General features: G+C 47.6%; 52 protein-coding genes, 3 tRNA genes and 1 pseudogene (1 of these 56 running past the window's edge). 31 read left to right on the top strand and 25 right to left on the bottom strand.

Annotation, left to right across the window (positions count from 1 at the left end; translation table 11 throughout):
* From pth to ACTHSA_RS03805, 3 genes are all read left to right on the top strand, one after another.
* Positions 1-153, top strand: partial view of an aminoacyl-tRNA hydrolase gene (gene pth, locus ACTHSA_RS03815; protein WP_003683307.1) — the 3' portion only. Its footprint begins 426 nt before the window's first position; only the last 153 of its 579 coding nucleotides appear in the window; its start codon lies off the left edge, out of view; its stop codon occupies positions 151-153.
* A 107-nt stretch (positions 154-260) separates the two neighbouring features.
* Positions 261-470 (top strand): hypothetical protein, encoded by a 210-nt coding sequence (locus ACTHSA_RS03810; RefSeq protein ID WP_039862142.1) that lies wholly within the window; start codon positions 261-263, stop codon positions 468-470.
* Positions 467-835, top strand: coding sequence for a VanZ family protein (locus ACTHSA_RS03805; RefSeq protein ID WP_004519776.1), 369 nt, complete (start codon positions 467-469; stop codon positions 833-835). The genes ACTHSA_RS03810 and ACTHSA_RS03805 overlap by 4 nt, the downstream gene beginning before the upstream one ends.
* Before the next feature lie 111 nt (positions 836-946).
* Here the strand turns inward: ACTHSA_RS03805 and ACTHSA_RS03800 are convergent, their stop codons facing one another.
* The 7 genes from ACTHSA_RS03800 to dapA form a co-directional block, all read right to left on the bottom strand.
* Positions 947-1,537: an opacity family porin gene (locus ACTHSA_RS03800; RefSeq protein ID WP_049336597.1), complete on the bottom strand. Its 591-nt coding sequence runs from the start codon at positions 1,535-1,537 to the stop codon at positions 947-949.
* A gap of 135 nt (positions 1,538-1,672) precedes the next feature.
* Positions 1,673-2,848, bottom strand: a complete 1,176-nt coding sequence (gene hemW / locus ACTHSA_RS03795) for a radical SAM family heme chaperone HemW (protein WP_004519774.1) — start codon at positions 2,846-2,848, stop codon at positions 1,673-1,675.
* A 96-nt stretch (positions 2,849-2,944) separates the two neighbouring features.
* Positions 2,945-3,307, bottom strand: coding sequence for a hypothetical protein (locus ACTHSA_RS03790; protein ID WP_004519773.1), 363 nt, complete (start codon positions 3,305-3,307; stop codon positions 2,945-2,947).
* Between the two features lie 53 nt (positions 3,308-3,360).
* On the bottom strand, positions 3,361-3,954 hold the full coding sequence (gene rdgB, locus ACTHSA_RS03785) for an RdgB/HAM1 family non-canonical purine NTP pyrophosphatase (RefSeq protein ID WP_004519772.1): 594 nt from the start codon (positions 3,952-3,954) through the stop codon (positions 3,361-3,363).
* A gap of 9 nt (positions 3,955-3,963) precedes the next feature.
* Positions 3,964-4,194 carry an NGO_0222 family membrane protein gene (locus tag ACTHSA_RS03780; RefSeq protein ID WP_039862168.1) on the bottom strand — a complete coding sequence of 77 codons (231 nt, stop codon included), beginning with the start codon at positions 4,192-4,194 and terminating at the stop codon, positions 3,964-3,966.
* 122 nt (positions 4,195-4,316) lie between these two features.
* Entirely contained in the window at positions 4,317-5,402 is a 1,086-nt protein-coding gene (gene bamC / locus ACTHSA_RS03775) for an outer membrane protein assembly factor BamC (protein ID WP_371444233.1), read from the bottom strand.
* Between the two features lie 127 nt (positions 5,403-5,529).
* Complete coding sequence (gene dapA, locus ACTHSA_RS03770; protein ID WP_440378807.1) at positions 5,530-6,405, bottom strand: 4-hydroxy-tetrahydrodipicolinate synthase; 876 nt, start codon at positions 6,403-6,405, stop codon at positions 5,530-5,532.
* A 336-nt stretch (positions 6,406-6,741) separates the two neighbouring features.
* Here dapA and ACTHSA_RS03765 point away from each other — a divergent pair, with 336 nt between their 5' ends.
* The 5 genes from ACTHSA_RS03765 (at position 6,742) to ACTHSA_RS03745 (ending at position 12,663) form a co-directional block, all read left to right on the top strand.
* Positions 6,742-8,133, top strand: a complete 1,392-nt coding sequence (locus tag ACTHSA_RS03765) for a nucleobase:cation symporter-2 family protein (protein ID WP_003679024.1) — start codon at positions 6,742-6,744, stop codon at positions 8,131-8,133.
* 116 nt (positions 8,134-8,249) lie between these two features.
* The gene (locus tag ACTHSA_RS03760; RefSeq protein WP_440367808.1) at positions 8,250-9,392 is read left to right on the top strand and encodes a THUMP domain-containing class I SAM-dependent RNA methyltransferase; all 1,143 of its coding nucleotides are present in this window, start codon (positions 8,250-8,252) and stop codon (positions 9,390-9,392) included.
* Positions 9,393-9,679: 287 nt separating this feature from the next.
* Entirely contained in the window at positions 9,680-10,189 is a 510-nt protein-coding gene (nrdG, locus tag ACTHSA_RS03755; protein ID WP_003746981.1) for an anaerobic ribonucleoside-triphosphate reductase activating protein, read from the top strand.
* 54 nt (positions 10,190-10,243) lie between these two features.
* Positions 10,244-12,088: an anaerobic ribonucleoside-triphosphate reductase gene (gene nrdD / locus ACTHSA_RS03750; protein ID WP_440378823.1), complete on the top strand. Its 1,845-nt coding sequence runs from the start codon at positions 10,244-10,246 to the stop codon at positions 12,086-12,088.
* 188 nt (positions 12,089-12,276) lie between these two features.
* Positions 12,277-12,663 carry a DUF5339 family protein gene (locus tag ACTHSA_RS03745; RefSeq protein ID WP_440367753.1) on the top strand — a complete coding sequence of 129 codons (387 nt, stop codon included), beginning with the start codon at positions 12,277-12,279 and terminating at the stop codon, positions 12,661-12,663.
* A 382-nt stretch (positions 12,664-13,045) separates the two neighbouring features.
* Here the strand turns inward: ACTHSA_RS03745 and ACTHSA_RS03740 are convergent, their stop codons facing one another.
* From ACTHSA_RS03740 to rfbD, 6 genes are all read right to left on the bottom strand, one after another.
* Entirely contained in the window at positions 13,046-13,576 is a 531-nt protein-coding gene (locus ACTHSA_RS03740) for an REP-associated tyrosine transposase (protein WP_440367755.1), read from the bottom strand.
* Between the two features lie 475 nt (positions 13,577-14,051).
* Entirely contained in the window at positions 14,052-14,516 is a 465-nt protein-coding gene (locus tag ACTHSA_RS03735; protein ID WP_440367757.1) for a hypothetical protein, read from the bottom strand.
* 19 nt (positions 14,517-14,535) lie between these two features.
* Positions 14,536-14,898 (bottom strand): hypothetical protein, encoded by a 363-nt coding sequence (locus tag ACTHSA_RS03730; RefSeq protein WP_440378806.1) that lies wholly within the window; start codon positions 14,896-14,898, stop codon positions 14,536-14,538.
* On the bottom strand, positions 14,874-15,497 hold the full coding sequence (locus tag ACTHSA_RS03725) for a nucleotidyltransferase domain-containing protein (protein WP_440378805.1): 624 nt from the start codon (positions 15,495-15,497) through the stop codon (positions 14,874-14,876). The genes ACTHSA_RS03730 and ACTHSA_RS03725 overlap by 25 nt, the downstream gene beginning before the upstream one ends.
* Before the next feature lie 18 nt (positions 15,498-15,515).
* Positions 15,516-18,365 (bottom strand): excinuclease ABC subunit UvrA, encoded by a 2,850-nt coding sequence (gene uvrA, locus ACTHSA_RS03720; protein ID WP_440367761.1) that lies wholly within the window; start codon positions 18,363-18,365, stop codon positions 15,516-15,518.
* Between the two features lie 150 nt (positions 18,366-18,515).
* Positions 18,516-19,379: a dTDP-4-dehydrorhamnose reductase gene (rfbD, locus tag ACTHSA_RS03715; protein ID WP_440368021.1), complete on the bottom strand. Its 864-nt coding sequence runs from the start codon at positions 19,377-19,379 to the stop codon at positions 18,516-18,518.
* Between the two features lie 441 nt (positions 19,380-19,820).
* Here rfbD and ACTHSA_RS03710 point away from each other — a divergent pair, with 441 nt between their 5' ends.
* The 4 genes from ACTHSA_RS03710 to dld all read left to right on the top strand — a co-directional run bounded on the left by ACTHSA_RS03710 (position 19,821) and on the right by dld (position 26,528).
* Positions 19,821-21,287: a calcium-binding protein gene (locus ACTHSA_RS03710; RefSeq protein ID WP_440378804.1), complete on the top strand. Its 1,467-nt coding sequence runs from the start codon at positions 19,821-19,823 to the stop codon at positions 21,285-21,287.
* A gap of 163 nt (positions 21,288-21,450) precedes the next feature.
* The gene (locus ACTHSA_RS03705) at positions 21,451-22,314 is read left to right on the top strand and encodes a phosphoribosylaminoimidazolesuccinocarboxamide synthase (RefSeq protein WP_070587720.1); all 864 of its coding nucleotides are present in this window, start codon (positions 21,451-21,453) and stop codon (positions 22,312-22,314) included.
* A gap of 233 nt (positions 22,315-22,547) precedes the next feature.
* Positions 22,548-24,671, top strand: a complete 2,124-nt coding sequence (pnp, locus tag ACTHSA_RS03700; RefSeq protein ID WP_107697060.1) for a polyribonucleotide nucleotidyltransferase — start codon at positions 22,548-22,550, stop codon at positions 24,669-24,671.
* Between the two features lie 165 nt (positions 24,672-24,836).
* On the top strand, positions 24,837-26,528 hold the full coding sequence (gene dld / locus ACTHSA_RS03695; RefSeq protein ID WP_070712711.1) for a D-lactate dehydrogenase: 1,692 nt from the start codon (positions 24,837-24,839) through the stop codon (positions 26,526-26,528).
* 60 nt (positions 26,529-26,588) lie between these two features.
* On the opposite strand, the gene ACTHSA_RS03690 is transcribed toward dld, so the two are convergent.
* From ACTHSA_RS03690 to ACTHSA_RS03680, 3 genes are all read right to left on the bottom strand, one after another.
* Positions 26,589-27,953: a sodium-dependent transporter gene (locus tag ACTHSA_RS03690; protein ID WP_070712712.1), complete on the bottom strand. Its 1,365-nt coding sequence runs from the start codon at positions 27,951-27,953 to the stop codon at positions 26,589-26,591.
* 783 nt (positions 27,954-28,736) lie between these two features.
* Positions 28,737-29,420, bottom strand: a complete 684-nt coding sequence (locus tag ACTHSA_RS03685) for a 16S rRNA pseudouridine(516) synthase (protein ID WP_440378803.1) — start codon at positions 29,418-29,420, stop codon at positions 28,737-28,739.
* Positions 29,421-29,562: 142 nt separating this feature from the next.
* The gene (locus tag ACTHSA_RS03680) at positions 29,563-30,039 is read right to left on the bottom strand and encodes a hypothetical protein (RefSeq protein WP_049348077.1); all 477 of its coding nucleotides are present in this window, start codon (positions 30,037-30,039) and stop codon (positions 29,563-29,565) included.
* A gap of 341 nt (positions 30,040-30,380) precedes the next feature.
* On the opposite strand from ACTHSA_RS03680, the gene dnaQ reads away from it, so the two are divergent.
* The 5 genes from dnaQ (at position 30,381) to ACTHSA_RS03655 (ending at position 33,839) form a co-directional block, all read left to right on the top strand.
* Positions 30,381-31,118 carry a DNA polymerase III subunit epsilon gene (gene dnaQ / locus ACTHSA_RS03675; RefSeq protein ID WP_070712717.1) on the top strand — a complete coding sequence of 246 codons (738 nt, stop codon included), beginning with the start codon at positions 30,381-30,383 and terminating at the stop codon, positions 31,116-31,118.
* Positions 31,115-31,801 carry a 2-C-methyl-D-erythritol 4-phosphate cytidylyltransferase gene (ispD, locus tag ACTHSA_RS03670; protein WP_070712720.1) on the top strand — a complete coding sequence of 229 codons (687 nt, stop codon included), beginning with the start codon at positions 31,115-31,117 and terminating at the stop codon, positions 31,799-31,801. The genes dnaQ and ispD overlap by 4 nt, the downstream gene beginning before the upstream one ends.
* Positions 31,802-31,833: 32 nt before the next feature.
* On the top strand, positions 31,834-32,313 hold the full coding sequence (gene ispF / locus ACTHSA_RS03665; protein ID WP_070712723.1) for a 2-C-methyl-D-erythritol 2,4-cyclodiphosphate synthase: 480 nt from the start codon (positions 31,834-31,836) through the stop codon (positions 32,311-32,313).
* Positions 32,314-32,356: 43 nt separating this feature from the next.
* Entirely contained in the window at positions 32,357-33,028 is a 672-nt protein-coding gene (gene rpiA, locus ACTHSA_RS03660; RefSeq protein WP_003679072.1) for a ribose-5-phosphate isomerase RpiA, read from the top strand.
* Between the two features lie 73 nt (positions 33,029-33,101).
* Complete coding sequence (locus ACTHSA_RS03655; RefSeq protein WP_070585431.1) at positions 33,102-33,839, top strand: thermonuclease family protein; 738 nt, start codon at positions 33,102-33,104, stop codon at positions 33,837-33,839.
* A gap of 179 nt (positions 33,840-34,018) precedes the next feature.
* On the opposite strand, the gene ACTHSA_RS03650 is transcribed toward ACTHSA_RS03655, so the two are convergent.
* The 3 genes from ACTHSA_RS03650 to ACTHSA_RS03640 all read right to left on the bottom strand — a co-directional run bounded on the left by ACTHSA_RS03650 (position 34,019) and on the right by ACTHSA_RS03640 (position 34,384).
* Positions 34,019-34,109: transfer RNA gene (locus ACTHSA_RS03650), tRNA-Ser, on the bottom strand.
* Between the two features lie 63 nt (positions 34,110-34,172).
* Positions 34,173-34,259 (bottom strand) — tRNA-Leu (locus tag ACTHSA_RS03645).
* A gap of 38 nt (positions 34,260-34,297) precedes the next feature.
* A tRNA-Leu gene (locus tag ACTHSA_RS03640) sits at positions 34,298-34,384 on the bottom strand.
* Positions 34,385-34,463: 79 nt separating this feature from the next.
* Here ACTHSA_RS03640 and rnr point away from each other — a divergent pair.
* The 4 genes from rnr (at position 34,464) to recR (ending at position 40,076) form a co-directional block, all read left to right on the top strand.
* Entirely contained in the window at positions 34,464-36,959 is a 2,496-nt protein-coding gene (rnr, locus tag ACTHSA_RS03635; protein ID WP_440378802.1) for a ribonuclease R, read from the top strand.
* Positions 36,960-37,041: 82 nt separating this feature from the next.
* The gene (locus ACTHSA_RS03630; protein WP_004519737.1) at positions 37,042-37,389 is read left to right on the top strand and encodes an ArsC family reductase; all 348 of its coding nucleotides are present in this window, start codon (positions 37,042-37,044) and stop codon (positions 37,387-37,389) included.
* A gap of 145 nt (positions 37,390-37,534) precedes the next feature.
* The gene (locus ACTHSA_RS03625) at positions 37,535-39,388 is read left to right on the top strand and encodes a SurA N-terminal domain-containing protein (protein ID WP_440366949.1); all 1,854 of its coding nucleotides are present in this window, start codon (positions 37,535-37,537) and stop codon (positions 39,386-39,388) included.
* Positions 39,389-39,470: 82 nt separating this feature from the next.
* A complete protein-coding gene (recR, locus tag ACTHSA_RS03620; protein WP_003679078.1) occupies positions 39,471-40,076 on the top strand; it encodes a recombination mediator RecR in 606 nt (201 codons plus the stop codon).
* 62 nt (positions 40,077-40,138) lie between these two features.
* On the opposite strand, the gene ACTHSA_RS03615 is transcribed toward recR, so the two are convergent.
* Positions 40,139-40,426, bottom strand: a complete 288-nt coding sequence (locus ACTHSA_RS03615; RefSeq protein ID WP_003683377.1) for a hypothetical protein — start codon at positions 40,424-40,426, stop codon at positions 40,139-40,141.
* A gap of 214 nt (positions 40,427-40,640) precedes the next feature.
* On the opposite strand from ACTHSA_RS03615, the gene ACTHSA_RS03610 reads away from it, so the two are divergent.
* The 4 genes from ACTHSA_RS03610 to ACTHSA_RS03595 all read left to right on the top strand — a co-directional run bounded on the left by ACTHSA_RS03610 (position 40,641) and on the right by ACTHSA_RS03595 (position 45,759).
* On the top strand, positions 40,641-41,891 hold the full coding sequence (locus ACTHSA_RS03610) for a lipoprotein-releasing ABC transporter permease subunit (protein ID WP_004519734.1): 1,251 nt from the start codon (positions 40,641-40,643) through the stop codon (positions 41,889-41,891).
* Positions 41,884-42,567, top strand: a complete 684-nt coding sequence (gene lolD / locus ACTHSA_RS03605; protein WP_070460784.1) for a lipoprotein-releasing ABC transporter ATP-binding protein LolD — start codon at positions 41,884-41,886, stop codon at positions 42,565-42,567. The genes ACTHSA_RS03610 and lolD overlap by 8 nt, the downstream gene beginning before the upstream one ends.
* 132 nt (positions 42,568-42,699) lie before the next feature.
* Entirely contained in the window at positions 42,700-44,463 is a 1,764-nt protein-coding gene (gene recD, locus ACTHSA_RS03600) for an exodeoxyribonuclease V subunit alpha (RefSeq protein ID WP_440378801.1), read from the top strand.
* Positions 44,464-44,559: 96 nt separating this feature from the next.
* Positions 44,560-45,759, top strand: a complete 1,200-nt coding sequence (locus tag ACTHSA_RS03595) for a hypothetical protein (RefSeq protein ID WP_004519731.1) — start codon at positions 44,560-44,562, stop codon at positions 45,757-45,759.
* Positions 45,760-45,852: 93 nt separating this feature from the next.
* Here the strand turns inward: ACTHSA_RS03595 and ACTHSA_RS03590 are convergent, their stop codons facing one another.
* Positions 45,853-46,254 (bottom strand): RNA-binding S4 domain-containing protein, encoded by a 402-nt coding sequence (locus ACTHSA_RS03590; protein WP_003679090.1) that lies wholly within the window; start codon positions 46,252-46,254, stop codon positions 45,853-45,855.
* Positions 46,255-46,458: 204 nt separating this feature from the next.
* Here ACTHSA_RS03590 and ACTHSA_RS03585 point away from each other — a divergent pair, with 204 nt between their 5' ends.
* From ACTHSA_RS03585 to ACTHSA_RS03560, 6 genes are all read left to right on the top strand, one after another.
* On the top strand, positions 46,459-47,418 hold the full coding sequence (locus ACTHSA_RS03585) for an acetyl-CoA carboxylase carboxyltransferase subunit alpha (protein ID WP_440367629.1): 960 nt from the start codon (positions 46,459-46,461) through the stop codon (positions 47,416-47,418).
* Positions 47,419-47,506: 88 nt separating this feature from the next.
* Complete coding sequence (gene tilS / locus ACTHSA_RS03580) at positions 47,507-48,841, top strand: tRNA lysidine(34) synthetase TilS (protein WP_440367627.1); 1,335 nt, start codon at positions 47,507-47,509, stop codon at positions 48,839-48,841.
* A 210-nt stretch (positions 48,842-49,051) separates the two neighbouring features.
* Positions 49,052-49,651, top strand: a complete 600-nt coding sequence (gene rpoE / locus ACTHSA_RS03575; protein WP_063068110.1) for an RNA polymerase sigma factor RpoE — start codon at positions 49,052-49,054, stop codon at positions 49,649-49,651.
* A 5-nt stretch (positions 49,652-49,656) separates the two neighbouring features.
* Complete coding sequence (locus ACTHSA_RS03570) at positions 49,657-50,205, top strand: sigma-E factor negative regulatory protein (RefSeq protein WP_440367625.1); 549 nt, start codon at positions 49,657-49,659, stop codon at positions 50,203-50,205.
* 118 nt (positions 50,206-50,323) lie between these two features.
* Positions 50,324-51,115, top strand: coding sequence for a TrmH family RNA methyltransferase (locus ACTHSA_RS03565; protein WP_070826287.1), 792 nt, complete (start codon positions 50,324-50,326; stop codon positions 51,113-51,115).
* Positions 51,116-51,149: 34 nt separating this feature from the next.
* A complete protein-coding gene (locus ACTHSA_RS03560) occupies positions 51,150-51,809 on the top strand; it encodes a YecA family protein (protein ID WP_070826230.1) in 660 nt (219 codons plus the stop codon).
* 61 nt (positions 51,810-51,870) lie between these two features.
* Here ACTHSA_RS03560 and ACTHSA_RS03555 read toward each other — a convergent pair whose 3' ends face one another.
* The 4 genes and pseudogenes from ACTHSA_RS03555 to ACTHSA_RS03540 all read right to left on the bottom strand — a co-directional run.
* Positions 51,871-52,359, bottom strand: coding sequence for a DUF456 domain-containing protein (locus ACTHSA_RS03555; RefSeq protein ID WP_063075298.1), 489 nt, complete (start codon positions 52,357-52,359; stop codon positions 51,871-51,873).
* 143 nt (positions 52,360-52,502) lie between these two features.
* Positions 52,503-53,726 carry an MFS transporter gene (locus tag ACTHSA_RS03550; RefSeq protein ID WP_440367622.1) on the bottom strand — a complete coding sequence of 408 codons (1,224 nt, stop codon included), beginning with the start codon at positions 53,724-53,726 and terminating at the stop codon, positions 52,503-52,505.
* A gap of 79 nt (positions 53,727-53,805) precedes the next feature.
* Complete coding sequence (locus ACTHSA_RS03545; RefSeq protein ID WP_107737467.1) at positions 53,806-54,225, bottom strand: extensin; 420 nt, start codon at positions 54,223-54,225, stop codon at positions 53,806-53,808.
* Positions 54,226-54,321: 96 nt separating this feature from the next.
* A pseudogene (locus ACTHSA_RS03540) lies at positions 54,322-55,524 on the bottom strand (TonB-dependent receptor); the annotation flags it as partial.
* Positions 55,525-55,601: the final 77 nt, after the last annotated feature.

Raw genomic sequence — 55,601 nt, 5'->3', positions numbered from 1 at the left:
GACCGTAATCTGGTTGTCGGTTATGTGTTGAATAAACCGTCGGCGGAACACAGACAGCAAATTGATGATTCCATCGCCAAATCCCTGCAAGGATTGCCGGCCGTGTTGAATGGCGAATGGGAAGAAGCAACACGTTTTTTACACAGTAAGTAGCGTACCCAAACCAAACCAAACGGGTAGCCTTGCACATCATGTTCAGACGGCCTGAAAACAGGCAGTGTGATCTGACTAGTGATAAACGAATCAAAGAAACAGTAAATATGAACGAACTGACCAGTCTTATGCAGACCGAAGCCCCAGGCATTGTTGGCGAAACATTAGACTTCTGCCTTTACGAATGCAGTATTGAAGATGCCCCGGATGCAGAAGAAGTGGCACAATGGCGTGATATTTTGAAGGCGCGGGGTGGGAAATTTGTCCGCTTGGCAGATATCTGCCAAACATGGTTGGATGAAGAGGCCGATAAATGAAAGCCTTGCCGTTAAACAAATTTACTGTCGCTGCCTTGATTTGGTTTGCCGCCGCCATTTATGCCTTACTTTTCAAAGAGGGCGGCAATAGCGCTCCACCATTCCCTCATTTTGATAAAGTCGGCCATTTCGGGCTGTTCTTCGGTCAGGCATGGTTGTGTGCAAAAATATTTATTCAAGACAATAGGACTATTCCCTATAAAGGCATTCTGTTTGCCGCTTTATTGTTTGCCATAGGAAGCGAGCTGGCTCAGGCATTTCTGACTGCTACGCGCCAAGGTTCGATCGCGGACGGCATTGCCGATATGGCAGGTACGGCTGCGGCACTGTGGTTTGCAGAAAAAATAAAAGCAGCAAAAAGTTAGACATATTTAAAAAACTTAAAGGCCGTCTGAAATCCTGAGAAATAGGTTTCAAACGGCCTTTTGTTACTTGATGTATGAAGCGATCGTTGCTTTATACCAAATATTTAAAAATTAGAATTTTACGCGTACACCGGCAGATACTTCGTGGGATTGAATTTTGGTCTCTTCAAAATTGCCCCAATAGTTGTAGCGATAGCCAGCATCTAAAGCAACATTAGGCGTTACTTCGTAGCTTACACCAGCCAATGCACCAATACCCATTTTGGTTTTTCGTGAATGTTCTGTATAGTGAAAACCAGGGTCGGCTTCATCAGAATTTAATGAAACGCGATTAATACCTAAACGAGCACCAACGTAGGGCTTAACAGGTGTATTAGTATTGAAGTCATAGATTGCTGAAACGCCAATACTTTGAAATTTCAGTTTGTAATATAAGTGACTGTCATCCTCGTATTCACCTCTTTCAATAGATTTATGATGTGTATAGTCTGCTGCAACACGGAAGTCACCAAAATCATAACCAGCAGATAGACGAGGGCTAAAGCCTTTTGCTTTATCAGAGAATTCCTCTTCACCAGAGTTGTCTTTAATCTTAACAGTAGAATAACCAGCATCAGCTTGAACATAAAAACCTTTGGTTGCATCAGCCAATGCAAATGTAGGCAGGGAAAGAGCAATCAGTGTTACCAGAACTTTTTTCATTGTTTTGTCCTTAATGTAGGATTAGGAGTAGTGGATAATCGCCGGGGTTGGTCGTTCCCAACAATTATTCAGATTGTATTTTCTTGTCGTAAATTAAGCAAATCTAAAAATGTTTTAACTGTTGTAAAAAAGCACTTATAAAAAACACTGTAACAAGTCGTTTAAGAACAAACGGCCTTGCTCGGTCGGGCGGAACACGGTCGGATCTGATTCAAGCAGGCCTTTTTGTCTGGCGGTTTCGATTTGAGCCATGATTTTTGCAGTGGGGACGCCGGTACGTTCCTGCAACATTGCAGCAGGTACGCCATCGGTCAGGCGCAGGGCGTTCATCATGAACTCGAATGGAAGGTCTTCGGAAGCAACGGTTTTGTGCTCAACTGCTTCATGCGGATTGCCCTGCATAGCGGCAAGATAGTCGTTGGGATGGCGACGGCGGACAGTTCGCTCGATACGGTCGGGATAGGAAATTTTGCCGTGTGCGCCTGCACCTATGCCTAAGTAATCGCCAAACTGCCAGTAGTTCAAATTATGGCGGCACTGCATACCAGGTTTTGCAAAAGCCGATGTTTCGTAGTGGATAAAGCCTGCGCTTTCTAATGCACCGTGTACAGCATCTTCAATATCCAACGCCGCTTCATCTTGCGGTAATCCTTTTGGCGGCGTATGACCGAAAGGCGTGTTCGGTTCCATTGTCAGATGATATGCGCTGATATGCGATACGCCTGTTGCAATAGCGGTTTGCACATCGTTTAGGGCCGTCTGAACCGTTTGGTTTGGCAGGGCATACATCAAATCAATATTGACTTTATCAAATAATTTCAATGCAGTATCAATGGCTGTCAGTGCTTCTTTGCCGTTGTGAACGCGTCCCAATCGAGCAAGCATATCGTCGTTAAAACTTTGTACGCCGATAGACAGGCGCGTAATACCTGCGTCTTTAAATCCTTGAAACTTCTCAATTTCAAATGTGCCGGGGTTCGCTTCTAAAGTAATTTCCGCTTCGGGTTGCAAGCGCAACAGCGAACGCACGCCACTTAACAAACGGTCAATTGATTCCGCTTGAAACAGGCTGGGTGTGCCGCCGCCGAAGAATATCGTTTCTATCGGTCTGCCCCAAATATTGGGTAACTCAAGCTGCAAGTCGGTTAATAGGGCATCGATATAGGCTTCTTCCGGCAGGCCGTTTTTCAGGCTGTGGGAATTGAAGTCGCAATATGGACATTTTTTGATGCACCAAGGAATATGGATATAGAGTGATAAAGGAGGCAGGGCGGTTAGCTGGCCGGGGCGTTGGAAAGTGATTTGGGTCATGGTATGTGTTGAGGCTCAAGGCCGTCTGAAATTTTTAGGCCGTTATTTTAACTGAAATGTCGGCCGGGAAAGTAATCAGTAGGAAATTTGCGCAGTCTAAGCGCTCAAAAAAGCTTCAATTTCTTCTTCTGATAATTTGGAATTGCAGACAAATTTTATTTTGCCTTGTGAGATGTTGAGTAATGCGGGAACAGTTTTGATGCCGTGTTGTTCACGAAAAGTCTTTAAAGCTGCTTTGTTGCTGCTGTCTGTAAAGCGGATAGTAAGCTGCTTGTTTAAGGAAACGGTAAATAGTTTTGCAACAAAACGGCGACAGTATGAACAGCTTGGTTTGCCTAAAAAGACGATAGCAGTTTCTTGACTATCAATGAGTTGCAGAAGTTCGTCAGGTGTGGTTGGGATGAAGGCAGCGACGTGTTTTGCAAAGGCTGCCAATTCTTCAGGCGAGGGTTTGGGCATGGGAATGAATGTGAGGTAGGCCGTCTGAAGGTTTCAGACGGCCTGTTATTGATTTATAAGGATTCGATTTTTCTTAACAATTCACGCAAAGCTTGGGCGCGGTGGCTTTCGGCATTTTTGATTTCAGGATCAAGCTCGGCAGCGGTGCAACCGTGTTCGGCCAGATAGAAATGCGGGTCGTAGCCGAAGCCGTTTGTGCCGGCTGCTTCTGCCTGCCATTGTCCGCGCCAGATGCCTTCGGCGATAATGGGTTGCGGGTCGTTTTCGTGGCGGACGAGGACGAGTACGCAGACGTAGTAGCAGCTTTTATCGTCTTTATCGGCAAGATCGGCAGAGAGTTTGGCGTTGTTTGCGGCATCGGATTTAGGGTTTTCGCCTGCATAACGTGCGGAGAAAATGCCGGGTGCGCCGTTTAAGGCGTTGGTGCAGATGCCGGAGTCGTCGGCAAGTGCCGGTAAGCCGCTGTATTTGGCGGCATGACGTGCTTTAGCCAGGGCATTTTCAACAAAGGTATGGTACGGTTCGGGACATTCGGGCGTATTGAACTGCGATTGCGGCAGGACTTCGATGTTTAAGTCGGCAAAGAGGCGGGAAAATTCTTTGAGTTTGCCTGCGTTGCCACTGGCAAGGACGATTTTTTCAAACATGGTTTTTCCTTAATGGTTTTCGGTTTGCTGCATACGAGCAATTTGTGCGCGTGCTTTGTGGCGGATGTAAAGGGCAAGGCTGCCGATTTGGGCAAAAACGGCGGCAAAGGCAAACAGAAAGGTGGCAACGGCAAATTGTTTGCTGTGAATGCTTAGAAGATAAGCGCCCAACAGAATCAGTACGATAAACATCAGGGTAAACAGGGCGGTCAGGAGCAGATAGGCTTTTTGTCGGGTCATGGCAGCTTGGGTAAGGGGGAAAAATGTTCTGATTATAACGTCAGATTGGGAATTTGAAACCATGCCGGATTCGTTAAAAAGGCCGTCTGAATATTTCAGACGGCCTTAATTTGAATAACTGATTAACGCAATTCTGTGTGCAGGCGGCTCAACAATGTGGAGGCATCGCTGCCTTTGTATGGGCTGCCGTCTTTGTTCAACAGATGGAGGCGTGCGCCATTGTTGATAGGCTCAACATACACGATGATTTCAGGGTACGTTTTTGGCGCTTCTGCTTTGCCTTTGCCAAATACGCGTTTGAACAGGCCCGGTTTTTTATTGGCAACTGCTTCGCCTTCGGTTGGCGCTTGTTGAACCAAGAAGGCGCGGCGTTCGGCATTTTGACCGATAACAGTCAGGCCGATGCGGTCAAGCGCAAGGGCGGTACGGCGCCAGTTGCGGCCGTAATCGCCTGCCAGCAACAGAGTGCCATTGTCCACACGCGCCAATTCAGAAGCATTGCTGCGGGCGGCAACGCTTTGGGTCAGAGCTTGTTCGGCTTGCTGACCGTCAACGCCCAAATATTGCATAAAGCGGGCGAGGAATGCGGCTTCGAGGTTAGGGTCGCTCTCGCTTGGCTGCCACATCGTAGTGTCTTTTTTACGGTCGGCATAAACTTCTTTCATGCCTTTGTGGGCGAAGAAGATGTCGGTCGAACCGTTTTTACCTTGTTCGATGCGGATGATGAACTTGTCGCGTTCGCTGGTAGAGTAGATGCCGCCCAAGCCGACTTTATCCAGCAGACGGCGCAGGCTGTCTTGAGGGATTTTGGCTCGGTTTTCAGCCCACTCGGTTTCCATTTGGCCGATGGCCGGTTCTTCAGATTTGATGTCGAAACCGTTTTCTTGCCAGAACACTTTCAGCAAAGGCCAAATTTCGCGAGGCGATTTGCCTTCGACAACCAACCAGCGTTGGTTGCCGTCACGCTCAAGGCGTACGCCTTTAACGGATTTCAAGACTTCTGCATTTGCAGGCTGCTGTACGGCTTGGGTGCGGCGTTTGTTGAAATCGCTGGCGCGGACGGCGCCGCTGCCTGCCGGTAATTGATAGAGGTTGCCTTGGTCTGGGTTGTTCAAATCAGGTGGTACTTCCAGTTTGACTAGGCGGTGAGATTGACTTTGATAGTCGAGTTTGGGTTGTTCTTTTTTGCTGCCGGAACAGGCAGTCATGCTAATCAGGGCGAGGGCTACTACGATGGGTTTAATATAGGTCATCTTGTTTTCCTGTGGATGGAGTTCTTAACAGGGAGGCCGTCTGAAAAAGGGTGTTTGGGATTCAGACGGCCTTATTTCCGGATCAGATTTGTCCTGATTTTTCCAGAGCGGCTCGGACTTTGGCTTGACCGGCTTCGGTCAGTGCTACCAAAGGCAGGCGAACATGGGGTTCGCATTTGCCCAATAAGCTCAGGCCCCATTTGGGCGCGGCCGGGCTGGGCTCGCAGAACATGGTGTTATAAATTGGGATAAGTTGCTCGTTTAGACGACGGGCGGTCGCAATATCGCCCTCAAGGGCGGCTCGGCACATATCGGCAAAGAGTTTCGGTGCAACGTTGGCTGCAACGGTTACCACGCCATGACCGCCACACAGCATGAAAGGCAGGCCGGTAGGGTCATCGCCGGAGAATACTGCAAAACCTTCAGGAACGCTGTTGATCAATTCGATGTTGTTACCGATATTGCCGCTGGCTTCTTTCACGCCGACGATATTCGGAATCTCGGCCAAACGCAAAATAGTGTCGTTGCTCATGCTGACGACGGTACGGCCGGGAACATTATAGATAACCATCGGAATCGAAGTGGCTTCGGCGATGGCTTTGAAATGTTGGTAAATGCCTTCTTGCGAAGGTTTGTTGTAGTAGGGAACAACAGATAAGGTGTAGTCCGCACCGGCTTGCTTGGCGGCTTTGGAAAGGGCGATGGCTTCGACAGTATTGTTGGCGCCTGTACCGGCGATAACGGGAACGCGCTTGTTGACGTGTTTGACAGTGGCTTCAATAACGGCCAAATGTTCTTCGACAGGCAGGGTGGCTGACTCGCCGGTGGTGCCGACTGCGACGATACCGTCGGTGCCGTTTTCAATGTGCCAGTCGATTAAGTCGTGAAGTTGTTCGTAGTTGATGCTGCCGTCTTGATTCATCGGAGTAATCAGGGCAACCAGACTGCCTTTTAACATACGGAAACCTTTAATTTTATGGTGTGGGTGAATTATGCAGTGGATTGTAGCTTACTTTGTTGTTTGTGTGAAACATATCCGCTATGAGGCTTTGCTGTTTAATGGTGACTTGTCATTATCTTAATGAATAATACATTTTTAAATCATTGGTTTGTTTGTTTTTAGGTAGAAAAATGATGTCAAGAATTAAAATGTGTTAAGGCGGTTTGAGGCCGTCTGAAAACGGCTGGGCGGAACTTTCAGACGGCCTGATGGTTTTGAATTTGCTGATACATTTCAAATTGGTTAAAATACGCATCTTAATATTTTTTAACGATTCTTGAGAGAAGGTTCAACATGGCCGGAATGACTGAAAAACAGGCGGAATCGCTTGATTTGGTTTACGGTTTGGAAGACAAGCCGCCGTTTGGGAATGCGTTGTTGAGTGCGGTTACGCACCTTTTGGCTATTTTTGTCCCGATGATTACGCCGGCGCTGATTGTCGGCGGGGCGTTGGAGCTGCCGGTTGAAATGACGGCTTATTTGGTGTCGATGGCGATGGTGGCTTCCGGTGTCGGTACTTATTTGCAGGTCAACCGTTTCGGGCCGGTCGGTTCGGGCATGTTGTCGATTCAGTCGGTCAATTTCTCTTTTGTAACCGTGATGATTGCGCTCGGTACCGGCATGAAAGAGGGCGGTTTGACTGAAGATGCGATGATTTCAACGCTTTTGGGCGTATCCTTTGTCGGCGCGTTTTTGGTGTGCTTCTCCGCCTGGCTTTTGCCTTATCTGAAAAAAGTGATTACGCCGACTGTAAGCGGCGTGGTCGTGATGTTGATCGGCTTGAGCTTGGTGCATGTCGGCATCACTGACTTTGGCGGCGGCTTCGGTGCGAAAGCAGACGGTACGTTCGGCTCGATGGAAAACTTAGGTCTGGCATCGCTGGTGTTGCTGATTGTATTGGTTTTCAACTGCTTGAAAAATCCATTGCTGCGCATGAGCGGCATCGCGGTGGGTTTGATTGTCGGTTATATTGTTGCGCTGTTTTTGGGCAAAGTGGATTTTTCCGCCCTGCAAAACCTGCCGCTGATTACCCTGCCGGTTCCGTTTAAATATGGTTTCGCATTTGATTGGCACGCGTTTATTGTCGCCGGTGCGATTTTCCTGTTGAGCGTATTTGAAGCAGTGGGCGACTTGACGGCGACTGCGATGGTCTCCGAGCAGCCGATTGAGGGTGAGGAATATACCAAACGCTTGCGTGGCGGTGTGTTGGCAGATGGTTTGGTGTCTGTGATTGCGACGGCGTTAGGCTCTTTGCCTTTGACCACTTTTGCGCAAAACAACGGCGTGATTCAAATGACTGGTGTGGCTTCGCGTCATGTGGGCAAATATATTGCGGCGATTTTGGTGTTGTTGGGCTTGTTCCCTGTTATCGGCCGCGCGTTTACCACAATTCCGAGTCCGGTTTTGGGTGGCGCGATGGTATTGATGTTTGGCCTGATTGCGATTGCCGGCGTGCGAATTTTGGTCAGCCACGGTATTCGCCGCCGTGAAGCGGTTATCGCGGCGACTTCTGTCGGTTTGGGTTTGGGCGTGGCGTTTGAACCGGAAGTGTTCAAAAACCTGCCGGTATTGTTCCAAAACTCAATTTCCGCAGGCGGTATTATGGCGGTATTGTTGAACTTGGTTTTGCCGGAAGATAAAACCGATAAAGCGGTTAAGGTGGAAACCGATAGTTTGGATCACTAAGCAAGCCTTATTCAAAGGCCGTCTGAAGTTTCAGACGGCCTTTTGGTTTTCGGCTATAATATTGTTTTTATTTGTTATCCGAGTGGTTCGGATAGCCCTACCCGGAAAGGTTTTATATGACGGTTTATTCACTTTTTATCACTTGTCCTCGCGGTTTGGAAGCGCCTTTGACGCAGGAACTCGACAGCATGGCATGTCAGGATATCCGCGCTGTTGACGGCGGTGTGGCATGTAAAGGCACGATGGAGCAGGTGTACCGCATCAACCTGCATTCGCGCGTTGCCAGCCGTGTTTTGCTGCGCTTGACTAAAGGCGGTTATCGCAACGAACACGATATCTACAAACTGGCACGAAATCTGCATTGGACAGGTTGGTTTAAGCTGGAGCAGACCTTTAAAGTCAAAGTCGAAGGCAAGCGCGCCAATGTGAAAAGCTTGGATTTTGTCGGTTTGAAAATCAAAGATGCCGTCTGCGATGCCTTCCGCGATATTTATGATGCGCGTCCGAGCGTGGGCAAAATCAACCCCGATATCCGCATTCATGCCTTTATCGATGAACGCAATGTGGAAATCTTTATCGATACTTCCGGCGAAGCACTCTTCAAACGCGGCTATCGTCAGGATACCGGCGAAGCGCCATTGAGAGAGAACTTGGCGGCAGGTTTGCTGCTTTTGGCAGGCTACGACGGTACGCAGCCTTTCCAAGACCCGTTTTGCGGCAGCGGCACGATTGCCATTGAGGCTGCATGGATTGCGACACACCGTGCGCCGGGCTTGATGCGCCGTTTCGGTTTTGAAAAACTGCAAAACTTCGACAAAGAAAAATGGCAAGCGTTGCGCCGTGAGGCTGAAAAACAAATCAAACCGGTCGCCGCGCCCATTTCTGGCAGCGACAACGACCGTTATATGATCCGCGCCGCATTGGCCAATGCCCAAGCCGCCGAAGTGGATAATTTCATCCGTTTTGACGTGCAAGATGCGCAGGCCGCGCGGCCAAACGGCGAACACGGCATTATGATTTCCAATCCGCCTTATGGCGTGCGCCTTGCAGAGGTTCAGGCTTTGCAGGCTTTATATCCGCAACTCGGTACATGGTTGAAACAATATTACGCCGGCTGGCTGGTAGGAATGTTTACCGGCGATCGCGATATGCCGAAATTTATGCGCCTTTCTCCGAAGCGGAAAATCCCTTTGTTTAACGGTAATTTGGATTGCCGATTGTTTTTGATGGATATGGTGAAAGGTTCGAATCGGGGGTAAAACCTGAAATTAAGGCCGTCTGAAAGATGATTTCAGACGGCCTTTTTTGATTTGTTAAAACCGTCTTTGTTATAACGGAGTTTGCTTTTCTTTTTTTATATTAATGCACTGAAATTGTTTTCAGACGGCCTTTATCGAGGGAGCCGTGTAGATATAATTATTGAAATTTACAATCTATTAAATTATAAAAACCTATTACAAAGTAAAGACGGATTGTTAAATAAAATACCATATCTAGTAGTATTGTGTTTTAATGTATACCATATCTTGTGTTTTATGGCATTGCAATGAGCGGTTTGAAATTCACAATCGAGCAAATTGTATGGCAGGAAGTGCCGGGCGAAGTGTCGCTGGCGTTTCTGTTTTCCGGTTGTCCGCTGCGTTGCAAAGGTTGCCATAGTGCCGATACATGGAAAGAGGGTATTGGCACAGAATTGACCGAGGATTATTTAAAAGGCCGTCTGAAACGCTATCGCGGATTGATTACGTGCGTGTTGTTTATGGGCGGGGAATGGCAGCCGGAAGCCTTGCAGAAAATGCTGGCTATCGTGACGCAGGCGGGTTTGAAAGCCTGTTTGTACACCGGCCTGGAGCGTGAAGAGCTGGAGGCGGTTTCAGACGGCATCCTACCTTATCTGACGTATCTGAAAACCGGCCGCTGGCAGATGGAGTTGGGCGGTTTGGAAAGTCCGGCCACCAATCAGAAGTTTATCAATTTGCACACGGGCGAAGTGTTGAACCGCTTGTTTATCAAAGACAAACCTGCGCCTAAAGTTTTTCCAGTGGCTTCAATTTAGCCCGGTGCTGTATTGCACTGATTTAAATTGAATTTATTGTATTCGCTGACAGCGATGTTTCAGACGGCCCAACCGTCATTGTTTAATAAATCAACCAAACCATACAGGAGAATTAACATGATTCGGCTGCATCCCGAACAGTTAAACGGAAAACTACAATTCATGCGTGACTACATCAGCGCGCAAAACGCGGCGGACGGCTCGAAAATGGACGCCAACGCCAACGTAACGCAAAAAAACATCGCCACGATGGAAGCGGAAATCATGAAAGACTTTTTTGTGCAGATTAACCGCGCCCAAGTGTCGCGCAAAATCGCCGAAATTTTCGACCAATCCGTTGCCGACGAATACATCCGCCAGATTGAGGCGCACGAGATTTATGTGCATGACGAAACCAGCCTCAAGCCTTATTGTGTGTCGGTTACGCTGTATCCCTTCCTGCTCGACGGCTTAAGCAAACTCGGCGGCGAATCTAAAGCGCCGCAACATTTGGCTTCGTTTTGCGGCTCGTTTATCAACCTTGTGTTTGCCATCAGCGCGCAGTTTGCCGGCGCGGTGGCGACAGTGGAATTTCTGACTTATTTCGACTACTTCGCCCGCAAAGACTACGGCGACGATTATTTGGAAACCCACGGCAAAGAAATCGCCAACCATATGCAGCAGGTGGTGTACAGCATCAACCAGCCTGCCGCCGCACGCGGTTATCAAAGCGTATTCTGGAATATTTCCGTTTACGATCAATACTATTTTGACGCGATGTTCGGCGATTTCGTCTTCCCCGATTTCAGCAAACCGGTTTGGCCGAGCGTGGCGAAGCTGCAAAACTTCTTCCTTAAATGGTTTAATCAAGAGCGCACCAAAGCCGTTTTGACCTTCCCCGTCGTGACCGCTGCGATGCTGACCGACGGCGGCAAATGCAAAGACACCGTGTTCGCCGACGAAATGGCGAAAGAATTGGCGGAAGGCAATTCCTTCTTCGTCTATCTTTCCGACAACCCCGACTCCTTGGCTTCCTGCTGCCGCCTGCGTAACGCCATCGAAGACCGAACCTTCAGCTACACCCTCGGCGCGGGCGGCGTGGCGACCGGTTCCATCAACGTCATCACCATCAATATGAACCGGTTGGAGCAAGACGGGCGCGACCTTGCCGCCGAAGTGGCCAAAATCCACAAATACCAATACGCCTACCGCAAACTGATGGAAGAATACCAAGCCGCCGGCATGCTGCCCGTTTACGATGCAGGCTTTATCACGCTGGACAAACAGTTCCTCACCATCGGCATCAACGGCATGGCGGAAGCCGCCGAATCGCAAGGCATCAAAGTCGGCCACAACGACGACTACATCAACTTCGTCCAAGGTCGTCTGAAAACCATATTCGAAGCCAACCAAGCCGCCAGCAAGCACTACGGCGTGAAGTTCAACACCGAGTTTGTCCCCGCCGAAAACCTCGGCGTAAAAAACGCCAAATGGGATAAAGCCGATGGCTACAAAGTCAGCCGCGACTGCTACAACTCCTATTTCTACGTCGTTGAAGACGAAGAAATCAACGCGCTCGACAAATTCCTTTTGCATGGTAAAGAACTGGTGGATTGGCTCGACGGTGGCTCCGCGTTGCACCTGAACCTCGACGAAGCCTTGCCCGAATCTGGCTACCGCTCGCTCTTGGACATCGCCGCGCAAACCGGCTGCAACTACTTCTGCGTGAACGTGCGCATCACCATCTGCAACGAATGCGGCCATATCGACAAACGCACCCTGCACGCCTGTTCTGCTTGCGGCAGCCACGACATCGACTACGGCACCCGCGTCATCGGCTACCTGAAACGCGTATCTGCATTCAGTAGCGGTCGTCGCAAAGAACATGCGCTCAGACATTATCACCGTAAAGCGGCGTAATCGTTGAAAAAAAGATTGCTTGCAAGCCTAAGGCCGTCTGAAATTTCAGACGGCCTTGATCATGTTGAGATAGGCCGGCTCTTTCAATGATATAGTTTTGATTAAATTAAACAAAAACTCTTGACACCTTCATATAATGAATTAACATATAATATCCTTTAACCTAAATTTAAAAAAGTGAGAGACACATGAAAACATCAGCTTTATTGGCGGCTTTGTTGGTAGCCCTGTCCCTGTCAGCATGCGGCGGTTCAGGCTCATCTTCTTCTGCCGTTTGTGACGAGTACGAAAAAGCATTTGCCGAAGCAACTAAAGACGTAGATGCCGCAACCAAAGACATGATGCAAAAATCTTTCGAACAAACCAAAGAAGCGTTGAAAAACTTGCCTGCAGACCAACGCGATGCAACTTGTAAAACTTCTTTGGACGCTTTGAAAGGCGTTCCTGCTGCAGAAACTCCTGAAGAAAAAGCCGAAGAAGCCAAAGATGCTGCTGAAGAGGCTAAAGAAGACGCAAAAGACGCAGCGGAAGATGCCAAAGAAGCTGCTGAAGACGCTAAAGAAGAAGCTAAATAATTCGGATAGCTTTAGAGAAAAACGGATTCCAATGATTTGGAATCCGTTTTTTGTTTTGTGAATCAGAGTGTCTGGGATAAGGCATTTTTCAATTTTCAGACAGTCATTTCTTATGCCATCTGAAAGCGTTAGTTTCAACTAAGTTTAATTTACAACAGAAAGCCATCAATCAAACAACCGCGTGCGTGCGTACCGTACACACCCTACACGTTGGTTTTGAAGTTCCGCGTAATTCATAGGTAGGGTGTGTGGCGTAGCCACGCACGCGGTCGAATGGATATACAGGCTACGGCTTATCCTATGTATTGTTTAAAGTTTCGCATGATTCACAGGTAGGATGTGTGTGATACGCACGTGGTCGGTAAGTTTTTTATTATGGTATTCATTCCCCAAAACTCATTACCGCCGTTTCTTTTGTGCCGCCCCAATCTAACGGCAGCCATCCATCCCGTACATAACGGTGAAACGACGAAAACGGCCAATCGCGGACATTGCCGCACAATCCATGTTTGATGGGATTGAAATGGATGTAGTCCGTGCAACGTTGCAAATCTGTTTCGTCGCGCACGGTGTGTTCGTAAAAACGCCGTTGCCAAATACCGCGTTCGTGCCGCCGCTGTTTGCTGGCAGACAGGTTTTCGGCATGAGGGAAATGTGCAGAGAATTTGGTTTTAATCAGCCGCCAGCGCAGGGAATAATCCGCATCGTCGGGCGGCAACGTCCAAATGGCGTGAATGTGGTTCGGCAGCACGCATACGGCGACGGTTTCAAAGGGATATTGTTTTTGCACATCAATATAAGCCGCACGCAATAAGTCGATATGTTCGACAAGCAGGCGCGATTTTGGGTCGGCGAGTTTGACAGTGAAAAAGAATGTGCCGCCGGCAATGAAGTTTCTGCGATAACGCGCCATAGGATTTTTGTTTGTGGTTTGGATGTTGGAGAAGGAACGGTTTGTTGTTTAAGGTTTTAACTTTGTTGGAGCTAGCGCTTTCAGACGACATTGGAGGCCGTCTGAAATGTTGAAACGGCAAAACCGTCAATCAAGCAACCGCGTGCGTGCGTACCGCACACACCCTACACGTTGGTTTTTAAGTTCTGAGTGATTCATAGGTAGGGTGTGTGGCGTAGCCACGCACGCGGTCGGTTGGATATGCAGGCTACGGCTTGCTGATGTTTTCAGACGACATTAGAGGCCGTCTGAAAGCGCTAGCTTCAACGCAGTTAAAAGTTGAAACGGCAAACCGTCAATCAAGCAACCGCGTGCGTGCGTACTGCACACACCCTACGCGTTGGCTTTGAAGTTCCGTGTAATTCACAGGTAGGGTGTGTGGCGTAGCCACGCACGCGGTCGGTGGGTATGCAGGCTACGGCTTGCTATTTACAAGTCAAATCGCTAACTCATACTGCCCAATAATACTTTTTTTAATCTCAATATCTTTTGAGTTAAAAATTAAATGTTTGTATCTTTTTTCTGATTCAATTTTATTTTTAATTTTTTTCGCAATATTTTTATTTCCTTTATACAGGGTTATATGTGGGTTAAATCCAAATTCTCTTATTGGAAAATCTGGTTTATCCCAAATATCTTTTAATGCTGGAGAATTAACTTTAAATACACAAAAATATAAATTTTTATATTCCATAATATCTAAACCTACGACCTCTATTGATATAGTTTGGATAACTTTTTCTACTTTTTCAATCGTAGAGTCATTAAATTTATACCGCGGACCTCGAATTGTAATATGAGGGAAGCTAGGTATGGAATTATGATAATTAGAGCGTAATTCATTGAATAAATTATCTATTTCTTTATTTCTTATATTCAAAAGAAGAATTTTATTTTTCATAATGCTCACTCCAAATCAATTATGAAATTAAAAATAACCGTAAATCTTCGTCTATCGATTGATGTAAAAGTATATCGGAAATAAGTTTTCTAAAAGTCTTGCTATTTCCCAATTCTTCGAGCCTGCTATTATCAATTTCAGTATTATACTGTTCTTTGAGATTTAAAAAATCTATATATTCTTTTTCAAATAAAGTAAAATCATTATTAATTTTACTATTATTTAATTTATTTATGGACTCTCTCAGTCTTTCCCAGGGGGTCTTTTTAATCATTTCTATAAGGTCATCCTCTGAGTTAATTTTAAAAACGAATATATAAATAATAGTAGCAAATACTGTTAGTCTTCTGCTAAACTTTAGACTAATATTTTTTTCCCCCATTTTTTTGATTGATTAGTGCGGCTTACTTCATAATTTAAACAGAGTGTCCTCCAAAATCTTAATATATCATTTAATAAAAAATACAATTTAAAATTACTATGTTCTTTATCTCTTAGATAAAATTTAATTATTTTTTCAATAAATTCATTATACTTCTCATCGTTATAGATACATTTACTTTCTAAAATAAGGAGCATTCTAGCTGTAAACCAGTTATTATGATCATCAATTGGAGAGCCAATTATTTTTTCAACTTCATTATATTTAAAAATTTTAAGGAATTCTCCGTCATTGCTAAATTCAGGAAATTCTAGTTTTTTATTAATTCTTATTAATTCAGAAAATATTTTTATTTCATCAATTTTCCCATAATGGTGTTGTTTATCATTTTCTCCAATTATAAAAATATCTAAATCAGATTTATCTGTTGCTTCTGAACGAGCAAAAGAACCAGTTGTATAGACACATAAGTTTTTAAATGCTTCAGATGAAAATGTACTACTCGAAGAAATCTCTTCCTTAATTTTTCCAAGTTTTTCTTTTGAGAATTTTTGTTTTGTTTCTAGTTGTTCTGCTTCTTGTGAGTTTAAAAAAGGCATAGTATTTCCCTTTATAAATTATTTAAAAAAATTTTTTAAGTATCTTCCAGTATAGCTCTTCTCAATTTTTGCTACAAGCTCTGGACTACCTTCCGCAATAATCCTGCCACCGCCATCTCCCCCTTCCGGCCCTAAGTCCACAATCCAATCCGCGGTTTTAATTACGTCAAGATTATGCTCGATAATCACAATCGAGTTGCCTTTGCCTTTCAGACGACCTATCACTTCCAGCAGCAGGGCGATGTCGGCGAAGTGCAGGCCGGTGGTGGGTTCGTCGAGGATGTAGAGCGTTCTGCCGGTGTCGCGTTTGGAGAGTTCCAAGGCGAGTTTGACGCGCTGGGCTTCGCCGCCGGATAGGGTGGTGGCGGACTGGCCGAGGCGGATGTAGCCTAGGCCTACATCCATCAGGGTTTGCAGTTTGCGCGATACGGTGGGGACGGCATCGAAAAATTCACGGGCTTCTTCGACGGTCATGTCGAGGACTTGGCTGATGTTTTTGCCTTTGTAGTGGATTTCGAGCGTTTCGCGGTTGTAGCGTTTGCCGTGGCAGACTTCGCAGGGGACGTACACATCGGGCAGGAAGTGCATTTCGACTTTAATCACGCCGTCGCCTTGGCAGGCTTCGCAGCGGCCGCCTTTGACGTTGAAGGAGAATCTGCCGACGTTGTAGCCGCGTTCGCGCGAGAGGGGGACACCGGCGAAGAGTTCGCGGATGGGGGTGAACAGGCCGGTGTAGGTGGCGGGGTTGGAGCGCGGGGTGCGGCCGATGGGGGATTGGTCGACGTTGATGACTTTGTCGAGGTGTTCGAGGCCGTGGATGTCGTCGTATGGGGCGGGTTCTTCTTGGGCGCGGTTGAGTTCGCGGGCGGTAATTTTGGCGAGGGTGTCGTTAATCAGGGTAGACTTGCCGCTGCCGGATACGCCGGTGATGCAGGTAATCAAACCGAGCGGAAGCTCAAGAGTAACGTTTTTGAGGTTGTTGCCGCGCGCGCCTTTGAGGACGAGCATTCGGTCGGGATTGACGGGCGTGCGTTCAGACGGTACGGCAATGGTTTTTTTGCCGCTGAGGTATTGTCCGGTAACGGATTTTTCGCATTTGGCGACGTTTTCGGGCGTGTCGGCAATCAGTACGTTGCCGCCGTGTTCGCCCGCACCGGGACCCATATCGACGACGAAATCGGCTTCGCGGATGGCGTCTTCATCGTGTTCAACTACAATCACGCTGTTGCCCAAATCGCGCAGGCGTTTGAGGGTGGCGAGCAGGCGGTCGTTGTCGCGCTGGTGCAGGCCGATGGAGGGTTCGTCCAAAACGTACATCACGCCGGTCAGACCGCTGCCGATTTGGCTGGCGAGGCGGATGCGCTGGGCTTCACCGCCGGAAAGGGTTTCGGCGGAGCGGCTTAAATTCAGGTAATCCAGCCCGACATTAATCAGGAAACCGAGCCGTTCGGTGATTTCTTTGAGGATTTTTTCGGCGATTTGTTTTTTGTTGCCGTCCAAATCCAGCGTTTCGAAAAATTGGTGGGTTTTGGTCAGCGGCCAAGCGGAGACTTCGTGCAGCGGTTCGCCACTGACGTAAACGTAGCGGGCTTCTTTGCGCAAACGTGCGCCGCCGCAGCTCGGGCAGGCGCGGTGATTTTGGTATTCGCGCAGTTTTTCGCGCACGGTCTCGCTGTCGGTTTCGCGGTAGCGGCGTTCGAGATTAGGGATGATGCCTTCGAAGGCGTGGCTGCGGTTGAAGGTGGTGCCGCGTTCGGACAGGTAAGTGAAATCAATGACTTCTTTGCCCGAGCCGTGCAACACGACTTTTTTCACTTTTTCAGGTAGCGTTTCCCAAGCAGCCTGCACATCGAAACCGTAATGCCGCGCCAGCGACTGAATCATTTGGAAATAGAATTGGTTGCGCTTGTCCCAGCCGTCAATCGCGCCTGCGGCTAAGGATAATTCAGGATGGGCGACCACTTTTTCGGGATCGAAGAAGTTAGTATTACCCAAGCCGTCGCAAGTCGGGCAGGAGCCCATCGGGTTGTTGAAGGAAAACAGACGCGGCTCTAATTCGGGCAGACTGTATGAGCATACGGGACAGGCGAAACGCGCGGAGAACCAATGTTCTTCGCCGCTGTCCATTTCCATCGCCAGCGCGCGCTCGTTGCCGTGGCGCAGCGCGGTTTCAAAACTTTCCGCCAGCCGTTGCTGGATGTCCGCCTTCACTTTCACGCGGTCGATGACTACGTCAATGTTGTGTTTGATGTTTTTTTCCAGCTTCGGCACTTCGTCAAGCTGATAGACTTCACCGTCCACGCGCACCCGCGCAAAACCCTGCGCCTGCAAGTCGGCAAAGAAATCGACAAACTCACCCTTACGCTCGCGCACCGCCGGCGCCAGAATCATCACGCGCGTGTCTTCCGGCAGTTTCAATACGGCATCGACCATCTGAGACACGGTTTGGCTGGATAACGGCAGCTTGTGTTCGGGGCAATACGGGGTACCGACACGTGCGTACAAAAGACGCAGGTAATCGTGGATTTCCGTAACCGTGCCGACGGTGGAGCGCGGGTTGTGGCTGGTGGATTTTTGCTCGATGGAAATTGCAGGCGACAGGCCTTCTATCAAATCGACATCGGGCTTGTCCATCATCTGCAAAAACTGACGGGCATAGGCAGAAAGGCTTTCAACATAACGGCGTTGGCCTTCGGCATACAAAGTATCAAATGCCAGCGACGATTTGCCGCTGCCTGACAATCCTGTTACCACCACGAGCTTGTGGCGCGGAATGTCTAAATCGACATTTTTCAAATTATGTGTACGCGCGCCGCGGATGCGGATGGTGTCATTATCGTGTGAATGTTTGGGATGATGGTTGCACATGGTGTCAGGCCGTCTGAAAAATAAAATAAACGGCTATTGTAGCACTTTTCAAATGACAGACTGGATAGATAAAGCATTTGATATAAAAGACACAAAGAGGCCGTCTGAAAATATGTTTTCAGACGGCCTTGATATAGATGGATCAGCTTATCAGTCGATTTTGCGGAGAATTTCGCGCAGGGCTTTTTGCCAGTCGGACGGTTTGATACCAAACTCGGTTTCGAGGCGTGAGCAATCCATAATGCTGTATGCCGGACGCGGAGCGGGCAGGGGGTATTGATCAGTGGTGATTGCGTTCAGTTCCGGAATGCGGAAGCTGTCGTCTAATTGGTGGGCCGTCTGAAAGATGGCTTTGGTAAATTCGTACCATGTTGCCGATTTATTGCCGCAGTAATGGAAGATACCGCGTGGGGAAGTCGGCTGTTGCAATAAACTGATGATGGCGTGAGCCAAGTCGCCTGCATAAGTCGGGCAGCCGGTTTGGTCGTGGACAATGGAGAGGGAATCACGTTCTTTGGCAAGGCGTAACATGGTTTTGACGAAATTGCTGCCGTATTCGCTAAACAGCCATGAAGTACGGATGATTGTACTTTCCGGATGTGCGGCTAAAGCCAAAAGCTCGCCTGCGACTTTGGATTGACCGTAAGTGCTGCGCGGATTGGTGTAGTCGGTTTCGCGGTAAGGGCGTTTGCCTTCGCCGTCGAATACATAATCAGTGGAAATATGGATAAAGCGGGCGTGTGCGGCGCGGGCGGCTGCGGCTAAGTTGTGAACAGCGGTTGCGTTGACGGCAAAAGTAGCCTCTGCGTTTTCTTCTGCTTTATCGACGGCAGTGTAAGCTGCGGCATTAACGATGGCATCTGGTTGGAAGTTTTTGATCATGTGATGCACGGCTTCGGTATCGGTAATGTCCAGCGAAGTAGAGTCGGTAGCAATCAGTTCCCAATCTTCGGGCAGGCGGTCGCGCAGACAACGGGCAAGCTGGCCTTTGGCTCCGGTCAATAAAGTACGCATGGTTGAGTATCTCCTCTGATAGCTGTTAAATAGGTGTTCGTATCATTATAGTGTAAATACGACAAATTCACATTATTGGCGTAGAACAAAATGCAGAGGCGGCTGTATTTGGGCAAATTGTCGATATTATCTATTCATAATAATAACCACTTATTAGTATTATGTTTGTTTACTATAACTATAGTTAAAATTCAGCTTTTAACAAGATAGATAAAGGATCTATGCTGTTTGAGAGAGTGTGAATCAATGTTAATGTTTTTATTGTTGCTAGGAGAATGGAATTTAAAAATAGGCCAAACTCCGTCCTTTTATCGGCAAATTCTACCGTTTGATATTTTTGAGTAAATATTTTGCAAAATATTACTAAAATAATAATTGGGCAAGGGCGGATTTGCTCGTTCCGTCAACCCAATATTTTATTAACTTTTGGGAGTAATTATTATGGCATACTGTTACGGGGGGTATTATACTAGACCCCTGGTTAGTTCTTACTGCGCACCCGCGCCTAAGGCTTCCTACTCTTCTTACTACTGCGCTCCTGCAGCAAAATCTTCTGTTTCTATCGGCAGCATCGCTAGCATTGCCAGCGTCGGCGTGTCAGTAGTTAACGCGGTAACCGGTCTGGTTTCTGCTATTGCGGCTTTCTGCCCACCGGCAAAAACTCCTAACTACAAATGTGTTCCGGTTTGCCCACCTTACAACTGCGATCCAATCAAACCGATCCCATGTCCAAAACCACAACCTAAACCTCAGCCTAAGCCTCAACCAAAACCTGAGCCTAAGCCTGAGCCACAGCCAGAACCAAAACCACAACCAAAACCTGAGCCTAAGCCAGAACCAAAACCTGAGCCTAAACCAGAACCTAAGCCAGAGCCAAAACCTGAGCCTAAGCCAGAACCAAAACCTGAGCCTAAGCCAGAACCAAAACCTGAGCCTAAGCCAGAGCCAGACTGCAAAGACTGTGTTGACGACCATAACCAAAACAACTCATACGGTCACGAAGACAAAAACCCAGGTAATGTCATCAGAGCTGAAGACTGCAAAGACGGCAACGTTATCCGCGGTACTGATGCTAAAGATACCATTTATGGTACTGCTTGCGAAGACATCATCTACGGTGGCAACGGCACAGACGTAATCTACGCCGGTGCTGGTAACGACACCATTTACGGCGATGCCGACGGTGACTCTCTGTACGGTGAAGAAGGTAAAGACTACCTGCAAGGTGGTGCCGGTAACGACTACCTGAACGGTGGTTCCGGCGCGGACATCATGCGCGGTGGCGACGGTAACGACGTTTACTTCGTTGACAATGCCAATGACCAAGTTATCGAGTACGGTAATGCACACGCCGGTATCGATACTGTCCGTACCGTTATCGACTACACGCTGACCGATCACGTTGAAAACCTGATTTTGCAAGGTATGCAAAACCTGAACGGTACTGGTAACTCTTTGAACAACAACATCGAAGGTAACGGCGGCAACAACCATCTGTACGGTTTGGCCGGCGACGACTGCCTGGTTGGTAAAGACGGTAACGACTACCTAGACGGCGGTGTCGGCAACGACATCCTGATCGGTGGTACCGGTAACGACACTTACTTCTTCGACAAAGGTTACGGTCACGACACTATCCGTGAGGAAAGCGGTAATGACACCTTGTTGTTCGGTAAAGGCGTTGCAGCTTCTGACGTATTGCTGAGCAAATCTGGTGCTAACCTGACTGTTTCTGTTGGTACTAACGACAGCATCACCATCGATGACTGGTTCACCGGTAACGATCACAAAGTTGAAAACTTCAAGTTTGCTGACGGTAGCACTTACCAAGTAACCGGCCACGGCGACTACTACTCTCTGTCTGCTGTGAACCAAATCCAAGATCAGACTCAGGCTCCTGCCATCTGATAGGATGATGGTTTTTAGGGTTTGTCCCTAAAATCAAAGTCTAAGGCCGTCTGAAACCGAGCTATAAGGTTTCAGATGGCCTTTATTTTGTAAACAATCTGACGAAAGATGCCAAATTGGGCTAAAATATCAAATTCTTCTGTTTACCAAAGAGATACCCGAAATGTCTGAAATCAGCTTGAAAAAAATCTACTCCGGCAAAGTCCGCGATTTGTACGAAATTGACGATAAATGTATGTTGATGGTTGCTTCCGACCGTCTGTCTGCATTCGATGTGATTTTGGATGATCCGATTCCGGGTAAAGGGGAGATTCTGACGCAGATTTCCAATTTTTGGTTTAAAAAACTGGCTCATATCATGCCTAACCATTTTACCGGCCAGACGGTTTACGATGTTTTGCCTGAAAACGAAGCCAAAGTTCTAGAAAAACGCGCCGTTGTGGCTAAAAAACTCACTCCGGTGAAAGTGGAGGCCATTGTGCGCGGTTATCTGGCAGGCAGCGGTTGGAAAGATTATCAAAAAACCGGTTCTGTCTGCGGCATTCAACTGCCTGAAGGTATGCAGGAAGCGCAGCAGTTGCCTGAAGTGATTTTTACGCCGTCGACCAAAGCCGCAGTCGGCGATCATGATGAAAACATCAGCTTTGAAGAATGCGAACGCATCATCGGCAAAGAGCTGGCGGCGGAAGTACGCGCCAAGGCGATTCAGCTTTACACGGAAGCGGCCGAATATGCCAAATTCCGCGGTATTATTATTTGCGATACCAAGTTTGAATTTGGTTTGGATGAAGAAGGTACGCTGACTTTGATGGATGAAGTATTGACGCCAGACTCCAGCCGTTTTTGGCCTGCAGACCAATACAAAGTCGGCACCAATCCGCCATCTTTTGACAAACAATTTGTCCGCGACTGGCTGGAGCAAAGCGGTTGGAACAAAAAAGCGCCTGCGCCTAAAGTGCCTGCCGATGTAATTCAGAAAACAGTCGAAAAATATCAGGAAGCATTGACTTTGCTGACTCAGGATTAATTTTTAAGTTTGAAGGCCGTCTGAAAGAGATATGTTTCAGACGGCCTTTTTATTGTATAAATACTGGATTTTAAGGATAGTTGCCTTTATAATCGAGAGTTGTTTTCAGCGACTGAAAGGCCGTCTGAAAGCTTGTTTATAACCTGCCGCACGGTCTGAAACCCTAACTATGCACATTCGGATTTTAGTGTGCATTATTAGTGTTTTAGCAGTGCGGTATTTTGAAAGGAACAATGATGTTCAATAAACACGTTAAGACCTTCCAATACGGTAATCAAACCGTTACTTTGGAAACCGGCGAAATCGCTCGCCAAGCCGCTGCTGCCGTTAAAGTATCTATGGGCGACACTGTTGTTTTGGTTGCCGTTACTACCAACAAAGAAGTGAAAGAAGGCCAAGACTTCTTCCCTCTGACTGTCGATTACCTCGAGCGTACTTACGCAGCAGGTAAAATCCCCGGCGGTTTCTTCAAACGCGAAGGCAAACAAAGCGAAAAAGAAATCCTGACCAGCCGTCTGATCGACCGTCCGATTCGTCCTCTGTTCCCTGAAGGTTTCTACCACGACATCCAAATCGTAGCGATGGTGGTGTCTGTTGACCCTGAAATCGATTCTGACATTCCTGCAATGCTGGGTGCATCTGCCGCGCTGGTGTTGAGCGGTGTACCGTTTGCCGGTCCGATTGGTGCGGCACGCGTGGGTTATGTAAACGGCGTGTACGTTCTGAACCCGACTAAAGCCGAATTGGCTAAATCACAATTGGACTTGGTTGTTGCCGGTACTTCTAAAGCCGTGTTGATGGTGGAATCCGAAGCCGACATCTTGTCTGAAGAAGTGATGCTGGGTGCGGTTGTTTACGGTCACGATCAAATGCAAGTGGCCATTAACGCCATCAATGAGTTTGCCGACGAAGTTAACCCGGAAGTTTGGGATTGGAAAGCACCTGAAACCAATGAAGAATTGGTTGCAAAAGTACGCGAAATTGCCGGCGAAACCATTAAAGAAGCGTTCAAAATCCGTCAAAAACAAGCGCGTTCTGCCAAATTGGACGAAGCTTGGAATGCCGTGAAAGAAGCGTTGATTACCGAAGAAACCGACACTTTGGCAGCCAACGAAATCAAAGGTATTTTCAAACATTTGGAAGCCGATGTTGTCCGCAGCCAAATTTTGGACGGACAACCGCGCATCGACGGTCGCGACACCCGCACTGTTCGTCCGCTGAACATTCAAACCGGCGTATTGCCGCGCACTCACGGTTCTGCACTGTTTACCCGTGGCGAAACCCAAGCTTTGGCGGTTGCAACTTTGGGTACTTCACGCGACGAGCAAATCATTGATGCGCTGTCCGGCGAATATACCGACCGCTTCATGCTGCACTACAACTTCCCTCCATACTCTACCGGCGAAGTGGGTCGCGTAGGTGCGCCAAAACGTCGTGAAATCGGTCACGGCCGTTTGGCTAAACGTGCATTGTTGGCCGTATTGCCAGAACCTGAAGATTTCAGCTACACCATGCGCGTGGTTTCTGAAATTACCGAATCCAACGGCTCTTCCTCTATGGCTTCCGTCTGCGGCGGCTGCTTGAGCCTGTTGTCTGCCGGTGTGCCTTTGAAAGCACACGTTGCCGGTATCGCCATGGGTCTGATTTTGGACAACAACAAATTTGCCGTTCTGACCGACATCTTGGGCGATGAAGACCATTTGGGCGATATGGACTTTAAAGTAGCCGGTACAACAGAAGGTGTAACCGCGCTGCAAATGGACATCAAAATCCAAGGTATTACCAAAGAAATCATGCAAATCGCTTTGGCTCAAGCCAAAGAAGCGCGTTTGCACATCTTGGATCAGATGAAAGCCGCCGTTGCAGGCCCACAAGAGTTGTCTGCACACGCGCCACGCTTGTTCACCATGAAAATCAACCAAGATAAAATTCGTGATGTAATTGGTAAAGGCGGCGAAACCATTCGTTCGATTACTGCTGAAACCGGTACTGAAATCAATATCGCTGAAGACGGTACCATCACTATCGCTGCGACTACTCAAGAAGCAGGCGATGCAGCGAAAAAACGTATCGAAGAAATCACTGCCGAAGTGGAAGTGGGCAAAGTGTACGAAGGTACTGTGGTTAAAATCCTCGACAACAACGTTGGTGCGATTGTCAGCGTGATGCCGGGCAAAGACGGTTTGGTACACATCAGTCAAATCGCCCACGAGCGCGTACGCAATGTCAGCGACTACCTGCAAGTAGGTCAGGTTGTGAACGTGAAAGCATTGGAAGTAGACGATCGAGGCCGCGTACGCCTGTCTATCAAAGCTTTGCTTGAAGCTCCTGCTCGCGAAGAGAAAGCAGCTGAATAATTTGATTGTTCAAGCTTGAAACAAAAGGCCGTCTGAAAATTTCAGACGGCCTTTTGTTTATTTAAAAGATGAGTTTAAAAAACGGGTTTTGCCTTTACTTTGATTGAACGGATTACTACAATGCTTGCAATCTAATAAATATATTAATCTCTCAAGGAGTATGCAATGAATGCTACACAATTAATCAGTCGGCTGACGCAAACCGTCGGCGAAAAATACATCATCACAGACCCGGCAAAAACTGAACAATACCGTCAAGGCTACCGTTTTGGCGAAGGTAAGGCGCTGGCAGTTGTCCGTCCGGGTACGGTGTTGGAAATGTGGCAAATTTTGCAGGCGTGTGTTGAGGCTGATGTTATCGTGATTACGCAGGCTGCCAATACCGGTCTGACCGGCGGCTCGACTCCTGACGGCAATGATTACGACCGCGATATCGTGATTGTGAATACCATGCGTCTGAACATCATTCAGCCGATTAACAATAACGAACAAGTTGTCTGCCTGCCCGGTTCTACCCTGAATCAATTGGAGCTGCTGCTGAAACCTTTAGGCCGTGAGCCGCACTCTGTAATCGGTTCGTCCTGTATCGGCGCATCTGTATTGGGTGGCGTATGTAATAACTCAGGCGGTGCATTGGTACAGCGTGGCCCGGCTTATACGGAAATGGCTCTGTTTGCACAAATCAACGAAGAGGGCAAACTGGAGCTGGTCAACCATTTGGGCATTGATTTGGGCGAAACCCCTGAAGAGATTTTGACCAACTTGCAAGGTTTTCATTATCAGCGAAAAGACATTACGCAAGATGCCGGCAAGGGCCATGACCATGCTTATTGCGACCATGTACGCAAAGTGGATGAGCCGACGGCCGCACGCTTTAATGCCGACCCAGCACGCCATTACGAGGCTTCAGGCTGCGCGGGCAAGCTGATGGTATTTGCCGTGCGTCTGGATACTTTCCCGCAAGAAAAACAAACTGCCGTGTTCTATATCGGCACCAATGACATCAATGAATTGACCGATATCCGTCGCGCCGCTTTGGGTGAATTTAAAAGCCTGCCTGTTTCCGGCGAGTATATCCACCGTGAGGCTTTCGATATTGCCGATGTATATGGCAAAGACACATTCTATGTGATTAAGAAATTCGGTACGCATCAATTGCCGAAATTGTTTGATTTTAAAGCGCGCGTCGATAGATTCGGTAAAAAAGTCAGCTTCCTGCCTAAGCATTTTTCCGATAAATTCATGCAGCTGGTCAGCAAAATTCTGCCGGATCATTTGCCTAAATCTATGCGAAATTATCGCGACAAATACGAACACCATTTGATCTTGAAAATGGGTGGCGAAGGCGTAGCAGAAGCGCGCACGTTCTTGAAAGAATATTTTGCAACTCATGGTGGCGCATTCTTTGAATGTAATGCCGAAGAAACGCAGGCGGCCATGTTGCATCGTTTCGCCGTGGCTTCTGCCGCGATCCGCTATCGTGCCGTGCATGATGATGAGGTAGAAGATTTAGTTGCGCTCGATATTGCCTTGCGCCGTGATGACCGTGATTGGTTTGAAACACTGCCGCCGGAAATCGACAATAAAATCATCCATAAATTGTATTACGGACATTTTATGTGTCATGTGTTCCATCAGGACTACATCATTAAAAAAGGCAACGACTGCATGGCCTTGGAACATGAAATGCTCCATCTGCTTGACCAACGTGGTGCGCAATATCCTGCCGAGCACAACGTCGGTCATCTGTATGAAGCCAAGCCTGCGCTGAAACAGTTCTATAAAAAACTTGATCCGACCAACAGCTTCAACCCTGGTATCGGTAAAACCAGTAAGAAGAAAAACTGGGCTGAATAAAGCATAGTCAAAACAAAGGCCGTCTGAACATTTCAGACGGCCTTTTTATATGTTTGTTTATCAGAACAGGTTGCTGATGAAAATCAGCAGAATCACCAACGGCACGAGGTATTTCACATAGGCAAACCAGATATTGACGGTGGTATGGTTGCCTTTGTAGAGCAATTCGTCCTTCGCTTCATCTTTCATCACGAAGCCAACAAATAAGGCAGAGCCAAGTGCGGTCAGCATAAACAGGATGTTGCCGCTGATATAGTCAAAGGCGTCAAAAATGTTTTTACCAAACACGGAAATATCTTTCCATGGGCCGTAGCTCAAGATGGACGGGATATTGCCGAAGATAAAAATCCCTGCCAGTACGATGGTAATCGCGGCTGCGCGGCGGATTTTGGTTTTCTCCTGAATAGTTGTAATCAACACTTCATAAATGGTCAGAGAAGTGGTCAGCGCGGCAATCAGAAGCAGTGAGAAGAAAATTACTGCAAACACGGGGCCTGCCCACATATTGGAGAACACGATCGGCAGGCTTTGGAACACCAACGTCGGGCCGGAGTTAGGGGCAACGCCAAAGCTGAAGAGGGAAGGGAAAATCATAAAGCCGGCCAACACGGCAATCAAAGTGTTGGTAATCGCGGTAATTACGGCCGTCTGAACCAGATCTTCATTTTTATCCAGATAGCTGGATAATGTAATCATCACGCCGAAACCCAAGCTCAAGGCGAAGAACACTTGTCCTAAAACGAAGACGAACAGTTCGGCAGTAATTTTGCTGAAGTCAGGTTTCAGATAGAAGGTAATGCCTTCCATTGCGCCCGGTAGGGTAACGTTGCGCACAACCATGGCAATCAGGAATAAAAACAGCAAAGGCATCAGGTATTTTGCCGCTTTTTCAATACCGCCGATCACGCCTTTGACCAAGATCCATTGGTTCACAACCACAAATAGGAAGGTGTAGAAAGCAATTTCCCAAGGGCTGTTTTCGATGTGTTCGGTAAAGAAGCTTTTGGTGACTTCGCCGGAAACAGGGCTGGAAATGTCCAAATTACCGCCGATGATATTGACGATGTAGCTGATAACCCAGCCGCCGAGCACCATGTAATAGGCCATGATGCCGAATGCGCCGAGCAGGCCCATCCAACCGACCAATTTCCAAACTTTGGCAACGGGTTTGCCATTCATTGTGCCGCCAAACGCATCCAGCGCGTTCACGCCTTTGCGGCGACCGATGACATTTTCCACCAAAATCATTGGAATACCGATGACCAGCATGGCGATACAGAACAAAAACACATACGCGCCGCCGCCGTTTTCACCAACCAAATACGGGAAACGCCATGTTGCGCCAAAGCCGACAGTCGCGCCGGCAACGGTAAGGATGTAAGTCAAACGGTTGGACCAGGTTTGACGGGGTTGATTGGAAGACATAAATACTCAGATGCATAAAAACAAAGACAACATTTTACCGCAAAGATTTAACGAATCTTGACTAAAGTCTGAAAAGAAAATTGGTTAAAAAAACCATGTAATGAAGAATTTTTAGTGGATTTATCTGGTTTGATTGGTATTGAAACCTGAAAACAGAGAATTTGGCTGAAGCGATATGAATGATTGAAAGAGCCGTAACGATAAAGGCCGTCTGAAAAGTGGGATATGGGAAAGGGTTGTTGTGAGGATATTGGATAGCACCAAAGTGTGCTTTCAAGAGTATGTCGGCAACAAAGATGGTATTTATCTAAGGCTGTCTAATAACATCCTGTAACCTTAGCTTGGATAGTCGCCGATAGGTTTTCTTTCTATAAAACGATTTGCCTGAAATGGGAATGGCACAGATTGATGCGGAAGAGACGAGAAAGAGAAAAGGAGTAATGGCAAGTTAATGAGTGGGAGATGAGGTCTAGCAATGATGGCTTCTTTAGATGAGAAAGGCCGTCTGAAAGTACATTCGTTTGGTTGCCAAATTTTAGATAAAAAAAACCATCTATACTAAGGGGAAAGTATAGATGGCCAAACACATTACGGGGAAAACGTCTTACTCACTTACTCACTTCTTTCGAAGCAAGTGTTACTCAGACAGGCGAATTATACAATAGTTCAGTCTTCACAGTGTTAAATTCTGTTAAATAAAAATAATAAGGTTTAGATGTTTGATTTTAAATAAATAAAAAATCCATATTGTTTAAAAATTTATCGAAAAAATTTGGAATTTTTTTAGATTTGGATAAATTTCCATTCTCCGGCGGCTAAATCATCGACATTCCAGTTGCCGAATTTCTCACGGTGGAGCTGCTCGACACGGTTGCCTGCGGCTGCAACCATGCGTTTGACCTGATGGTATTTACCCTCGGTAATGGTCATCATCAATGTGGTTGGGTCGGTCAATACTGCTTCGGCTGCGGCGACAGTTTTATTATCGTCATGCAGGAGGACGCCGTTTTTCAGCGCAGTGCAAAGGGTATCGTCGGCAGGATGTTTCAAAGTGACGCGGTAGAGCTTCGGAACTTTGTGTTTGGGCGAGGTAACGCGGTGGTTAAATTGGCCGTCGTTGGTAATCAGAATAATTCCGGTTGTGTCTGCATCCAAGCGGCCGACTGCCTGCATATCGATATTGCGCATGTGGTCGGGAAAAAGGCTGAAGATGCTTGGATATTGCTGAGGTTTGTGCGAAGTCTCGTAATCTGCAGGCTTATGAAGCAGGATATAAAAATAGGGCATGGGGACGGCGGCAATTTCTTCGCCGTCAACAGACAGGGTGTGCACTTGAGACGGATCAATATCGTCTTTGGCACGATTATGGATTTCGCCGTTGATGGCAATGCAGTCATTGTCTATCAGCCATTGGCATTGCTTGCGGCTGCCGAGGCCTTGCGATTGGATGTATTTGAGCAGTTGCATGGTTGAAAAGTAGGAAATGTTCAGACGGCCTTTATTGTACTGGAAAACCGGTGTTTAGGCCGTCTGAAAAGTAGGGGTAAAAAAATCGCCCCTTTAAAATTTTAAGGGGCGCAAAAGGAACACAAACCACTACCAAAAACTGTTACAGGGCAAATTCTCCTATTTGATGTGTTGCCGGATAAAGTGCTTTCATCAAGTCATGTGGTGAAAGCGAGAAATCTTTGCTGTTTGTCGTCAGACGGCCTTGCTGAGGCGTCAGCTCAAGCAATCGGGCGTTTGCCGACTGGATAAATTTGTTTTTCGTGCGCTGCATTTTTCTTTGCAGGGCGGAAACAACGCGGTTGTACAGACTGTCTTTTTGCTTGACTTCGCGTGTATCGGCAACCCAGCTCAAGCGTGTATTGCCGTCTTCATCTTCAATCAGCAGGATACCGGTTTCTGATTGGGGCGATTTGCCCATACAAGGGAGCCAAACATAATATCGGCCATCTAAAGTAATGAATACTGCGTCATGTACTTCGCATTCATCGCAACACTTGGTGGCGATCAAAGAGCGGATGGCTTGTTGGTGCAGTCTCAGAATATCAAGGGAGACTTGCTTAAAAATACTTTCGGGCATTTTCTTCTCCTTTCATTCTGTTGTGCGGTTGTTTTGTTTCGATGGGTTGTATTATACGGCGATTTTTTAAATTTGCAAATGATAATTGTTCCTATTATTTAATTTATACGTAAGATATTAATTATTAAAGAAATTAAATTTAAAAAATTTTTTAGAAATTGGGTTTTCTACTCAAAAATGTCGTAATAGATGGTCATTAGATGAAAAAAGAATAAAGGCCGTCTGAAAAAATCCAGCAATAAAAGGGTATTGCAAAAGCAGCTAAAGTTTTGCTGACTATACATTTCAGACGGCCTTCAGTATGATTCAGGACGTTTTGATAATTGCAGAAACCACTAACCATGAGCCAACGTCAGATTATCCTCGATACGGAGACCACGGGTCTTTATCCTGAAAACGGCGACCGTCTGGTCGAATTTGCCGGCTTGGAAATGATCAACCGCCAAATGACCGACTCCAACCTTCATTTATATGTCCACCCTGAGCGCGATATGCCGGAGGAAGCGGCGAAGGTGCATGGTTTGACGATTGAAGTATTGGAAGCGAAGAATGCGCCGCCGTTTGCTCAAGTGGGTAAACAGATTGCCGACTTTATACGTGGCGCAGAGCTGATTATCCATAATGCCAAGTTTGACGTCGGCTTTCTGAATATGGAATTCCGCCGCATGGGTTTGCCTTCTATTGAAGAACTTGGTTGCAAAGTGACCGATACGCTGGCCATGGCGCGTGAAATGTTTCCGGGGCAAAAGGCAAGCTTGGATGCGTTGTGTAACCGCTTTTCCGTTGACCGCAGCAAACGGGTCTTGCACGGCGCGTTAATCGACTGCGAGCTTTTGGGTGAAGTCTATCTTGCCATGACGCGTCAGCAGTTCGACCTGATGGGCGGCGAGGCGGAAGAAGAGGGCGAGGTCAAACAAACCGTTATTGCGGAAACCAAACGTACATCGCAGTTGAAAGTTATCAAAGCCAATGCGGACGAGCTGGGCGCGCATGAGAAATATTTGGACGATTTAGGCGAAGCGTGTGTATGGCGAAAGGACGAAACGCCTGATGAGGCCAATGCCGGAGCGTCAGCATGATGCGCCGCAATATCGCTTTGATTCCTGCTGCCGGTGTGGGAGCGCGATTTGGCGCAGGAAAACCTAAACAATATCTTGAAATCAATGGTAAAACTGTATTGCAACATACCATAGAAATCTTTGAGAAACACCCCCGCATAGATTTAATTGCCGTTATTCTTTCTCCGGAAGATTCGGTTTTTCAGACGGCCCTGTCTGAGAAAGTACGCGTCTTTCGAGTAGGCGGCGCAAGTCGTGCTGAAACGGTACGCAATGGTGTGTCCACTTTATTAAAGCAAGGTTTGGCCGAGGCGAAAGATAATATTTTGGTTCATGATGCCGCGCGCTGTTGCCTGCCGGCTGAAGCGTTAACGCGTTTGCTTGATGAGGCGGGTGAGAATGATGAAGGCGGTATTTTGGCCATACCGGTAGCCGATACGCTCAAGCGGGCAGATGGCAATCATCATATTGATGAAACCGTTGCGCGCGCAGGATTATGGCAGGCGCAAACGCCGCAGCTTTTTCAGACGGCCTTATTAAATCGCGCCTTATCGGTTGATGATTTGAGTGAGATTACGGATGAAGCGTCAGCAGTTGAAAAACTGGGTATCCGGCCGCGCTTGGTGCAGGGCGATACGCGTAATTTAAAATTGACGCTGCCGCAAGACGAATACATTGTCAGATTGTTGCTCAAGGCCGTCTGAACAATCAAAACCCATTATTTAAGGAAGCAAACATGAATATCCGTATCGGACAGGGCTACGATGTCCATCAGTTGGTCGAAGGGCGAGATTTGATACTCGGCGGCGTCAACATTCCGTTTGAAAAAGGCTTGTTGGGTCATTCAGATGCCGATGCGCTCTTGCATGCGATTACCGATGCCCTATTGGGTGCGGCCGGTTTGGGCGATATCGGCAGTCATTTTCCTGATACTGCCGCCGAATTCAAAGATGCTGATAGCCGTGTGCTGTTGCGTGAGGCTTATCAAAGCGTGCAGGCATTGGGTTGGAAGGTGGTTAATGTCGATACGACCGTGATTGTGCAAAAGCCAAAACTTGCGCCACATATTCCGGCAATGCGCGCCAATATTGCCGCAGATTTGGGTTTGCCTGCAAACTGCGTGAACATCAAGGGTAAAACCAACGAAAAACTTGGCTATCTGGGGCGTATGGAAGCCATTGAAGCGCAAGCGGCAGTATTGCTGATTAAAGCCTAAGAGCTTAAAATTACTTTATTATTCAAACTGAAAGACTGACAACATGGCAACTCAAGACGAACTTAAACGTATTGCCGCCGAAAAAGCGGTGGAATTTGTTCCTGAAAACGAATACATCGGTATCGGTACCGGCTCTACCATCAACTTTTTTATCGAAGCTTTGGGTAAAAGCGGTAAGAAAATCAAGGGTGCCGTGTCTACTTCTAAAAAATCCAGCGAGCTTTTGGCAAAATACGAGATTCCTGAAGTTTCACTGAATGAAGTGATGGGTTTGGCGGTTTATGTTGACGGCGCAGACGAAGTCAACCACGCGCTGCAAATGATTAAAGGCGGCGGCGGTGCGCATTTGAACGAAAAAATCGTGGCCAGCGCATCCGATAAATTTGTCTGTATCGCCGATGAAAGCAAATACGTTTCCCGTTTGGGTAAATTCCCATTGCCGGTAGAAGTGGTTGAAAATGCCCGTTCGCTGGTGTCGCGCAAACTGCTTGCGATGGGCGGACAGCCTGAGTTGCGTGTCGGTTATACTACTTTCTATGGCAATCAAATTGTTGATGTTCACGGCCTCAATATCGACCAAGCCCTGAAAATGGAAGACGAAATCAATAAAATCACCGGCGTACTCGAAAACGGTATTTTTGCCCGCGATGCCGCCGATGTGTTGGTTTTGGGTACGGCAGAAGGTGCAAAAGTCATCCTGCCTTGTCAGGATTAATGGAGATTAATCAATCTTAAAGGCCGTCTGAAAGTGCATCAGGTCTTTCAGACGGCCTTCAATTTGGCAAAATATGCAAATCAGTAAAATTATAAAATGGTTGCCCGTTGTTTTATCCGTGTTGGGCGCGCTTGGTTACAGCTCACGCGATACCGAGTTGATTCGTACAGGGGTAAGCGTTGCCGCAACATTGGCACAAGGTGATAATATCGGTTTGGAAAAGGTCAATGAATGGCTGGGGGAAAATGTCGTCAAAGCGACATCTGACACCAAAGCCGAAGATAAACCCAAACCGGAACAAAAACAGAAGTCATCGCGACAATCCTACACATACAACGGAAAAATCATCAAAATCCATGATGGCGATACCATGCACATTATCGATAGCGACGGCAGGAAACACAAAATCCGTATGGCCTATATCGATGCGCCGGAAATCAATCAGGCTTATGGTACGCAATCACGAGACAATCTGATTGATGCTGCATTGAATAAAAAAGCCAAAGTTCGCGTGTTTGAAGCCGACCGTTACCAGCGCGAAGTTGCACAAGTATCAGTCGGCACGATTGACTTGAATTTGATGCAAATACGGGATGGCGCCGCATGGTATTATGAAAGTTATGCCAAAAAACAACAAAGTAAAACCGCTTACACCGACTATTCGGCCGCACAAAAACAAGCCAAGGAAAAACGTAAAGGTTTATGGAAAAAAGACAATCCGCAAGTACCTTGGCAATTTCGCCATCAAAACCACGAGCAGCAGAACGGCAATAAAAAGCAATCTGATAAACAATGGTTTGGGATTTGGTAAGTTTTAAGAAAGAGGCCGTCTGAAAATTTTCAGACGGCCTTTAATCATTACAATTTAGTATAAGATAAGAATGAGTGGCAGGTTTATGATTAGAGGGTAATAGAAATAAAAGTATGGTGTAATATTTTTAAGAAGGGCGGATATGAAAAAAGACACCGTTAGTTGGTGTCTTTAGTATCTGGCAGAGAGGAAGGGATTCGAACCCTCGATACGCTATTCACGTATACACGCTTTCCAGGCGTGCGACTTAAACCACTCATCCACCTCTCTGTGGACTATTATCCTGACTTCTTATTCAGAATAATGTGAAAACTTAACTGATTGATTTATCAGTGGTGCCCAGGAGAAGACTCGAACTTCCACACCCGTGAGGATACTAGCACCTGAAGCTAGCGCGTCTACCAATTCCGCCACCTGGGCAATTTAAATTTTCTTAAGCAAAGAAGCACCAAATTATTTGGTGCCCAGGAGAAGACTCGAACTTCCACGCCCGTGAGGACACTAGCACCTGAAGCTAGCGCGTCTACCAATTCCGCCACCTGGGCTTTGCTTTATTCTTCAATTTAAGGTACAGTTGACTACCTGAACTGCGAAGAAGCAGCTATTATATATTTTAAAAAAAGAATGTCAACTATCAAAATGAACAAAAATACTAAATCTTTAAATTTACGAGAAAAAGACCCATATTTGGAGCGGGAGAAACAACGTTACGCTCATCCGTTGCCCAGCCGTGAATGGGTTATTGAATTATTGGAACAAAAAGGTGTGCCGACAAAGATCGAAGCTTTGGCACATGAATTGTCGATTACAGAAGATGAATATGAATTCTTCGAACGCCGTCTGAAAGCGATGGCGCGCGATGGTCAGGTGTTGATCAACCGACGTGGCGCGGTATGTGCGGCAGAAAAATTGGCATTGGTTAAATGCCGTGTCGAAGCGCATAAAGACGGTTTTGGTTTTGCCGTGCCGCTAACGCCGACAGGCGAGGGCGATTTCGTTTTGTATGAGCGTCAGATGCGCGGTGTAATGCACGGGGATATTGTTACCGTTCGTCCTGCCGGTATCGACCGCAGAGGCCGTCGTGAAGGTACGGTTTTGGATGTAGTGGAGCGTGCGCAGTCTAAAGTGGTCGGCCGTTTTTATATGGATCGCGGCGTGGCCATTTTGGAGGCCGAAGACAAGCGTTTGAGCCAAAGTATCGTACTGGAACCTGAAAGCGTGGCGCACTTTAAACCGCAATCCGGCCAGGTGATTGTGGCTGAAATTGAGACGTATCCTGAAGCGCATCGTCCTGCTGTGGCTAAGCTGATTGAAGTGTTGGGCGATTATGCCGACAGCGGTATGGAAATCGAAATTGCTGTACGCAAGCACCATTTGCCTCATCAATTCAGCGAAGCATGTGTCAAAGCCGCGAAGAAAATTCCCGATCATGTGCGTAAAACCGACTTGAAAGGACGCGTGGACTTACGCGATTTGCCTCTGGTAACCATTGATGGAGAAACTGCGCGGGACTTTGACGATGCGGTTTTTGCTGAAAAAGTCGGCCGCAATTACCGTTTGGTGGTGGGAATTGCCGATGTCAGCCATTATGTCCGTCCTGATGACGGAATTGATGTAGATGCTCAGGAACGCAGTACCAGCGTGTATTTCCCACGCCGTGTGATTCCGATGCTGCCGGAGAAGTTGTCCAACGGCATCTGCTCGCTCAATCCTGATGTCGAACGCCTGTGTATGGTGTGCGATATGGTGATTACTTATGCCGGCAATATCAAGGAATACCGCTTCTATCCGGCAGTAATGCGTTCGCATGCGCGACTGACTTACAATCAGGTCTGGGATTGGATTTCAGACGGCCAGGATCATCCGTTTAAGCAGCAAATCGATACTCTGTATCAGTTATTTAAAATCTTGCAGAAAAAACGTTTCGAGCGTGGCGCGGTTGAGTTTGAGAGCGTTGAGACTCAGATGATTTTTGACGACAACGGTAAAATCGACAAGATCGTTCCAGTCGTCCGCAACGATGCGCACAAATTGATTGAAGAATGTATGTTGGCGGCGAATGTTTGCGCGGCAGAATTTTTGCTGAAAAACAAACATACGGCTTTATTCCGCAATCACTTGGGTCCGACTCCCGAAAAACTGGCCACTTTACGCGAGCAGCTTGGTTTACTGGGGCTGAGTTTGGGGGGCGGCGATAATCCGACGCCGAAAGACTATGCTGCGCTTGCCGAGCAATTTAAAAACCGTCCGGACGCGGAATTGTTACAAGTGATGATGCTGCGTTCTATGCAGCAGGCGGTTTATGAGCCTCATTGCGACGGTCACTTTGGTCTGGCTTATGGCGCATATGCACACTTTACTTCGCCTATCCGCCGTTATCCCGATTTGACGGTACATCGCGCCATTAAAGCTGTATTGAACGGACAAACTTACCAACCCAATAAAACCTGGGAGGCTTTGGGCGTGCATACCTCTTTCTGCGAACGCCGAGCCGATGATGCCAGCCGCGATGTGGAAAACTGGCTGAAAACTTATTATATGCGCGACAAAGTCGGCGAAGTTTTCAGTGGCAAGATTTCGGGCATGACCAGCTTCGGTATTTTTGTAACCTTGGACGATATTCATATCGACGGCTTGGTACATATCAGCGATTTGGGAGAGGATTATTTCAACTTCCGTCCTGAAATTATGGCAATTGAGGGCGAGCGTAGTGGTGTCCGTTTCAACATGGGCGATACGGTTACTGTAAAAGTCGCGCGAGCCGATTTGGATACCAGCAAGATTGATTTGACCTTAATCAGCGGCGGTTCAGTCGGTAAGAAACGCGGAGGTAGAAAAGCAAAACCTGTAAGCAAGCCAATAGCTGCTGACAAGTCTGTCGAAAAGCGTAAGCGTAAACTGTCGGCTAAAGAAATTGATGAAGCGTTGGCTGCTCCCATGAAGGCAAAGAAGAGCAAGGTGAAAAGTAAACCTGCCTCCAAGCCTGCCAAGCCAAGCAAACCTAAAGCCGCAGGTAAGAAAAAAACGCAGGCGAAAACAACTTCCGTCAAAGCCGGGCATAAAAATAACGCGCAAGGCAAAAGCGTGAAGATTAAAGTAAAGAAAGCTGCTAAGAAATAAGCTGCATTCAATTCAGGCCGTCTGAAAAGTTTCAGACGGCCTGAATTTGTGATTTTATGAATAAAACCAAGGATAAATTAAGATGATAAAACTATACGGTATTCCCAATTGCGATACGGTTAAAAAAGCGCGCAGTTGGTTGGCGGAAAACGGCATCGAGTTTGAGTTTGTAGATTTTAAGAAAAACGCCCCGACTGCCGAATTGATTGATGGCTGGCTGGGTCAGGCGGCTTTGGAAATTTTGCTCAATAAAAGAGGTACGACTTGGCGCAAGTTGGATAAAGATGCGCAAGAATCTGCCGCCACAAAAGAAGGTGCGATTGCTTTGATGGTGGAGAATCCCAGCATCATCAAGCGGCCTGTATTGGTCAAAGAAGGACAGGTTCATGTCGGATTTTCAGTAGAAGCGTATCAGGAAATTTTCGGATAAGGTATTTTTAGGTTTTTAGGCCGTCTGAAAAAGCAAGCCTCGAAAAAATACGTTACAATACGCGCTTTGAGCCTGTTTTCAGGATTTTAAGATTTTTGCGGCAGCATTTTCTGGCTGCCGCGCCAAACTTTTCTTTCGGATAAATATGTTCCATATTGTTGAAAAATATAAAACACCCGCCCAGATTGTTTTAGGTATCATCGGTCTGACCTTTATCGGATTCGGTGCCAATAACTTGTCTTCGCCGGGTTCTGATTACATTGTCAAAGTCGGGGATGAGAAGGTCAGCGAGCATGCTTTACAGATTGCGATACAAAACGAGCAGGCTGCCGGCAATAATGCACCTTCGCGTGATGCGGTATTCCAATCGTTATTGCAACGTGCTTATCTGAAGCAAGGTGCCAAGCTGATGGGCATCGCTGTGTCTCAGGAGCAAATCAAGCAAGTTATTGTGGATGATCCGAATTTCCATGATGCTTCCGGTAAATTCAGCCAGGATTTGCTCAAGAAATATTTGGATCAACGCAGGATGACCGAGGATCAGTTCGTTGAAGATATCCGCGAACAGTTCCAATTGCAAAATCTGTTGAATTTAGTGCAAAACGGCGCTTTGGTCAGCGATGCGCAAGCACGTCAGTTGATTAACCTGACTCAAGCAACACGTACCATCCGTTCATTTACGTTCAGCCCTGAAGCATTTGCGGCACAAGTAAAAGTAGATGATGCGGCTTTGCAAAAGTATTATGAAGCGCATAAAAAAGATTACTTGATTCCTCAAGCCGTTAAGCTGGAATATGTGGCTTTGAACATCAAAGATTTGGCTGACAAGCAAACCGTCAGTGCGGAAGAAGTACAAAAAGCTTACGACAGCAAAAGTGTAGATTTGTCGCCAAGAGCCGAAATTGCGCATATTTTCATTCCGGTCATGCCTAACGGAGATGAAGCAAGTAATGCGGAAATTAAAGCAGAAGTGGACAAAATGGCTGCGGAGCTTAAAGAGCATCCGGATTCGTTTGCCGAACTGGCGGCCAAGTATTCCAAAGACTTGTCCAGCAGCAATAAAGGCGGCAACTTGGGTTATCTGAGCAAAGGTGGCGGCAGCGGCTTTGGACCTGAATTCGATAAAGCGGCATTTGCATTGGGCAAAGGCGAAGTCAGCGATACCGTAAAATCATCTTTGGGTTATCACGTCATTAAAGTTTTGAATGTCGAAGCTGAGCCGACTTTGGAACAAGCCAAAGCGCGTATCGAAGCAGCCTTGAAACTGAAAAAAGCAGCTTCTGCCTTTAATGCTGCTAAAGAAAAATTGGGTGAAGATGCCTTCAATGATCCATCTTCTTTGGCAAAAGCAGCCGCCAATTCAGGTTTGAAAGTGGAAAACTTGGATGAATGGGTGACCAGAGCGGGTGCGAAAGAGGCAGGTTTGCCTGAAACGTTGATTAATGCTGCGTTTAGCGACGATGTACTGAAGAAAAAACACAATTCTGAAGTAATTGCCATCAACAACGAAACCGTTTGGGTCATTCGTGCGAAAGAAGTGCGCGAAGAGAAAATCGCACCATTTGCGGAAGTCAAAGACAATGTCCGTGCAGCATATCAGCGCTCTGAAGCCGCCAAACTGGCAGAGAAAAAAGCCCAGGAAACTTTGGCCGCATTGAAAGCCGGTAAAGCTGCTGATGTTCAATGGTCGCCTGTTTCTCAATTGAGCGCACAAGATGCACGTAAAACCATGTCTCCGGAGGCTTATGCAGCTTTGCTGAAAGCGCGTCCTGTCGGCGGCAAACCTGCGTATACATTGTTGGAAGGTATGCCTGCGCCGGTGATTATGGAAGTTCAGAGCGTTTCTGCTCCTGAAAATGCCGATTCACAGATTCCGGCTGCTAAACAGGCTTTGGTTCAGCAGCTTTCCGCCAATGTTTTCGATGCCTTGCTCCAGTATTTTGATAAGAAAATCGATCGTACGCAAGGTGCACAACAAGTTAATAATGCTGCCGAATAAGCAGAATATTAGAGTAGGGCAGCCGGATGAATTCCGGCTGTTTTCTTATTTTTAGCTATCTTTTTAAAGGCCGTCTGAAATCATGAGTAAAAATCCTGATGCCTTTGTCCGCTTGATTAATGCATTAAAAATCCTGCCTAATGTCGGCCCGAAATCCGCTCAACGCATGGCTTACCAGCTTTTACAGTACAAACGCGAAGAAGCGCAGGAGTTGGTGGATGCTTTGCAGTTTGCCTTAAGACAGGTGCAGCATTGTCGGATGTGTAATACATTTTGCGAAGGCGATTTGTGTGAAATTTGCGCCGACGAAAAACGTGAGAAAAGCCGCTTGATGATTGTGCATATGCCGGCGGATGTTTCCAGTATGGAGGCGGCTAATTGCCATGATGGCCTGTATTTTGTTTTGATGGGGCAAGTCAGTCCGGCGCAGGGCATGGATATTTCGGCAGTGGCATTAGATAAGCTGGTTGCCCGTTTGCAGGCGAGTGATATTGAGGAAATTATCATTGCAACCAACTTCACAGCCGAAGGCGACGCGACAGCGTATGTATTGGCGGAATTGTTTAAAAATCTTCCTTATAAAGTCAGCCGGTTGGCAAGGGGAATCCCTTTGGGCGGCGAGATGGAATATGTGGATGCCGGTACTTTGGCACAGGCTGTTTACGATAGAAGAAATATCCAATCTTAAATGCCAATATAAAAAGGCCGTCTGAATGTTTTTCAGACGGCCTTTTCATTGATGAAATCAGATTATTTGCAGCTGACGCCTTGAATTTGAGGCGTATCACCGTTGCCGACTTTAAATGCGCATTTGGTTGCGCTGCTGCCGGATACGGTAACAACACCGTTTCCGCTGTTGAGGCTGACAGGTTCTTTTACGCCCATGCCGACAGCAGTGGCTGCCAGTTTTTGAACATCGGCGTCGGAGTAAGCGGTATTGTTTGAACTGATTTTGATTTCTTTGGCGGCATATGCATTGAAGCTGAATGACAAACCTACAGCTACGGATACGAGGGCCAAGAATTTTTTGCTGTTCATTAGTGTATTTCCTTTTTGATGGTGACAAAGTGTGTCACAGCTTCAGAATAAGGGCGATTGGCCGATTGTGCAAGTTTTTCGGCGGAATTTACGGGAAGATACATGGTTTTACATACACTTTATCCCTGAATGCTACATCAGTCGGGCAATCGGACGACCTGTCGGTTTTACGGTACAATAAGCCATTTTTGACAAACGAATGAGGCATTTTTGAATGGCTTCTTTAGAAACTTGGATAGGCCTGCGCTATTTGCGTGCGAAAAAACGCAATGGCTTTATGTCATTTATTACCATGATTTCAATCGTCGGTATCGCCTTGGGTGTAACGGCGCTGATTGTGGTGTTATCGGTAATGAACGGATTTCAGAAAGAGATACGAGGTCAATTGTTGAACGTCGCACCTCATGCAGAAATCGGCTATTACGATGTCGGCAGTGCGCCGGGTTGGCAGAGTTTGCGCGAATTTGTAAAAGGCAAAAAGGAAGTATTGGCCAGCGCGCCTTATGTTTCCGATCAGGCTTTGCTTGCTAATGCAGGAGAAGTGCGCGGTGTACAAATACGCGGTATTTTGCCGTCTGAAGAAAAAAATGTCGTTGATTACGGCAAGGATATGCCGGCCGGCAGTTTCGACGATTTGAAGCCGGGCGAATTTGATATTATTTTGGGTCAAGGGCTTGCTGAGGCATTGGGCACGGAGATTGGTGGCAAGGTTACAGTGATTACGCCTGAGGGGAATGTTACTCCTGCCGGTGTAGTGCCGCGCTTGAAGCAGTTTAATGTGGTCGGTGTGGTAAAAACCGGTGTATATGAAGTCGATAACACATTGGCCATGACGCATATCAAGGATGCGCAAGTCTTGTATCGACTGGGTGAAAATGTCGGTGGGCTGCGTTTACGATTGGCTGATCCGCAGAATGCGCCGTCTTTCATTGCCAAGTTGATTCCCGATGCTAAAAAAGATGAAGTATGGGTGCGCGACTGGACGTTTAACAACCGCAGCTATTTTGAAGCCGTTGAGTTGGAAAAACGCATGATGTTCATCATTTTGACGCTGATTATCGCGGTTGCTGCGTTTAACCTTGTCTCGTCTTTGGTAATGGCGGTAACGGAAAAACAAGCCGATATTGCGATTTTGCGCACGTTGGGTTTGTCCCCGGGCGGCGTTATGAAGATTTTCTTGGTGCAGGGCGCTTTTGCGGGGTTCTTCGGTACGCTTGTGGGCGTGGTGTGCGGTGTATTGCTGGGTTGGAATGTCGGCAAGATTGTCGCGTTTTTTGAAGACCTGTTCGGCGTGCATTTGATTAACTCACAGGTTTATTTCATCGATTACCTGCCTAGCGATGTGAACTTGAAGGACGTCGCCGTTATTGCCTGCATTTCGCTTGGCTTGGCATTTATTGCCACACTGTATCCGAGCTGGCGTGCTGCAAAAACCCAACCTGCGGAGGCTTTGCGTTATGAGTAAGACAATTTTGAAATGTATCGGCGTTGGCAAAAGCTATAATGATGGCGCATTGAATGTACAAGTGTTGAATCATTTGGATTTTGAAGTTGCCGAAGCGGAAAGCGTGAGTATCATCGGTTCGTCAGGCAGCGGTAAATCCACATTGCTGCACCTTCTTGGTGGTTTGGATATGCCGTCTGAAGGCAAGGTAATGTTGATGGATCAGGATTTGGGCGGTTTGAGCCAAAAACAATTGGGCGAATTGCGCAACCGTTATTTGGGTTTTGTGTATCAGTTCCACCATCTATTGCCTGAGTTTTCTGCTTTGGAAAATGTCATGATGCCGCTTTTAATCGGCAAAATGCCCAAGGCGATGGCTGAGGAGAAGGCTGTCAAAATGCTGAAAAAGGTTGGCTTGGATAAGCGTATGCTGCACCGTCCGAGTGAACTTTCCGGAGGCGAGCGTCAGCGTGCGGCGATTGCCCGTGCTTTGGTTAATGAGCCGAAATGCCTGTTGGCAGATGAACCGACGGGGAACCTTGACCGTAAAAATGCGCAAAATGTGCTGGATATGATGCTGGATTTGAAACGCGAATTGAACACCAGCCTGATTGTGGTGACCCATGATGACGAACTGGCTGAGCGTTTCGACCGGGTAATGACCATGAAAGACGGCAGCCTGCAAGTGTTGCAATAAGGTTATTATTTCAGGCAAATATTTTATGCTTTGAACGGTATAATAGAGGCCGTCTGAAAAATAGGTTTTCATTTATGGAAACGCTGTTTTTCAGACGGCCTTTCTTTTTTCCGTATCAATCAATTCTGAGCCATGAATCCGACCGACTCTATCCTTTCCTCTGCCGCAGATGCGGCCATAGCGTTTTTCCGCCGCCACGAAGTACAGGGCGCATCCGTTATTGAGCCTTATGTGGTTCGACTGTTTGCAGCCTTGCAAAACGGGCATTCGTTTATTTACTTGGATAAAGCGGATGTTGATGCCTTAAGTAACTTGCCGAATTTGGTCGGCAATGCGGATAAACCGCTTATTCTGCACGGACGGAAATTGTTTTTGGGGCGGATGTGGCAGTTGGAACATGATTTGGCTGTTGAAATCAAACGGCTGGCCAGTGCCGAGGCGGAAGAAGTAAATTTTATGGCGGCTTCAAAAAGCCTGAGCGACTGGTTTGATACTAAAGACAGTAAAGAGCAACGGGATGCTGCAGCTTTGGCTTTGCTGCAAAACTTTATGCTGATTACCGGCGGGCCGGGTACGGGGAAGACGACGACCGTAGCAAAGCTTTTGGGCCTGATTTGTAATAACAGTACGAAGTTGCCCCGTATCGCGTTGGCGGCGCCGACGGGCAAAGCGGCTGCGCATATGGCACGGGCTTTACAGCGTGCTTTGGACGGTTTTGATTTGCCTCCAAGTATCAAAGCGCATTTGGAAAATTTGGAAGGGCAGACCGTCCATCGATTGTTGAAACTGCGTCCGCCGCAAATGCGCCCTGCGTTCAATCATGAACATCCGCTCGCTTTGGATGTTTTGGTGGTGGATGAGGCTTCGATGTTGGATTTGCCGCTGGTGTTGGATTTATTGCGTGCCGTGCCGACCGGTTGTCGTCTGGTGTTGCTTGGCGATGAAAACCAGTTGCCGTCGGTTGGCTTGGGAGCCGTATTGGCGGCATTGTCGCGTCCGACAGTTTTGGATAAAGAAACCGCTGAAAAGTTGGAAGTGTACCTGCCTGATCATGGCTTTGAGATTAAAGGGCAGCCACAGGTTTTATCGCAAAACAATGCCAAATTGACGTTCAGCCACCGTTTCGGTGCAAACAGCGGTATCGGTTGTTTGGCAAGGGCGGTGGTGTCCGGGGAAAAGCAAACTGCGGTCGAACAGTTTGACAAGTTCCCCAAAGAATTGGAAATGAAATCAGGCCGTCTGAAAGAGCAGGTTGCCTTGCTGTATCAAAAGCAACAGGATTATTGGCAGGCTGTGGCAGAGAATAATGTTGCACTCGCTTATGGTCATGCGGCCGATGTGGTGGTATTGGCAGCTTGGCGGCAGGATGCGGATGATTTGAATCAGGCTTATCAAGAATACTTGCAACGACAAGGCAAGGTTTCGGGCGAAATGCCTTGGTTTGCCGGACAAATCATCATGATTACGCATAATGATTACATGCTGGAAGTGTTTAACGGCGACATCGGGCTGATTATGAAAGATGAAGAATCGTTGAATGGCTTGTCTGCCTATTTTCCTGAGAAAGATGGATTCAAAAAAATTGCCATCAGCCGTTTGCCTGATTTTGAATCGGCTTTTGCCATGACGGTGCATAAGAGCCAAGGTTCGGAATATCGGGAAGTATGGCTGTTGCCCCCGTCAGTGCCTGCAACGACGGAAAGCGAAGAAGAAGCCCGAGGTTTGGATAAGGCTCTGCTTTACACAGCCATTACCCGTGCGCGTGAACGTTTTGTGTTTTGGGGAAATGCGGAGGAATTATGTCAGGCTGTGGGATGCCATCAAAAACGCAGGACGGCATTGGCCGATGCCTTGGAATGGCAGTTTGAACAGCTTGATGAGCAGGATTCTGTTTGACCTGAATCAAGAGGCCGTCTGAAAGAGGATAAAGCGTTTAAATCTGCTTGACTGATTACACTAATTTACATACGATAAAAATAATTAGTAAATAAAATGAATAATTTATACGAAATTCATAATTTTGTACGCTTTATCGAATACTTCACTTTCAATACCTTCTTTTGGAGAGTCGGCATGAAATTTCAAACCAAACTGATTGTAACCTGTATTTTATTGGCTTCATCGTCTTATTCTTTGGCAGAGAATGCTGATGGCGGACGTGATGCGGCGGCTTTGTCCACCACCAACGATTACGTCAATTCCGGCAGTATTATTCGCAAAGATGACGATAAAATCAGTATTTTCAATGATTTATTGACTATAAATGGTGGTTTGCGCGTGCGTGCGGATACCAAAGACATCAATGCCAACAACAGCAGCGTTAATCCGACGCCTGAAGATACCAATGCCAACTTTAATGCGGAGTTTTGGTTACGCGCAAAACTGTATAAAGATTGGAAATTGGTTGCCCAAATCGAGCCGAATATCGATTTGGAAACCGGTAAGTTCAACGGCGATCATGATGTGCCGGTGAATAAACTGTATGCCGAAGGTACTTTGTACAACAATATTAAAGCGCGTGTCGGTAAATTTGGTGCGTTCTCTTCATACGGCCGCGTATGGGATACCGAAGTAACCGGCGGCGAAATCTTCTTCGACAATAAAACCCTGCCTACCAAAATCTATGCGGGCCGCCGTACTGGCAATCTAAACGACAACACATGGGGCATTGGTGGCCGTCGCAGACATTTTGCCGCAGTTCAAAGCGTGTTGCCTGTAAATGAGAATATCAACGTCGGCGCAACGGTCAGCTACATGAAAGACATCGATGTACGCGGTGCGAAGAAAAATGCGGTCTTTGGAGAAATCGGTACGGATATCAAGTTTAATGACGATTGGCATTGGATGGCCGCAGTCAGCAAGTCCAATATCAAAGCCTATAATGATGCCGGACAAAAAATTAAAAATGATGGCGTGTTCACTGAAGTACGCTATAAATTGGCCGACTGGAACGTCCGCAATTCTTACGACGTATTCTTGAACTACCGCCGTGTCGGTTTGTTGTCCGGTGTCTCTTCTGTTGAGGATTACAGCAAAAACGTCCAAGGCGTGCAAATCGGTGCGACCTATATTCCTTGGAAAAACTGGAAACTCAAAGGCTTCTATTTGGCCGGTAAACAGGTTACACCTACTGTCGGCACGGATAAGCAGGATGTAAACGTTATTCGTGGTCAGTTAGAATATAAATTTTAATCATTACAAATAAAAAACAGGCAGGATGTCCTGCCTGTTTTTGGTTTTCAGACGGCATGGATATGGGGCCGTCTGAAATAATGGATTCGACGCTTACCAGCTATCGCGTTTCATACGGTCAAGCTGGCGGCGGTCGCGTTTGGTTGGGCGTCCGTCCGGATAAGCGGCACTGATGCGGCTGGCTTGGTCGAGCTGTTTTTGAGCTTCGCGTTCGGCAGCCGTTTTCATGTCTTCTTCGTAGAGTAAACGCGCTTCCGGTGCCGGTCGGCGTTGATGATTGAGCGCGGCAACTTTGAATTTGTAGGGAAGGGAGTTCAAAGTCATGTCGATGGTGTCGCCGGCAGAAATATTTTTGCTGTTTTTCACCTTTGAGCCGTTTACCAAAACCCTGCCCAGCTCAATATGTTTTTGTGCCAGCGCGCGGGTCTTGAAAAAGCGCGCGGCCCAAAGCCATTTGTCCAAGCGCATGGACGAATTGTCATGATCGTTTTTCATAGCCTGTTTGAAATGATTGAACTGAATTGAAGTTTATCATAAGATACGGCACTTCATGAGTTTAGTGCAGATATACTATTTCTTTGTTAAAGGCCGTCTGAAAGATTTTTTATTGCAAAAGATGGCAGTTTCCCTTTGAGAAATGCTGTCAAATACGTCTGATTAGCGTATCATGTCAGCAACCGTTACCGAGAGCTTTGTTTTATGAAACCCGTTTTTTTGGACTTCGAACAACCCATCGCCGAATTAACCAATAAAATTGACGAGTTGCGATTCGTACAAGACGAATCTGCCGTTGATATTTCCGACGAGATTGCCAGACTGCAAAAGAAAAGCAGCGAGTTGACCAAGTCAATTTTCAGCAAGCTGACTCCGGCTCAAATTTCACAAGTGTCCCGCCATCCGCAACGTCCTTATACTTTGGACTACATCAACGGTATTTTTACCGATTTTGAAGAGTTGCATGGCGAACGCCATTATTCTGACGATCATGCCATTGTCGGCGGTTTGGCGCGTTTCAACGGCCAAAGCGTGATGGTTATCGGCCATCAAAAAGGTCGCGATACCAAAGAAAAAATCCGCCGTAATTTCGGTATGCCGCGTCCTGAGGGTTACCGTAAGGCATTGCGCTTGATGAAGACTGCCGAAAAATTCAATATTCCAGTTATGACCTTTGTCGATACACCAGGCGCGTATCCGGGCATTGGTGCAGAAGAACGCGGCCAGTCTGAAGCCATCGGCCGTAATTTGTACGAACTGACCCGCCTGCATGTGCCGGTATTGTGCACCATCATTGGCGAAGGTGGTTCGGGTGGCGCGTTGGCAGTGGCTGTCGGCGACTATGTTAATATGCTGCAATACTCGACTTATTCGGTGATTTCTCCCGAAGGTTGCGCCTCTATTCTTTGGAAAACTGCTGAAAAAGCAGCAGATGCCGCGCAAGCATTGGGTATTACCGCCAAACGCCTGCAAGAATTGGATGTCATCGACAAAGTGATTGATGAGCCTTTGGGCGGCGCACACCGTGATTTTGAAACCACGATGAAAAACGTTAAAACCGTTTTGGAGCAGCAATTAAGCGAAGCGCAAAGTATGACCATGCCTGACTTGCTTTCTCGCCGTTTTGACCGCATCATGGCTTACGGTAAATTTACCGATAAATAAGTTTGACTGCTGAAAAAGCAAGCAGATGTCGCTGCTTGCTTTTTTTGTGTTCTATTTTTGAGTCATTCACAATTTCAGGCCGTCTGAAATGTCGCAAGTATCCCCTGATTCCCTATTTAAAAGTTTTCAAACAGCTTTTCCTGATTTGCCGAACCATACTGTTTTTGAAGTTGGCTTGAGTGGCGGATTAGATTCTGTCGTCCTGCTGCATCTTTTGCATCGGATGCGCGAATTTCGCCATTTTGATTTGCGTGCCGTTCATGTTCATCACGGTTTAAGCACCAATGCCGACAGTTGGGCAAAATTTTGTCAGGATTATTGTCAGCGTCTGGATGTTGCCTTGCGGGTGTGCCGCGTTAATGTGCAAAACCAAGGAAAAGGTTTGGAAGCGGCAGCTAGGGCTGCCCGATATCAGGCATTTTCAGACGGCCTGAGGAAAATTATTGTTTTGGCCCATCACCACAATGATCAAATCGAAACATTTATGTTGTCGGCTGTGCGCGGGGGCGGATTACGCGGTATGGCAGCCATGCCTGTATGGCGTAATTTAAATGAAGAAATTCAAATCTGGCGACCACTTTTGGCATTTTCTCGTCAGGAATTGGCTGAGTATGCGCAACAGTGGGGATTATCTTTTGTTGAAGACGAAAGTAATGAAGACTCCGGCTATTTACGCAATTGGATGAGGAATCAGGCTTTACCGCAATGGCAGCAACGTATTCCGAATTTTGAGCGGCAAATTTGTGCCAATGTTCGATTATTGCAGGAAGATTTGCAGCTTTTAGATGAATTGATTGAGTCTGAATATCAGCGCATCAGTCCAAACGAAATATTCAGCATCAGTCTGTGGCGGAAATGTACGCCGCTTTTGCGTCGTCGGCTGCTTTGGTATTTTTTGCGAAAGCAAACAGAATCATTGCCTTCTTATCACAGTATTGCCGATTTTGCCCGAGTGTTGGAAACCGCTGATCAGGCGCAGTTGAATTTGCCAGATGGGGAACTGGTCGCATATCGAGACAAGTTGTTTGTTTGTCAGGAAAGTGAGTTTCAAAAACTGCCTTGGTGTAATGGCAGGGAAGTTCGAGGCCGTCTGAAAGATATTTTGCTCGAAAATGGTTTTGTTTTATTACCGTTTAAGGGAGGTTTGTCGGCAGAGGAGTTGGAGAAGCCGGCGGTACTTAGAAGTGTGGCCAAAGGTGATGTGCTTCAGTCGGGACAGAGGGAAAAATCAGTCGAAAAACTATTGCAAGAGTGTCATATTGTGCCACTCGTCCGTAATTATTGGCCGATTATCCTAAGTATGGGCAACAAGTGCCTTGCTGTTGTTAATCTTCGGGTGGGAAGCGATGTTCAAATAGGGGAAGGCTATCTGCCTGTTCATGAAAAGTTGGTCAAATATATAGCAGAAAAGCAAAGAGACTAACTGTAAATTTAGTAAGTATTAGTAATTTAACTACTTGTGCTAAGTGTATATATAATAAGCAATACAGCCTATGTTAGAGTATATGCACGAATAAACTTTTGCGATTAAATGTAATCTTGTGGAACTATTTCAAAGCGATGCTGTCTTTATTGTGCACAGCACGCTTTACTATTTTTTGGTTTAAAGCAGTAAAACGATTAAAGGTTGGGTATGAACGATCGCCAAATAGATCAAGTTTTGGTGGAGCGCGCGCAGAAAGGTGACCATAAGGCATTCGAGATGCTGATGTCCAAGTATCAGCGTCGGCTAAACAGACTGATTTCCCGTTTTATTCAGGATGAGCATGAAGTGCACGATGTAACCCAAGAGGCAATGATTAGGGCTTATCGTGCGCTGGTTAATTTTCGCGGTGAGAGTGCGTTTTATACATGGCTGTACCGTATCGGTATCAATACGGCAAAGAATTTCCTGACCACTTCGGGTCGCCAGTTTTTTGTCAGCTCGGAGGCAGCCAATGAGGAGGGAGATGTTCTTGATTTAACCGATCAGGTTGCGGATTACCATACGCCGGAAGCTGAAATGATGAATCGGGAAATCTTGCAGACCGTCGAAGCAAGCATTGCGCAACTGCCAGACGATATGCGTCAAGCCATTACGCTTAGGGAAATGGATGGCTTGTCTTACGAAGAAATAGCTCGGGTAGTGGATTGTCCGATAGGTACTGTACGTTCGCGTATTTTCAGAGCGCGTGAACTGATTGCAAAAGATTTGCGGCCGCTGTTGGATACTTCTGAAGATCAAAGGTGGTAATAAAAATGAACGAAAAAACAAATAAAGCATTGGAGTATGTGTCTGCATTGATGGACGGTGAAGCATTGACTGATGAGATGCTGGATGCCGTATTGGCAGACGAGGAAGCTATGCGCGCTTGGCATGAGTACCACATTATCGGCGACTGTATCCGTCAGGGTGCAGCGGCAAGTGTTGCCGGTGAAACCATGCAAAGCAAAGCATTTACAGTGCCTCAAGCCGAAGCTGAAGGCAAACAGGAAAAATATGCTCAGCGTGAAGCGGCTAATAGCGGCTTCTTCAAATTCTTCGCAGCTGCTGCCAGTGTGTGTGCGATTGCTGTTGCAGTATGGCAATTTACACCGCAAACTTCTCGTGACGCTATGCCAGTTGCAGAGAAGTCTAATACTCAGCCTGCCCAAAATATCATTCCGGTAAGCGGTACGCCTGTTGATAAAGCGGCTTCCGAGCCTGGCGAGACTGTTGTGCCGAATGCGGCAAAAGACGGTAAACTTGAAAACCGTCCTACTGTCCGCACCGAGCAGCAAAATGAGCAGCAGACTGTTGTGCAGTAAAAAATGAAATCATGTAAAACCCTTGCTTTATTGCAAGGGTTTTTTATTTCCAAAGCAAAACCGTCAGGCCGTCTGAAAGCATAGCTTCAACGAAGTCAAAACAGTTATAATGCGTTCCATGAAACTGATTACCTCTGCTCAAAACGAACAGCTCAAACATTTATTCCGTCTGCTGATGCAGGCCAAAGCAAGGCGCGAAAGCGGTGAAACCGTATTGGAAGGCGTACATCTGCTGCAAACTTATTTGCAAAGCGGCGGTACGCCCAAACAGGTTTACCTGCCTGAAAAGAAACAGCAACATCCTGAAATTCAAGAAATTACGGCACAGTTGGATGAGGGATTGATTACTTGGGTCGGTAACGAAGCGCTGTCTAAAATCAGCAGTCTGACTGATGCCGATGATGTGATGACTTGGATTGATATTCCGAAACAGGCAGACTTGCCTTCAGACGGCGATTGCGTGGTATTGGAGCGGGTACAAGACCCCGGCAATGCAGGCACAATTTTGCGCAGCGCGGCGGCGGCAGGAGTCAAGCAAATTGTGTGCGGCAATGATTCCGTGGATATCTGGTCGCCCAAAGTGTTGCGAGCGGGGATGGGCGCGCATTTTCTGCTGTCTATTTTCAGCCGAGTGGAATTATCCGCTTGGATGGAAACGTATCAGCATCAAATTTGGGCAACTGCCTTGGGCGGGCGCAATATCGGTTTGTATGAAATGGACCTCAGTCAACCTTGTGCTTGGGTGTTTGGCAACGAAGGCAGCGGCGTGAGCGAAACGGTAAAAGAGAAGGCCGATGCCTGTGTCAAAATTCCTATGTTGGGGCAAACCGAATCCTTGAATGTCGCGATGGCGGCGACGGTTTGTCTGTTTGAACAAATGCGGCAGCGTATCCATGCCCAGGCCGTCTGAAAACAATAATACGATTTTATTTTAAGGAACAAAAATGCAAATACTGACTTTTGATGAAGCGGCACGCAGCCGGTTGATGGAATTGCTGGATGCCAAATCCGAAGCCCACAACACCATGCGTTGTGATGAGGTTCAAGGTTTTATGATGGCTTTATTGAGCGGTCCGGATGCTTTGAACCCGACCAACTGGCTGCCTGAGATTTTGGGTGAAGAATCTTTGTTTGATGCTAAAGAGCGCACCGAAATCGAGCGTTTGGTAATGGCAATGGCCGCTGATATGCGCATGAAGCTCAACGAGAAGATTTTGCCTGATTTGTGGTTTTATGAAGATGAAGCCGGCAATCCGGATTTCTACACTTGGTGTAACGCTTATCTTTACGCACTGGATATTGTGCCTACCGATTGGTTTGAAGCAGTCGATCAGGAAGAGTTTGAAGATTTGTTCTATCCGATTATGGCTTTGGGCGGTATCTATGACGATGGGGAAAACGGCGAAGTCATCTTGCATCTGAATGAAAAAGAGCTGACCCAGCTGGAATCTGATTTGCCGCATGTCCTGCTTGATATTTACTGGTACTGGCAGGCCATCATCAATAAGCCGCAAACCGTACGCCGTGAAGGCGAAAAAGTGGGGCGCAACGATCCTTGCCCGTGTGGCAGCGGTAAGAAGTACAAAGCCTGCTGCGGCAAATAAACCATGAAATAAAAAGGCCGTCTGAATGCTTGAAATTCAGACGGCCTTTAATATTTTTTGTTTAGAAGAATGAGGCTAACCAAACAAACAGGATAGTCAGTGCAATGGTCAAGGCGCAGCCGATTTTGGCCACGGTACCGATGATGAAGCCGATAAACGTACCGATACCGACTTTGCCTGCCTGCCAAGTGTCTTTGCGTGCGATAAATTCGCCAATGGCCGCACCGGTCAACGGGCCGAGCAACAAGCCGGGAATGGAGAAAAATGCACCAACGATGCCGCCGATAAACGCACCCCAAACCGCGGTTTTACTTGCGCCGGTATATTTTGCACCCAGCGCACCCGCCACATAGTCCATCGCAGTACCGAATACGGCAACGATGGCCAAAAAGGTCAGCGTACCCGAGCCAAACACTTGATAATCGCCGGCATAACCCAACAGCCATGCGCCACCAAACATCAAACCCAATCCGGGCAAGGCGGGATAAATAGTGCCTAAAATGCCGACAACAATGGCAATCAAGCCGAGAACGATGAGAACAGCAGTCATGAGGTTCCTTTTGAATTTAAGAGTGTAATAACGGCAGTATTATGGGCACGTTTTGTTATATTTTCATGAGAGATTGTGCAATAAAATGAAAAATTATCCGGAGGCGCGCCCAATTAAAATCGATGGATAAATATCTGAGCGAATTATTGTAAATCATGCTCTGAATGATTGAATAAATTTCTATTCAAATATAAAAGCAGGCCAAAGTACACTGCAACCCAATACGCATCTGTATAACCAATAGCCTTTGCCAGCCGTAGGGCGGCGAAACCGGCCGCGTAACTGCCGAGCAGAACCACGGAAAATTGCAGGCTGCTGTCGAGTGCAGCGGTGGCACGGTCGGATTTGTCCATCACCAAGGCTAGTATCACCGGCAGCAGCAGCGTGTAGCTCAGGCTCAGGGCGATGATTTGCGCGGGGGGCAGCCAAGAGCGGACGCGGGCGAGCGTGTCGATGGCAGTCATGGACGCCAAAAGCGGCAGTTGCAGCGCGTAGAGCAGGAAAACGAGTTTGCGGCGCGGATAATTGCGCGAAAACCAGCCCGACAGCGGCGTTACAATCAGGCAGGCAACAGGAATACCTACCGCCAAAATTCCGCCCGTCTGTTTCGGAGTGAAGCCCAAATCCGCCAGTTTGGGTACAAAAGTTGCCGCCATAAACGCATACGGTGCGGCAATGGCAAACAGCAAAACCAGCCACCGCCAGCCCGTTTCAGGTTGCTGCCAAAAAGAAACCAGCCGTGCTGCCAACGCCGTCCAACTGCCCTGCGCAGTCGGACTTTCTGGCTCGCGGTAGTACAAGAGTTGCAGCAACATCAGCAGGCTGAACGCCAGCATCAAGCCGGCCGCCGCCGTCTGTCCGTATTCCTGATACAGCCACAACACCAGTGCGCCGCCGATCATCTTGCCGCCGCGCGCAGCCATCGTTTGAATCACGCCGCCGAAACCGCGTTCGCGGTGCGGCAGGACGATGCACGACAAACCCAGCATCGCGCAGCCGTACACCGCCGACATCGCCGAGAGCAGTATGCAGCAGGTCAAAAGCAGCGCGAAGTTCTGCGTTATGTCGGTACAGGCCATCAGCCCGAACACGGCCGAAAGCCCCAGCGTCGCCGCCAGCAGCCAGCCGCGAAACCGCCCGAACCGCCCCGCTGGCTGCCGCTCCATCAGTGTGGCAAACAATACCTTCGCTGCTTCGATACTGCCGATTAAATGAATCCAGCTCAGTTGGTTCAGGCTGTAACCGTGATTTTTCAAAATAGCGACCAGCGCGACCAGATAAAAACCGGTTAGCGTGAATTTGTAAGTGCTGCCGCCGATAAGCAACAGCCAGTCGCGTGAGTTTGGGGAAGTCTGATTGTCGGACATCACATGATTCTTTTGAAGATGAGGCAAATAAAGGGACAAGGCCGTCTGAACATATTGGGTGGCAATACTTGATTTGTATTTAAATAGGTTTAGTATCTTTTCGGACGGCCTTCAACGCTTCTTCTGCGCGAAGTAGGGCGGTTGTTTCATCTGCTTCGACGATGTAGTTCACGCCCAGCGCGGGGCCGAGTTTGGACGATTGCTCGCGGAAGAACGCCAATTGCGCCGCGTCGGGTTCGATAAGGAGCATGGCGGCGCAGCGTTCGGACAGTTGCGGCCGATGTGCCTTTATCCATTCGATGTAAGTTTTGCGGTCGGCAATGCGCTGTTCATCGCTTACCTGCCGCCGCATCGGGGTGCAGACGGTGGCGAAGCGGGAGTTTTGGTTTAACAGGGTTTCGAATTCGGTCAGCCAGTCGGCGAAGTCGGCGACGTGGGTCAGGTCGGTCAGGTAGATGGTGCCTTCGGGCAGGGTTTTGGCGGGGGTGAAGTAGTGCATGGGATTCCTTTGGGTGTTTTGGAGGAATAAACGGTAGGCCGGGCATAAATGTCCGACCTATGTTTTTTCAGACGGCCTCTATCATTTCAGCTTCATTTAAAACTTCCATTCTGCGCTCACGCCTACGCTTCTGGGGCGTTGGTAGAGTGCGTCTTGGCGGTCGGCGCTGGAAATGAATATGGGGCGGCGGCGGTTGAACACGTTGTCGGCGTAGAGCGAGATGCGGCCTTGTTTGAAGTTGTAGGCGGTGTAGAGGTTGACTTGGTTGTATGCGCCGATTTTGCCCGATTCGGCATTGTTGGCGGCGGAGTAGTAGCCGCCGTAGAAGCGCACGTCGCCGCCGGCTTCCCAGCCTTTGTCGTTCAGGTATTTCACGCCGATGTTGGCGGTGTATTTGGGTGCGCGGCCGAGTTTGTTGCCTTCGATGCCGCTGTCGGGATAGCTTTTGATTTTGGTGTTGAGCAGCCCCAGTCCGGTGGTGAGTTTCAGGCTGTCGGTCGCCTGCCAGTCGGCGGCGAGTTCTGCGCCGTAGGTATGGACTTTTTTGGCGTTGCGGATGACGACGGAGTTGGTGCCGAGATAGAAGGGAAGCTGCATGTCGCGGTAGTGGTTCAGGAACAGGTTGCCGGAGAGTTGCAGGCGGCGGTCTGCGCTGCGCCAGCGGGTGTACCACTCGTAGTTGTTCACATATTCGGGTTCATAAGTGTAGGTTACGACGGGGCGGCCGAAGGTGATGCCCGCGCCGCCCGGGTTGTAGCCGCGCGCGGCTTTGATGCCGCTGACCCATTGGTCAGTGGGTTTGAAGGCGATGTCGATTTTGGGCAGGAACACGGTCTGGCCTTTGTCTAAATCAAGGTGCAGTGCGCCGCTACCGCCGCTTCGTTTGTGCGTTTCTTTTTCAATGCGGGCGGCGGCCGTGATGTCCCATTTTTCGCTGGGGCTGTATGTGGTTTCGGCAAACAGGGCGCGCACGCTGTTGCGGTCGTCAAAGGTGTTGCGGCCGCCGACGTTGCGGATGTCCCCCCATTCGTCTTGTTTGCTGCGGAAGTAGTGCAGTCCGGCAAGGCCTTTCAGACGGCCTTTGTTGGAAAAATGCAATACCGGCTCCCATTGCAGTTCGCGGCCTTTGAGTTCGGCGGGCACGCCTTGCGGTCTGACGGTCATCGGCAGGTGCAGCCGCTCGTTGTGGTAGCGGCCGTAAATCAGTTTGTTTTCCAGTTTCAGATAGTCGTTAAGCTGCCACGATACGTCCCAGATGCCCGATGTCGAGCCGGTTACGAACACGGGCTTTTCTTTTAAAGGGTATACGGATTTAATGGTTGATGGGGCACCTTCACCCCATCAATCTGATACCACCCTCAGATGGTTGATAGATC

Origin of the sequence: Neisseria sp. P0008.S002, assembly GCF_051962805.1 — a bacterium.
Classification (GTDB): Bacteria; Pseudomonadota; Gammaproteobacteria; order Burkholderiales; family Neisseriaceae; genus Neisseria; species Neisseria perflava.
This window is presented reverse-complemented; position numbering and strand designations above follow the sequence as displayed.

What these genes read in the sequence shown, in the direction of transcription:
- dapA (WP_440378807.1), bottom strand. Translation starts at nt 6,405, where the DNA reads ATGTTAAAAGGCAGTCTGGTTGCCCTGATTACTCCGATGAATCAAGAC.
- tilS (WP_440367627.1), top strand. Translation starts at nt 47,507, where the DNA reads ATGTCGCAAGTATCCCCTGATTCCCTATTTAAAAGTTTTCAAACAGCT.
- ACTHSA_RS03810 (WP_039862142.1), top strand. Translation starts at nt 261, where the DNA reads ATGAACGAACTGACCAGTCTTATGCAGACCGAAGCCCCAGGCATTGTT.
- ACTHSA_RS03745 (WP_440367753.1), top strand. Translation starts at nt 12,277, where the DNA reads ATGAAAACATCAGCTTTATTGGCGGCTTTGTTGGTAGCCCTGTCCCTG.
- ACTHSA_RS03585 (WP_440367629.1), top strand. Translation starts at nt 46,459, where the DNA reads ATGAAACCCGTTTTTTTGGACTTCGAACAACCCATCGCCGAATTAACC.
- ACTHSA_RS03680 (WP_049348077.1), bottom strand. Translation starts at nt 30,039, where the DNA reads ATGCCCGAAAGTATTTTTAAGCAAGTCTCCCTTGATATTCTGAGACTG.
- rdgB (WP_004519772.1), bottom strand. Translation starts at nt 3,954, where the DNA reads ATGTTTGAAAAAATCGTCCTTGCCAGTGGCAACGCAGGCAAACTCAAA.
- ACTHSA_RS03550 (WP_440367622.1), bottom strand. Translation starts at nt 53,726, where the DNA reads ATGTCCGACAATCAGACTTCCCCAAACTCACGCGACTGGCTGTTGCTT.
- dld (WP_070712711.1), top strand. Translation starts at nt 24,837, where the DNA reads ATGAATGCTACACAATTAATCAGTCGGCTGACGCAAACCGTCGGCGAA.
- ACTHSA_RS03565 (WP_070826287.1), top strand. Translation starts at nt 50,324, where the DNA reads ATGAAACTGATTACCTCTGCTCAAAACGAACAGCTCAAACATTTATTC.
- ACTHSA_RS03610 (WP_004519734.1), top strand. Translation starts at nt 40,641, where the DNA reads ATGGCTTCTTTAGAAACTTGGATAGGCCTGCGCTATTTGCGTGCGAAA.
- ACTHSA_RS03790 (WP_004519773.1), bottom strand. Translation starts at nt 3,307, where the DNA reads ATGCCCAAACCCTCGCCTGAAGAATTGGCAGCCTTTGCAAAACACGTC.
- ACTHSA_RS03800 (WP_049336597.1), bottom strand. Translation starts at nt 1,537, where the DNA reads ATGAAAAAAGTTCTGGTAACACTGATTGCTCTTTCCCTGCCTACATTT.
- ACTHSA_RS03710 (WP_440378804.1), top strand. Translation starts at nt 19,821, where the DNA reads ATGGCATACTGTTACGGGGGGTATTATACTAGACCCCTGGTTAGTTCT.
- ACTHSA_RS03595 (WP_004519731.1), top strand. Translation starts at nt 44,560, where the DNA reads ATGAATAATTTATACGAAATTCATAATTTTGTACGCTTTATCGAATAC.
- ispF (WP_070712723.1), top strand. Translation starts at nt 31,834, where the DNA reads ATGAATATCCGTATCGGACAGGGCTACGATGTCCATCAGTTGGTCGAA.
- rfbD (WP_440368021.1), bottom strand. Translation starts at nt 19,379, where the DNA reads ATGCGTACTTTATTGACCGGAGCCAAAGGCCAGCTTGCCCGTTGTCTG.
- ACTHSA_RS03760 (WP_440367808.1), top strand. Translation starts at nt 8,250, where the DNA reads ATGACGGTTTATTCACTTTTTATCACTTGTCCTCGCGGTTTGGAAGCG.
- rpiA (WP_003679072.1), top strand. Translation starts at nt 32,357, where the DNA reads ATGGCAACTCAAGACGAACTTAAACGTATTGCCGCCGAAAAAGCGGTG.
- ACTHSA_RS03765 (WP_003679024.1), top strand. Translation starts at nt 6,742, where the DNA reads ATGGCCGGAATGACTGAAAAACAGGCGGAATCGCTTGATTTGGTTTAC.
- ACTHSA_RS03805 (WP_004519776.1), top strand. Translation starts at nt 467, where the DNA reads ATGAAAGCCTTGCCGTTAAACAAATTTACTGTCGCTGCCTTGATTTGG.
- uvrA (WP_440367761.1), bottom strand. Translation starts at nt 18,365, where the DNA reads ATGTGCAACCATCATCCCAAACATTCACACGATAATGACACCATCCGC.
- ACTHSA_RS03730 (WP_440378806.1), bottom strand. Translation starts at nt 14,898, where the DNA reads ATGGGGGAAAAAAATATTAGTCTAAAGTTTAGCAGAAGACTAACAGTA.
- ACTHSA_RS03735 (WP_440367757.1), bottom strand. Translation starts at nt 14,516, where the DNA reads ATGAAAAATAAAATTCTTCTTTTGAATATAAGAAATAAAGAAATAGAT.
- ACTHSA_RS03630 (WP_004519737.1), top strand. Translation starts at nt 37,042, where the DNA reads ATGATAAAACTATACGGTATTCCCAATTGCGATACGGTTAAAAAAGCG.
- ACTHSA_RS03625 (WP_440366949.1), top strand. Translation starts at nt 37,535, where the DNA reads ATGTTCCATATTGTTGAAAAATATAAAACACCCGCCCAGATTGTTTTA.
- ACTHSA_RS03615 (WP_003683377.1), bottom strand. Translation starts at nt 40,426, where the DNA reads ATGAACAGCAAAAAATTCTTGGCCCTCGTATCCGTAGCTGTAGGTTTG.
- rnr (WP_440378802.1), top strand. Translation starts at nt 34,464, where the DNA reads ATGTCAACTATCAAAATGAACAAAAATACTAAATCTTTAAATTTACGA.
- ispD (WP_070712720.1), top strand. Translation starts at nt 31,115, where the DNA reads ATGATGCGCCGCAATATCGCTTTGATTCCTGCTGCCGGTGTGGGAGCG.
- ACTHSA_RS03545 (WP_107737467.1), bottom strand. Translation starts at nt 54,225, where the DNA reads ATGCACTACTTCACCCCCGCCAAAACCCTGCCCGAAGGCACCATCTAC.
- ACTHSA_RS03590 (WP_003679090.1), bottom strand. Translation starts at nt 46,254, where the DNA reads ATGAAAAACGATCATGACAATTCGTCCATGCGCTTGGACAAATGGCTT.
- ACTHSA_RS03570 (WP_440367625.1), top strand. Translation starts at nt 49,657, where the DNA reads ATGAACGAAAAAACAAATAAAGCATTGGAGTATGTGTCTGCATTGATG.
- hemW (WP_004519774.1), bottom strand. Translation starts at nt 2,848, where the DNA reads ATGACCCAAATCACTTTCCAACGCCCCGGCCAGCTAACCGCCCTGCCT.
- ACTHSA_RS03555 (WP_063075298.1), bottom strand. Translation starts at nt 52,359, where the DNA reads ATGACTGCTGTTCTCATCGTTCTCGGCTTGATTGCCATTGTTGTCGGC.
- nrdD (WP_440378823.1), top strand. Translation starts at nt 10,244, where the DNA reads ATGTTTCAGACGGCCCAACCGTCATTGTTTAATAAATCAACCAAACCA.
- ACTHSA_RS03740 (WP_440367755.1), bottom strand. Translation starts at nt 13,576, where the DNA reads ATGGCGCGTTATCGCAGAAACTTCATTGCCGGCGGCACATTCTTTTTC.
- recR (WP_003679078.1), top strand. Translation starts at nt 39,471, where the DNA reads ATGAGTAAAAATCCTGATGCCTTTGTCCGCTTGATTAATGCATTAAAA.
- ACTHSA_RS03655 (WP_070585431.1), top strand. Translation starts at nt 33,102, where the DNA reads ATGCAAATCAGTAAAATTATAAAATGGTTGCCCGTTGTTTTATCCGTG.
- lolD (WP_070460784.1), top strand. Translation starts at nt 41,884, where the DNA reads ATGAGTAAGACAATTTTGAAATGTATCGGCGTTGGCAAAAGCTATAAT.
- dnaQ (WP_070712717.1), top strand. Translation starts at nt 30,381, where the DNA reads ATGAGCCAACGTCAGATTATCCTCGATACGGAGACCACGGGTCTTTAT.
- ACTHSA_RS03560 (WP_070826230.1), top strand. Translation starts at nt 51,150, where the DNA reads ATGCAAATACTGACTTTTGATGAAGCGGCACGCAGCCGGTTGATGGAA.
- rpoE (WP_063068110.1), top strand. Translation starts at nt 49,052, where the DNA reads ATGAACGATCGCCAAATAGATCAAGTTTTGGTGGAGCGCGCGCAGAAA.
- bamC (WP_371444233.1), bottom strand. Translation starts at nt 5,402, where the DNA reads ATGACTGCCTGTTCCGGCAGCAAAAAAGAACAACCCAAACTCGACTAT.
- ACTHSA_RS03690 (WP_070712712.1), bottom strand. Translation starts at nt 27,953, where the DNA reads ATGTCTTCCAATCAACCCCGTCAAACCTGGTCCAACCGTTTGACTTAC.
- recD (WP_440378801.1), top strand. Translation starts at nt 42,700, where the DNA reads ATGAATCCGACCGACTCTATCCTTTCCTCTGCCGCAGATGCGGCCATA.
- ACTHSA_RS03685 (WP_440378803.1), bottom strand. Translation starts at nt 29,420, where the DNA reads ATGCAACTGCTCAAATACATCCAATCGCAAGGCCTCGGCAGCCGCAAG.
- ACTHSA_RS03705 (WP_070587720.1), top strand. Translation starts at nt 21,451, where the DNA reads ATGTCTGAAATCAGCTTGAAAAAAATCTACTCCGGCAAAGTCCGCGAT.
- ACTHSA_RS03725 (WP_440378805.1), bottom strand. Translation starts at nt 15,497, where the DNA reads ATGCCTTTTTTAAACTCACAAGAAGCAGAACAACTAGAAACAAAACAA.
- nrdG (WP_003746981.1), top strand. Translation starts at nt 9,680, where the DNA reads ATGAGCGGTTTGAAATTCACAATCGAGCAAATTGTATGGCAGGAAGTG.
- pnp (WP_107697060.1), top strand. Translation starts at nt 22,548, where the DNA reads ATGATGTTCAATAAACACGTTAAGACCTTCCAATACGGTAATCAAACC.
- ACTHSA_RS03780 (WP_039862168.1), bottom strand. Translation starts at nt 4,194, where the DNA reads ATGACCCGACAAAAAGCCTATCTGCTCCTGACCGCCCTGTTTACCCTG.